Here is a 53,360-nt window from a genome sequence, read left to right as displayed (position 1 = left end):
TCCCGGATCAGGTCCGGGACGGCGTCGCAGGCAGCCGCGACCGGGGTCACTCGCCGCAGATCGTCTGCAGCCGCAGCCAGTCGTTGTCGCTCATCACCGGTTGCACTGATGCGCCGCGCATCGGGTCCGCCTCGATCAGCGCCAGCGTGGATTCCCCGGTGACATCCAGCGCATAGGCATAGGGCGCGGCACTCACCCGCGCCTCGGCAAAGGCGTCAAGCAGGCGGTCCGCCGGCACGGCCTCGGGCGCGGCATCCATCAGCGCGACCGCGTAATCCTCAAGCGCCGCCTCGGGCAGTTGCCCGGTGGTCAGCAGCCGCGCGGTGGCGAACATGCCGGCCTGCCGCAACAGCCCCTCCAGCGGATCGGAGCGCTTCGCCCGCAGGGTCTCGGCCAGTACATAGCCGGCGGCCACGTCGGGATCCTCGTTGTCCTCGATCACCGCGCGATTGAGCAGGATGAAGCCGCCCGGCAGATGCGCGCTGTCGCGGCTGGCCTGCCGCAGCACGATCAGGTCCGAGGCCCGCTCCTGTCCCAGCACCCGCCGTCCCAGCTTGCGCAGCACCGGCGCCGCGGTTTCGGAGCGGCAGGGCGGCCCGGTCATGCGCGACAGCTCGTCGAGCACGGTCAACCCGATCGAGTCTCGCTTGACCGTCGGCACCACCCGCATGGTATGCGCCAGAAGCGCGTCCGGCAGCCAGTAGACCGCGGCCAGGATACAGGCGGCGATCGCGCCGGCACCCAGACCCCAGCGCAGCCGGCCTTCCTTGGGCCGCCGCCGCGCGATCTCGCGCCGCAACCGTTCGATGGCCTCGATCATGTCCGACGCGTCCTCGCCCAGCTCAAGCTCTTCGCCGGGGTCGCCATCGGGGTGATAGCGCGCCGGGCGCTCGCCGGGGTTGGCCCGCTCCACGGCCGCCAGGGACCAATGGGTCAGCGGACGGTCGGTCATGTCGGTCAAGACCAGCGAGGCATCGCCCAGCGATACCACCACGTCGCGCCGCTGCGCGCCGGCCTCGGCCCGCCAGAGGCCGCTCGCCTCCAACCGCTGGTACTGCTTCAACGCCGTCATCTGCCGGGCCTGCTCCGCCTCATCGGCGCGACGATAACACGGGCTGCCGGGCAAGGTCCATCGGTGGATGGGCCCCGCGCGCCGCCCGCAATATCTTGTGCCGCAGGGGCAGGGTGGGATGTCCGGCAGAGCCATCCCAGGGCCCTGCCCCCGTCACCCGGAAGACCCGCCAACGGCGCCGCCGACCCGACGATGGCCGCTCACCCGGCCTGCCGCCGCAACCATTTCAGGAAGGCCCGCAGCGGCGGCCGCGGCACACCCGGCCCGGTGACGATCCAGTAGCCCTTGTCGGGCTGATCCTCGAACAGGATGCGCAGCCGCCCGGCGCGCACATCCTCCGCGACCCAGAGCGAGGCAGTCAAGGCCACCCCCTGGCCGCTGCGCGCCGCGTCCAGCGTCAGGTTGCCGGGCAAATGCAGGATCGACGCCTCCGCCGGCCCCGACGCACCATGCGCTTCCAGCCAGACCGAACTTTCCGAGGTGCCCAGTTCCTGCAACCATGGCAGGTGGCGCAGGTCGCCCGGCGCGCGGATCTCCCGGTCGCCGATCAACTCGGGCGCGGCCACGATCGCCATGCCCGAGCACACCAGCAGCTCCGCCTCCAGACCGGGCCAGTGTCCAGCGCCGTAACGGATGGCCACGTCGATATGCCCCGGCCGCGGATCGGTGAGCGCCGGGTTCGGATCGACCATCAGGTCGATGCCGGGATGCGTCGCGCGGAAATCCGGCAGCCGCGGCATCAGCCAGTTGGCCGCAAAGCTGGGCGTGGTCGAAACGTGCAGCGGCCGCGCGGCATCCGCCCCGGTCATCGCTGCCACGGTCTCGGCAATCCGGGTGAACCCCGCGTCCAGCGCCTCGGCCAACTGGTGGCCCTGCAAGGTCAGCGTCGCGGCGCGTCCCGACCGGTCGAGCAGGCTGAGACCCAGGTGGCTCTCCAGGTTGCGGATCTGCTGGCTGATGGCCGCGTGGCTGACATTGAGCGCCGCGCCCGCCGCCTGCACCGAACCGCGCTCGGCATAGGCCGCAAAGGCGCGCAGCGCCGACAGCGGGGGCAGGGCGGTCCAATCCATATACGTAACCTAAGCTTACATATGCTCAGTATTCCTGAGTCGCTCCATCCCCGTCAATAGCGCATATTACCTACATACCCACCCCGGAACAGGAGGACGACATGTTCGGAATTTTTGCAGATGTCTTCAAGCGCGCCACCTATCAGGACGACCACGACGCACCGCGCGACATGCGCGCTGACGGACGGCCCCCGTTTTACTGGTCGGCGGAAACCCGGCGCCGCAAGGGCTGGAGCGACGCGCATGACGATTGATCCGCTGCTCATGGATTACGAAATCGCCCGCCGCGGCGACGCGCGCTGCCCCGAAAGCCACTGGCCGTGGCGCGGTGGCCGCTGGGGCCGGCGCGTCGTGCCCCATGGACGGCGCTATCTCTGACCCTTGCAAGGGCGTCCCCTGTGGGCGCCCTTGATCTGCCGCAAGGACGTCCGCCCTGCCTCTGTGCTATAATCGCGCGAGTCAGAAGGGAGGGGTCCAATGTCCTACAAGACCTTGTTCACCGTCATTACCGACAGCCGGCTGGACCGCTCGGCGCTGGCACAGACCGAGCAGCTCGCCACCGCATGGCGGGCCCATCTTGACGTGCTCTGCCTTGGTGTCGACCGCAGCCAGACCGGCTACTTCTTCGCCGGCGCCGATGCCATGGTGGTGCAGGATGTGATTGCCCGGGTCTCGGAAGAGGCGCAGGCGCTCGAACAGTTGACGCGCGACCGGCTGGACGGCTGTGCCACACCCTGGGGTTGCGAGGCGAAACTGGCGCCGATCGGCGATCTGGGCCGACACGTGGCCGCGCACGCCCGGTTTTCCGATCTTGTTGTGCTGCCGAAACCCTATGGCAAGGACAGCGGGACCGAGCTGGAACCCATCATCGAAGGCGCGCTCTACGACGGTCATGCACCGGTGCTGGTGATGCCGGAGGGGGCGCAGGCCGACCCGGCGCCGGGCCGGATCATGATCGGCTGGAACGAAAGCGGCGAGGCATTGCGCACGGTGCGCGCGGCGCTGCCGCTGCTAACAGCCGCCCGCGCGGTCTCGGTTGTGGTGATCGACCCGCCGCGACATGGGCTGGATCAGGCGGATCCCGGCCACCGGCTGTCGCAGATGCTGGCACGGCATGGCGTGACGGTCGAGGTCGAGGTGCTGCCGAAATCGCTGCCCCGGGTCTCCGACGTGTTGCTGCGCCATGCCACCGACAGCGCGGCGGACCTTCTTGTGATGGGGGCCTACGGCCATTCGCGGTTCCGCGAGGCGATTCTCGGCGGCGCCACCCGCGACATGCTGGAGGCGATGCACCTGCCGGTGTTCATGGCGCATTGACCGCGGAACGATGGGTGTAAATCAGACCGGTGACAGGCGGTTGTCACCCAACCCGCGTCACGCCTGTTGCGTGATCCAGACCCCCAGCGCCATCACCCCGATCCCCAGCGCACGCACCGGGCCAAGCGGCGCGATCTGCGCGGTGAACAGGCCGAAGTGATCGATCGCCGCCGCGCTGACCAACTGCCCCAGCAGCACGAAGAACACCGCATTGCCGACCCCGAAGGTCGGCGCGACATAGGTGATCGACAGCACGTAGAAGGCCACCAGCAGCCCGGCCAGAAACAGATGCTTCGGCGCGCCGGTCGCGCGGGCAAGGGCGCCGGGTCCGGTCACCAGCAGCGCAAGGCAGGTGGCGCCCAGCGCCACGCAGAACAGGATTGCAGCGGCTGCCGCGGGCGATCCCATGCGCTGGCCCAGCGCGGCGTTCAGCGCGGCGAGCACCGGGATGCCTATTCCGGCGGCCAGCATGGTCAGGGCGTGTATCGGCATCGGCATCTCCTGGACAGGGCTGTCGCCACTATGCCCGGAAATTACCGGGATGCCAGTGCCCGCCGCGCCGCCAGCGGACGCGCCCCGCGCCCGGGACGCCCGCACGACAGCCGGCCTAATAGATGTACCGGATCTGATCGGTCCAGTAGCGTTCCACCCGGCGCAGCGACGTGGTGATGTCGTCGATCCCCTCCGGCCCCAGCACGCCGCGCGATTCCAGCCCCTCGGCATGGCGCGCGAACAGCCCGGCCACGATGTCGCGGATCTCGCGGCCCTTGGCGGTCAGCCGCACCCGGACCGAGCGGCGGTCGATCTCGCAGCGCTGGTGGTGCATGTAACCGGCTTCGACCAGCTTCTTCAGGTTGTAGCTGACGTTCGAACCCTGGTAATAACCGCGGCTCTTCAATTCGCCGGCCGTGACCTCGTTCTCGCCGATGTTGAACAGCAGCAGCGCCTGGACGGCGTTGATCTCCAGCACGCCGACCCGTTCGAATTCGTCCTTGATCACGTCCAGCAGCAATCGGTGAAGCCGTTCCACCAGCGCCAGCGCGTCCAGGTAGTTGGCCATGAAACCCGCATTGCCGGTTGCGGGCAGTTGGGAATGCAAGCTCATCACGTCTCCGCCATTGTCTAGTCTCTGGCGGAAGCTGACGCATAAAGCCGAAAAAAGCGTTAAAAAGCAGACGGTGTGATGAAACTGTCAGCCGCGCTGGCCGACCCCGCCCTCGGCAGCCAGCGCCACCGCGCGGATATCCGCGATCAGCGCGGCATGCGCCGGGGGCGGCGGCACCTGGCCCGAGACCCATTGATAGAGGTCCTGGTCGTTCTCCGACAACAGCGCCTCGTAGTCCGCCAGACCGGCCTCGTCCATCGTGTGCAGCCGGGCCCCGGCATAGGCGGTCAGGATCAGGTCCATCTCCTTGATCCCGCGCCGCATCGACCGCATTTCCAGCCGCTTGAGCCGCGCCGCACGGTCGCCCTGGCTCATGTGCCGGCCAGCTTCTGACGCAGCTTCTTCTCCAGCCGGCCCAGCCGTTCGGCATTGTCCTGCATCTTGGTCTTCATCTCGCGGATCTCCAGCAGGATATCGTTGATATCCGGGGTGATCAGGTCGCTTTCGTCGCTATAGACGACACCGTCGCCTTCGCCGTTCAGTAGCCACATGAAGGTGACATTGAGCAGCCCGGCGATCATCGACAGCCGGTTGGCCCGCGGCTCCAGCAGGTCGTCTTCCCACTTCTTCAGCGTGGTCAGCTTGACGCCCAGCCGCTTGGCCAGATCGGCCTGGCTCATCCCGGCCTGTTCGCGCGCCGCCGCCAGCCTGTCGCCGAAAGTCGCGGCCTCGGGGCCGTACCAGTCCACCGCTTCATCCTGCATGCGTCTCTCCCTTACCTCCGATCACGCTTGATCGGTTACCGCCCGCAATCTAAGACGGAACTCGCCCGGCAATAAACCACAGGCCCGACCCGATGTCCCTGCTTTCCGACACGCTTGCCCGTGTCAAACCGTCGCCCACCGTCGCCGTCACCACCAAGGCCGCCGAACTGCGTGCCGCCGGGCGCGACGTGATTGGGCTCGGTGCGGGCGAACCCGACTTCGACACGCCCGATCACATCAAGGCCGCGGGCATCGCCGCCATCAAGGCCGGCAAGACGAAATACACCGCGCCCGACGGCATTGCCGAGCTGAAACAGGCAATTTGCGACAAATTTGAACGGGAAAACGGGCTGAGCTATGCGCCGGCGCAGGTCTCCGTGGCCACCGGCGGCAAGCAGATCCTCTACAATGCGCTGATGGCGACGCTCAATCCGGGCGACGAGGTGGTGATTCCCGCGCCCTACTGGGTCAGCTATCCCGACATGGTGCTGCTGGCGGGGGGCACGCCGGTGGTGGTGGAGTGCCAGATCGAGGCCGGGTTCAAGATGACGCCCGCGCAGCTGGACGCCGCGATCACCGACCGGACCAAGTGGTTCATCTTCAATTCGCCGTCGAACCCCACCGGGGCGGGCTACAGCCATGACGAGCTGAAGGCGCTGACCGAGGTGCTGATGCGCCACCCGCATGTGCACGTGATGACCGACGACATGTACGAGCACCTGGCCTATGACGGGTTCACCTTCTGCACCCCGGCCGAGGTCGAACCCGGCCTCTACGACCGGACGCTGACCTGCAACGGGGTGTCGAAAGCCTATGCCATGACCGGCTGGCGCATCGGCTACGCCGCCGGGCCGAAGGTGCTGATCGACGCCATGCGCAAGATCCAGTCGCAATCGACCACCAATCCCTGCACCATCTCGCAATGGGCGGCGGTCGAGGCGCTGACCGGCCCGCAGGACTTCCTTGCCGACAACGTGGCGCTGTTCAAACGCCGCCGCGACCTCGTGGTATCAAAGCTGAACGAGATCGACGGCGTGACCTGCCCGGTGCCCGAGGGGGCGTTCTACGTCTATCCCTCGATCGCCGGGCTGATCGGGAAAACCTCGGCCGGGGGCGCCGCGATCACCGACGACGAGGCGTTCGCCACGGCGCTGCTGGAGGAGGTCGGCGTCGCGGTGGTCTTCGGTGCGGCCTTCGGGCTCTCGCCCAACTTCCGGGTGTCCTACGCCACCTCGGAGACCCAGCTGGAGGAAGCCTGCCGCCGCATTCAACGCTTCTGCGCCGGGCTCTCGGCATGAGCGCGGGGCTGCCCGAGTATTACTTCCGCGTCCGTGAAAACGGCGCGCTGGTGTTCCGCATCGACACCGGCAACCGGCAGCGGCGGATCGAGATGGACCAGATCGCCGTGGTCAATATCCGCAACGGCGAGGTGAAGCCGCATGGCGGGCGCGAACTGACCGCCGGCGACATGGCCGAGATCCAGCGCTGGATGGCGGAGCGGCAGGCGGTGCTGGCCGAGCGCGACATCGACGACATCCTGCGGGCGGTGGACCACATGAACCTGACCACGCAATGGGCGCAGTCCCGGGCGACGCCCGAGCAGCTTGACCGGGTCACCGACGCGCTGCTTCTGGCGATGCACGATCTGCGCACGGTGCTGGTGCGCAAAAAGGCGGACCGGCTGCTGAAGGAGTAGCGCCCGCTGGACGAGCGCCTTTCAGGCGCGCAGGTCGGTTTGCGTTCAGGCCACGCAGGCCTTGGGGCTCTGCCCCAAACCCCGGGATAATTTCGGCCAGAAGAAGCCTCAGGCGCGCATCGCCGCGACCCGGTCGGCGCGGTGCCAGAAGCGGGCCATCATCATCACGGCGGCGGCGGCGAGGCCGATGACGAGCCCGGCCCAGACCCCGGTGCCGCCGAACCCCCAGACGAAGCCCAGCAGGTAGGCGGCCGAGAGGCCGAGGCCCCAGTAGCTGATCGCCGCCATCACCATCGGCACGGTGGTGTCCTGCACGCCGCGCAGCAGGCCAAGGGCCAGGACCTGCGCTCCGTCCGCCAGCTGGAACAGGGCAGCCATGACCAGCAGGCCGGTGCCGATGCGGATGATCTCGGCGCGCTGCGGGTCGTCCTCGGACAGGAACAGCGCGATCAGCGGTTCCGGCAGGGTCAGGAAGATCACAATGGAGACGGTCGCGGCGAGCGCCGACAGCGCGATGACGGCGCTGGCGCCGCGTTTCAGAAGGCCTGCGTCACGGCGCCCGAAGGCGGTTCCGGCGCGGACGGTGGCGGCATTGGACAGCCCGAGGTGGATCATGAAGGCGGCGGTGGCCAGTTGCAGCACGATGCCATGGGCGGCCAGCGGCACGGTGCCCAGCCAGCCCATCATGATCGACGAGGCCGCGAACAGCCCGACCTCGGCCAGGTTGGTCAGCCCGATCGGCACGCCCATGCGCAGGACGCGGGACATGACCTCGAAATCCGGTCGCCAGAGGCGGGTGAAGAGCGCATGGTCCGGCAGCACGCGCCGGGCGTAGACCACCACGCCGATGAGCGAGATCACCTGCACCGACATCGAGGCCCAGGCCGCCCCGGCCACGCCAAGTTCGGGCGCGCCCCAGTTGCCGAAGATCAGCATGTAGTTAGCCAGCACGTTGCCGGCGCCGGCCAACACCGTGATCCAGAACACCACGGCGGTGCGCTCCAGCGCCGCAAGATAGCTTTTCAGCACCATCACCAGCAGCGCCGGCAGGATCGCCACGCCGGTGATCCTGAGGTAGGTCTGCGCATCGGCGGCCAGTTCGGGCTGCTGGCCCAGCGCCACCAGCAACGGCCCCGAGAACCAGAACAGCGGCAGGAAGGCCAGGGCATAGATCACCGACAGCCACAGCCCCATCCGCGTCACGCGGCGGATCTGGGTCTCGTCGCCCTCGGCCGCCGCCGAGGCCACCAGCGGCATGACGGCGAAGGCGAACCCCGACCCCATCAGGAAGATCACGATGAACAGCGTCGTGCCCAGTACCAGCGCCGCCAAGGGCGCCACCCCGTACCAGCCCATCATCACCGTGTCGGTCAGCCCGATCAGGAACTGCGCGAGGTGTCCGCCGATCAGCGGCAGGCCGATCCGGGTGAGGGCGCGCATGTGCTGCGCGTAGCTGAGCGGCTGGGTCATCGGAAAACTCGTGCGGACACAACCCCAGAGGGGTATAGGCGCCGTCCGCGCTTGGCAAGGCTCAGCGCCCGCCCAGCACCAGTTCGCGGGTCTCGCGATAGAGCTTGCGGGTCATCGCATCCTCGAAGCCCTCGTAACCCACCGCCTCCTCGAGAAAGGCATAGCGCCCGCGCAGCACCTCCTGCCGGTAATAGGGCACCACGCGGGCGTCGTCACCGGTCACCACGAGGCCGTTCACCGTCACCCCGGCGAAGGGAAAATTACGATAGGCCAGTTGCGGGCGGAAGCCCTCGTTGGTGATGCCGTCGCCCGAGACATCCACCACCCGGCGGTCACAGACCGGGGCGCGCCGCAGCAGGCCGGCGGCGTAGCCCAGCGCATAGCCCAAGGCGGTGGGATACTCGGTGTAGGACCGGGGCAGGGCGCGGACCCGCGCCGCCACGGCCTCGAGGTCCGCTATGCTGCCCAGCATCACCCAGTCCTGCAACACCGCCTGCTGATACCGCCCCGACCATTCGAAAATCGACAGCGCCACCGGGGCCGAGCCGTCGAGGATCGCCCCCGCCACCGCCGGATCGACCAGCGCCGCCGCCAACCCCTGCCGTTGCAACGCATGTTCGCGCGCATCCACCGAGGACGACACATCGACCGCCAGCACCAGCGCCAGCCGGCACTCGGCCATCACAGCCGATGACCAGAACGCCAGCACAAGGGCGGCCAGCCAGCGCATCACCAGTGGCCGGTGTTGCCCATGCTCGCCCAGGGCTCTTGCGGCGGCAGGTCGTCGCCGCGCTGGAGCAGCTCGATCGAGATGTTGTCGGGCGAACGGACAAAGGCCATGTGGCCGTCGCGCGGCGGGCGGTTGATCGTCACACCGGCGTCCATCAGTTTCTCGCACATGGCATAGATGTCGTCGACGCGGAACGCCAGATGGCCAAAGTGCCGGCTGTCCGAGGGCAGGCCCTCGTCGCCGTCCCAGTTGTAGGTCAGCTCGATCGGCGCCTCTTCCTGACCCGGCGGCGCCATGAAAACCAGCGTGAACCGGCCCTTTTCGCTGTCGGTCCGCTTGGTCTCCTTCAGGCCCAGCAGCTCGTAGAAATCCATCGACGCCTCAAGGTCCTTGACCCGGACCATGACATGTTCGTATCGCAGGTTCATCGTGCATCCCCTTTGCCTGTACCCGTGGTCGGGAACCTAAGCGTCCGGGCGGCGAAGTCCAGCGCGGCGGCGGCTCAGAAGGCCGACCGGAAGCCCACGGAAACCGACAGTTCCTCGGTCTCGAACCGGCTGACGTTGCTGTCGGTCCGGCTGGCCTGCAGCGTCAGGGTGGGCACGAAGCCACCATAGCCGATCTTGTCGAAGGTCATCGTCACCTCGGCCTCGTGCCGGGTGTCGACACGGCCCCCGGGGACCGCGAAGAACAGGATGCGGTAATCGGGATAGGTGGTTTCCGACAGCGACAGCGCCGCCGACAGCGACACCGGGCCCACCGGTTTGCCCCGGTCATAGGATACCCCGACCCGCCGGGTGGTCGACCGCGCCTGCCCGTTGTCCGAGTCTGCCCGGATCGCATCCAACGACAGCGCCAGCCTGTCGCCGTTGGCCAGCGTCCTGCCCATCCCCAGCCCAAGCCCGTCGCTCCGCACATCCGCCAGCCCGGAGGCATCGTTGAAGCGGCGCTGATGGTTGGCCGAAAAGCTCAGCGACAGGCCGGTCTCGCTCGGCAGCACGAGACGCGCCCCGGCGGTCATCACGTCATAGGCCCGCTCGCCGCCGCTCCACAGTTGGCCGAAACCGATGCTCGACACCAGCAGCGCCGTGTCGCCAAGCGCCCGCACATGCGACAGCCCGGCTTCGGCATAGGTCGAGCCATAGTCGCCATTCTCCGCGTCCGGCGCCTTGTCGCGCGCCTCGTCGGACAGCCACACCCGGCGCACCTGCGCCCCTCCGGTCAGGCGCGTCTCCGACGTCTCGCCCCGGTGCAAGCGATAGCTGAACCGCCCGTTTAGCGTGCCGATGGTGCCGGGCAGCGCCTGCGAGGCCGGGTCGAGCAGCCCGACCAGCGGCAGCCCGTCCACCACGTTGATCCGGTCCGCCGCCCCGTTGTTGACGTTCGACGACGGCACCAGCGCCCCCGAGATGTTGAACCGCAGCTTCGCCTTGCCGCGATAGGCCTTGAATTCGTGGATGGCCCGGCTGCGCGACACCGCGTCCGGCGCCGCCTGCACCGCACGCCGCATCCAGACCTGCGCCGGCAGAAACCGCTCCTGCCGGGCGGCGGTCAGCGCCGCGATCCGCGCCGCCTCGTGCTTCTGGCGCGGGGTTTCGGCATGTTTGAAGGCCAGCCGCGCCGCCGGCGCGGCTTCGGCAAGGTTGCCGGCCTGCATCAGCACCGTCGACATCACGAGGTGCGCGAAACTGTCGGTCGGATCGCGTTGCAGGATGCCCAGCGCCAGTTGCCCGGCCACATCATGCCGCCCCTCGGCCAGCGCCGCCAGCGCCAGCGCCCGCGCATCCGCGACCGTGACGGCGGCGTCGGACGGCGGGGCAGGGGCCGCCTCCTGAGTCAAACCGGGGCCGAGCATCAGGATGCTCAGCCCCAAAGCTGCCAGAAGTGGTTTCATCGGGTTATGGCGCCACGATATCGCAGACCGCCGCATCGTCGGGCATGCCGCATTGGGTCAGCACGAAGACGCCGACCTCTTCCTCGTTGGTGATGCCCTCGATGTAATTGTCCAGCGATACCACGCCGGCCACATAGCTGGCGTCCGCGCCGCCGAAGATGCCGCCGTAGCTGCCGGTGTTCTGGCTCGGGTCGCCGGACAGTTCGGCGTCACCGATGAACTCGCCGTTCTCGTCGATGGTGGTCGGCGCCAGCGCGATATCGGCCAGCGCGAAGGTCGAACCGTCCACCGGGCTGATCAGCACCCTGTTATAGATCTCGCCGTTGACGCCATTGTCGGCGAAGTTGGCGTTCAGGAATATCGTGCCGGCCACCCGCGACGGTTCTCGCGGCAGATCGGGCAGGGAGGTCGGATCGATCCCCGGCGGCAGCGGGATCAGCCCCGCGCCGTCCGAAGACGACAGGTTCGACAGGCCCGCATAGCTGCCCGCATAGGACACCTGGCCTTCGCCCGGGCCCGAGCCGATCGCGGGGGGCGTGAAGGCACCCGAGCGTTCGTAATAGCCGCCGCCGAAGAAATGGTTGAACTGCCCGCCGTCCATCACCGCCGCCGCGTGGACCGAACTGTCCGCGCTCTGCGCCGCCAACGCGACGAACATCCGGTCCAGCGCATCCTCCTGCGCCGAATAGGCAAGGTAACCGCCGGTATCCAGCGCCGGGTTGCGATCGAAGGTGTTGCTCAGGGGGGTGCCGTCCACCGCCGCCACCGTGACCTCGATGCTGGCCGCGCCCGGTGCGCCCGCCGTCGCGACGTTGCGCGCCAATTCGTCGGGCAGGCCCGTCTCTTCCTCGACCGGCTGTTCGGCGCCATCGGTCTCTTCGGGATCCGGCTGGAACGGATTGTCCTTGCCCGTGGTCCCGTCACAGGCCCCCAACGCCGCCGCCATGAAGAGCGGCACGATATACTGTCTCATTGAAACTGCCCCGGTCATTGCCGTTTATTTTGTCCACAGGCTCCGCGCCGGTCCGGAAAAAGTCAACGCCAAAAGACCTTTGCACCCGAAACCTCACCCAACTGAGGCCGAAATGGCATACTGCATCTGCGGTTTCCCATTTGCCCGACCCCCAGATATAGTGGAGCCCTGATTCATCTTGTAGAAAGGATTCGCCTATGTCCGTGACGCCCGAACAGCAGGCCGAAATCGCGGCGCTCCGGTCCGAAACCACGCCCACGCTGCGCGCCACCGCGCCGGGGATGGAGGCGCATCTCTACAAGGCCTACCCGGTGCTCGACCATGGCCTCGTGCGGGTGATCGACTACATGGGCGACGATGCCGCCATCTGCCAGGCCGCCCGCGTAAGCTACGGAAAAGGCACCAAATCCGTCCAGAACGACGAGGGCCTGATCCGCTACCTGATGCGCCACTGGCACTCCACCCCCTTCGAGATGTGCGAACTCAAACTCCACGTCAAACTGCCCGTCTTCGTCGCCCGCCAGTGGATCCGCCACCGCACCGCCAACGTCAACGAATACTCCGCCCGCTACTCGATCCTCGACCGCGAATTCTACATCCCCGAGCGTGACGCGCTGGCCGCGCAATCCGCCGTCAACAACCAGGGCCGCGGCGCGGCGCTGACCGGCGAAGAGGCCGACCGCGTGCTGCGCTTCCTGCGCGACGACGCCATGCGCTGCTACGACCACTACGAAGAGATGATCTCCGACGACGGCCAGCAGGGCCTCGCGCGCGAGCTTGCCCGCATGAACCTTCCCGCCAACATCTACACCCAGTGGTACTGGAAGGTGGACCTGCACAACCTGCTGCACTTCCTGCGCCTGCGCGCCGACCCCCACGCCCAATACGAGATCCGCGTCTATGCCGAGGAGATCTGCAAACTCGTCGCCGACTGGGTGCCCTTTGCCTATCGGGCGTTCGAGGATTACCGCATGGGTGGCGCCACCTTGTCCGCCACAGCCCTTGAGTGTGTCCGCCGGATGCTGAAAGGCGAGGAGGTCACGCAGGAGACCTCGGGCATGTCCAAGGGGGAATGGCGGGAGTTTCAGGGGGTCTTGGGGTGAATAACCGATAAACGTATAACGCCATTCAAACAGCACTTCTTAGTGGTGCATTGGGATGCGAAACAAAGGAGAACGAAGTCTTTTCAAAAGTGCTGACGCACGACAGGTTTTTGAGCACCCGCGTGAGGTTGTTTGCGGAAAGCGTCAGCATTGGCTTACGCAATTAAAAAAGCTGACAGCACCAATTTCGAATGCAAAAGATGTTAAGTATTCGGGTTGGCCAGAATTTTTGATCATTCAAAAGGTCATAGGTCGAAGTTGCCAAGCGTAGGGTGGGTTTCCAACCCACCGTCCGCCATTGGCGGGTTACAATCCCACCCCACACCTCACGCCACCCGCTCGTTCCCCCCCCGACAAACCCGTCTCACGCCACCACCACCAACTCATAGCCGTTCTGCAAATTCAACCGGACCACCCCACTGGCGCGACGGCCGCCGACAATCCGTAGGGCGGGTTTCAACCCGCCTGAATGCCTCGATAAACTAAACCTCACACCTACGGAGATTCATCCATCCCACTGATTTCCGGGCACACCCATCGAATTTCGCCATCACACGCACAAAGATTCGCCGCATTTCATGGAAATGATACTGGCGAAATTGCCAATCTTATGCTTAACTTCGCTTAAAAAGGGAGCAGTCCCCGTGCTTGCAGGCGCATTGATCGGATCATTGGTAGGGCTTATTGCGGCTTTCGTCGCATTCCTGATGGATGTGCACCTCGGGCTTGTATTGGCGATCTACTTCATCGTCTCCGGGGTCATCGTCGTCGGCTTGCCGGCCCTGCTTCTGTTGCGGACCAATCGGGCGCGGCGCAAGACCGGCGCAACCGAAATCACGGCCAAGCGCGCGCAGACCTGACGCCCCCGGATGGGCGGATGTGCGACGCATCACATCTTAAAAATCGCCCGATATGCTACACTCCCGACACCGCCCCACCTCAAGGGCGGCATATTAGGAGACCAAGCATATGCAAATACATTTCCTGTCCGCTGCCACTTTGGCGGCTGTTTTCGCGTTTTCCGCAACTCCGACGCTGGCCGAAACCGTCTCGGCCGATGGTACCGGCATGGGCACCAGCAATTCCGAAGCGATGCCACTCTCGGAGACGCTGGTGGCGATCCATGCCAACACCATGTACGACGGCTTCGAAGGCGCGAACGACGGCAACCCGCTGACCGGGCTCAGCGGGCCCTGCTTCGGTGCCGTGCTGATCGACAAGGGCGAAGCCTCGGGCGAGGGCCTGTGCCATTACTCCGACGCTGACGGCGACAAGGCGGTGATCCGCTGGACCGTCATGGCCGTGACCGAGGCCGGGCGCACCCAGGGTGAATGGCAGGTGGTGGGCGGCACCGGAAAATGGAGCAGCATCACCGGCGGCGGCAAGTTCGATGCCGGCGACGACACCGGAAGCTACACCAACAACGTCACCGGCGAATTCACCATGAACTGAGCCCCCGACCGGGCGGCGAAAGTGGCACGGGATGCTGTCCTGCCCGCCACAGCCCCGGGGCGGCCTCCCTCCATTCCGGGGGCATATTGCATGGCCGGCAGGAATCCGCACATCCACCGGGGCGGACCGGCTGGAAATCGCACACGCTAAAATTGCATGTGGCACACCACGCGCCGCTCTAGGACAATGTTCCCGCACACTCACGGAGCAGCCTCATGCTGGCAGTCATCATATTCGCCTCTCTCGCGGGGCTTTTCTCGGTCGTCGCGGCGCTGGCCAACGGGGTCGGCATCGGCACGACCCTCGCCATCTATCTCACCGTCTCGGGTCTGGGCATCGTCGGATTGACGGCCCTGCTACTTTTGCGGACCAATCGGGCGCGGCGCACGACCGCCGCAACCGAAATCACGGCCAAGCGCGCGCAGACCTGACGCCCCCGAAAGGGCGGATGTGCGACGCATCACACCCAAGAAATCGCCCGCTATTCCCTCGATGCCGGCGACACGACCGGCAGCTACACCAACAACGTCACCGGCGAAGTCACCATGAACTCAAGCTCCGGCCCCGGCGCGACGCGGGTCGATCTGCCGGGATTTTGAGGGTCACTGCGTGGCAGGGGGGGGCTTTTGTACAAAACACCCCCCTGTTTTGTACAAATTGTACAAAACTCAGCCGAGGATGCCGGGCCAGTTCGCCTCGCCCTTGGCGATGTTTCCGGGCACGTCCTGCAGCCACAATTCGCGCGCGCGGAGGTTCGCGTTCAGGTAAAGACGTCCCTCATGGATCGTCCAAGCCTCTGGAATCGTTGGCGCAAGATAGCCCCGCGACGCGGCGAAGGCGCAATAGCCGCCGAACCTGGGCGCATAGCGTTCCGGGTCCATCTCGAACCGCGACCGCGCCTGCGGGTCCCGGAAGCGCCACTCCGCCCCCCGCCAAACCAACCCGATCCCCGCCCCCGGGATGACCGGACCGCCGGTATCGAAGTACCCCATCGGATCGGCCCCGTTTATCGCTACGCCGGCCTTCTGAAAGACCATGGGTTCGCCCGCGCGGGCTGCTCCGGCCAGCAGGGGCGCAGCCGCGATCGACGCCAGAAAGGCGCGTCTTTTCAGTATCATGTCTGGTTCCTCCCCATTTCGTCTTCGCCAGAATGACCCGCAAAGCGAGTCGACAAAACCCCGCTCGCCAAAGCGTGATGAGGCGTGCGGTCACACTGGACGGCACCGCCCGGCCACGATAGGTCAGCCGCATCGTTTCCCAAGCCCGGAGCCTCCATGCGCCTCCCTCTGCTCGCCCTCACCCTTGCCGCCACTCCCGCCGTCGCCGAGATCGAGATCGAAGCCCCCTACGCCCGCGCCTCCAATCCCATGGCCGGCGCCGCCTTCATGATGATCCGCAACACCGGAGACACCGACGACCGCCTCGTTTCGGTCGGTTCCGAGGCCGCCAAGCGAGTCGAACTGCACACCCATCACGAATCCGACAATGGAATCATGCGGATGCAGGCCGTCGACGATGGTGTCATCATCCCCGCCGGCGGCGCCTATGCGCTGGAACGCGGCGGCGATCACGTGATGTTCATGGGCTTGGCAGAGCCCTTCGCGGACGGCGACAGCGTGACTGTGACGCTGCAGTTCGAAGACGCGGGCGAAGTCACCATCGACATCCCTGTCGACCTCAAGCGCTGAGCCGCTTCGCGCCGAACATGCCATGAGGTCCGGGACAATCGTCCGGACGTCGAAAGGTCAGCCCTGCAGCAGCGAGGCAACCCAGCGCGGCACCGTCTGTGTCGCGCGCCCGGTCAGCACGCGGTCGAAGAGATACGAGACCGAGGTCGGCTCCAGGCTCATTTCCACCGTCTCGGCTCCGCCGCTGCGCGCGTCCTCGACAAAGGCGGCGGCGGGATAGACCTGTCCGGAGGTGCCGATCGCAGCGAAGACCGTGGCCTCGGCCAGATGACCGGCGATCTGGTCCAGTCCGTAGGGGTATTCGCCGAACCAGACCACGTCGGGCCGCGCCGCGGGCGCCTTGCAGGCGGGGCAGAGCGTCTCCGAGGTCATCTCTGGCGGTGCCTGCCACCGATGGCCGCAGGCGTCGCAGAGCGCGCCGGCCAGTGCCCCGTGCATCTGCAGGACGGTCCGCGACCCGGCGCGCCGGTGCAGGTCATCGACGTTCTGCGTGACGATCACCACCTCGTCGTCGTGGTTCCGCTCCAACCGGGCCAGCGCGTGATGGGCGGCGTTGGGCTCTGCCTGCGCCGCCTGCACTCGTCGCGCGTTGTAGAAGCCGTGCACCAGCGCGGGATCGCGTGCGAAGCCCTCGGGCGTGGCCACGTCCTCGATCCGGTGCTGCGCCCAGAGCCCGCCTTCATCGCGGAAGGTGCCCAGCCCGCTTTCGGCCGAGATGCCGGCACCGGTAAGGATGACGATCTTGCCCATGTGGCCCCCCATAGCCTAGAACCGGACCCACCCTGCCAAAGGCGCGCGCCCATGACCACCCGCATCCTGTTTGTCTGCCTCGGCAATATCTGCCGGTCGCCCGCCGCCGAGGGCGTGGTGCGCCAGATGTCCGAGGGGCTGACGCTGGACAGCGCGGGCACCGGGCAATGGCACGTCGGCAACCCGCCACATCACGCGATGATCGAGGCGGCAAAGGCGCGGGGATATGACCTGTCGGGGCTCAGGGCGCGACTGTTCACGGCGCAGGATTTCGAGCGTTTCGACCTGATCCTCGGGATGGACGCCGACAACTTGCGCGCCATCGAGCGGCTGCGGGGCGCGTCCGAGGTGCCGGTGCGGCGCTTCACCGACTATTGCGGCGGGCCGGAGACGGCGGTGCCGGACCCGTATTACACCGGCGATTTCGAAGGTACGCTCGACCTGATCGAACGCTGTGCCGCCGGGTTGCTGCGGGATATCGCGCCGGCGCGGTGAGGGCTTTTCAACCGTGCGCGCCCGCGCTATGGCAGGGACGGATCAACGAGAGGCCGGACGCATGTGGAAATTGGCAGTCACCGGAATGCTTCTTCTGGCACTGGCGGGATGCGAGACGGTGCGCGGCGCGAGCCGCGACCTGCAGAACGCAGGCCGCACGGTCGAGCGGGCGATCCCCTAGTCTTCGCGGTCCAGCCGGAAGCCCAGCTTCACGCCGACCTGGAAATGCGCGACTTCCCCGTCCTTGACGTGGCCGCGAATGTCGCTGACCTCGAACCATTCGAGATTGCGCACCGATTTGCCGGCGGCCTTCACGGCCTGGCGGATGGCGTCATCGACGCTCTCGGTTGAACTGCCGTAGACCTCGGTGATGGGATAGACGTGGGACATGGGATGTTCCTCCATTGCTGTCTGCACTCTATCCTAGCGCAGCTCTGCCCGCCGTCCCGAAGAATCCGCCCCGCCGCGAGGCGGGGCGGGGTGTCCTAGTGATGGGCGTGCACCACGGCGTGGCCGCGGCCCCGGGCGATCATCCAGCGGTTCACCGGGAAGACCACCAGCGCCGCGACGAAGAGCGCGAAGGCGAGGCTGGCCCAGAAGGTCAGGCTTGTGAGGCCCGCGGCCATGGCGCCGGGGATCGCCAGCAAGACCGCGTTGTCGACGATCTCCATGATGGTGATCGACACGGTGTCGGCGGCCAGCGCCACCTTGGCGGCCTCGCGCCATGTCATGCCGGCGCGGAGCAGCGGGATCAGCGTCATCGAGTAGCCGAAGACGAAGGCCAACGCGACGGCCAGCGCGATGGTGGCCACCACGCCCCAGCCCAGCGCGGTGCCGATGACGAGGCCCAGGACCTCGCCGATGCCACAGCCGGTCAGACAGTGCAGCGTGGCCGAGAGGGCAAGGCGGGTGAGGGTTTGCGGGGGGTGAGCAGCGTGGTCCATTGGAGGTGTCCTGATGGGGGTGAGGTCGATGGACTCACCCTGCACCTTCCCAGGACTGGAAGGTCAAGCGGTTTTGGTCGGTCAGAGTCCGAGCAGCGCCTTGGCTTGTGCCAGCGTCGCGACCGAGGCGGCGTGCTGCCCGGCGTTGTGCTGCACCTCGCCGGTGGCGCGGAGTTGTTTCACCTTGGCGAGCGTTGTGGCGGAGAGGCTGGCGCTTTGCAGCGCGGCGTCGATCTGCGCCATGTCGGCGGGGCACTGATGCGCGGCGGCCGGGCTGGCGAGGAGGGTGACGAGGGCGGCGGTGGCGAGGTGTTTCATGGCGGGTCTCCCGGGGTGCGCGGAGAGGGTAGCATGGTGGGGGAGGGGGAGGGGGTCACGATTGCGGGGGTGGAGGAGTGTAAGGCTGCTCATAAGTCGCAGTGTTGTGAAAGGTCTTGGTTACTAGGTTGAGTTATGACGCGGGGATGTGAGACAAGCGAAAGAAAAATGGAGGTGAGCAGTTGCCAGAGCTTTATACGATTGGGTACGAAGGTGCAGACGTGACCCAAGTGCTCGACACACTGGAAAATGTAGGCATTCAAGTCTTAGCAGACGTTCGAGAGCTTCCCCTTTCGCGAAAAAAGGGTTTATCAAAAACTTCCCTCTCTGACGGTCTGTCGGCACGTGGTATTCAATACGAGCACTACAGGACTCTAGGAGATCCAAAAGAAGGCCGAGATGCAGCAAAGTCAGGTGACTACGAAAAGTTTGAAAGCGTATTCCTTGCTCACCTGACATCTGAAGCGGCACAACAGTCTTTGGGAGATCTTCTTAGAGTTGCCGAGCTTAAGAAAACTTGCATACTGTGTTTCGAGCGATGCGCAAGCGTATGCCATCGTTCCTATATTGCAGATGTAGCTGCCTATCATGGATTTGACGTTTACAACTTGGTTCCTGATCGGCCCAAAAAGTACTTAGTGAATGGAATCAAAATCCCGCGTTACAATCCTCGTGAAGGCATCGCCGCAGCCGAGTAAAACCCATCAGGAGACGGTTTGCTGTGCTGGGCTGGATCCTAATGGACAATGGAAACGTTTATTTCCGGTGCGCTTTCGTCAACTAAATGACGATCAGTCCTTTGCAAGATGGAATATTGTAGAATTTAACTACTCGAAGCCTCAGAGAGACAGTCGCCGGGAGAGTTGTCGAATTCATGAGGAGTCGATTAAGGTTGTCGGCAAAGTTCCCAGCAGGAGCCAACGTTCAAACTTAGTAGATCCCGTAGTCGTGTCTTCAGAGATTGAAGCAGCTGCACGAAATGATAGCTTGGCTCTCATCCGTCCTGAAAATCCGGAGCTAACATGGAAACGCCGGTCGCAAACGGAGATTGCTGAGGCGCGAGCAGCTTTTGAAAATCAAGCCAGGCAAGCATCTATGTTCGACAAGGAGCTCGACGTAATAGAGCCCTGCCCGTATAAGTTCACAATGACGTTTACTGACGGCGCTGGCAACCAGCGCAAAAAAACCTGCGCCGATTGGGAAACTCAAGCCGCCTTTTTCAAACTTAGACCAAGCTTAGGAGAAAAGGGCGTCCTAGAGCATCTCAGAAAGACTTACTGCGAAGATTATGTCGCTAGCGGATTGGTTTTCGCGCTAGGAAACATGGCTAGCCGTCCGCAGACTTGGCAGCTTCTCGGAATTTTCCCTGTTGCCCAGCTTGCCCAAAAGAGTTTGTTCTAGGATCTATTGCTCAAGTCAAATTTCGCCTATGCGGGCAAGACTTTGACAGCATCAATCGCTTTCGCTTACCTGACTTGCAACGACCAATTACCCGTCCATCTTCAACGCCGAAATAAACGCCTCCTGCGGAATATCCACCTTCCCGAACTGACGCATCTTCTTCTTGCCGGCCTTCTGCTTCTCCAAGAGCTTCTTCTTCCGCGTGGCGTCGCCGCCGTAGCACTTCGCGGTCACGTCCTTGCGCAGCGCGGACAGGGTCTCGCGGGCGATGACTTTCCCCCCAATCGCGGCCTGAATCGGGATCTTGAACATGTGGCGGGGGATCAGGTCCTTCAGCTTCTCGCACATCGCCCGGCCCCGCATTTCGGCGCGGTCGCGGTGAACCATGGTGGACAGCGCGTCCACCGGCTCGTCATTCACCAGCACCTGCATCTTCACGAGGTTGTCCTCGCGGTACTCGGTCATCTGGTAGTCGAAGCTGGCATAGCCCTTGGTCACCGATTTCAGCCGGTCGTAGAAGTCGAACACCACCTCGTTCAGCGGCAGGTCATAGACCACCATGGCGCGTGACCCGGCATAGGTCAGGTCAAGCTGGATGCCGCGGCGGTCCTGGCAGAGTTTCAGCACGTCGCCGAGGAATTCGTCAGGCACGAGGATGGTGGCCTTGATGCGCGGCTCTTCCAGGTGGTCGATGGTCGAGGGGTCGGGCATGTCGGCGGGGTTGTGCAGCTCCATGTGGGAGCCGTCCTTCATGTAGATCTGGTAGATCACCGAGGGCGCGGTGGTGATCAGCTCGATGTCATATTCGCGTTCGATCCGGTCGCGGATCACCTCGAGGTGCAGAAGCCCGAGGAAGCCGCAGCGGAAGCCGAAGCCCAGCGCGGCGGAGGTTTCCATTTCGTAGGAGAAGCTGGCGTCATTGAGGGCCAGTTTCTCGATGGCGTCGCGGAGGTCTTCGAACTCGGCCGAGTCCACCGGGAAGAGGCCACAGAACACCACCGGCTGCGAAGGGGCGAAGCCGGGGAGGGGTTTCTCGGCTCCCTTCTTCTCGTGCGTGATGGTGTCGCCCACCTTGGTGTCGCGGACCTGCTTGATCGAGGCGGTGATGAAGCCGATCTCGCCCGGGCCGAGCTCGTCGATCACGGTCATAGCGGGGCGGAAGACGCCGATGCGGTCGACGCCGTACTTCGCGCCGGTCTGCATCATCTTGATGTTGTCGCCCTTCTTCAGCACGCCGTCCATGATGCGGACCAGCACGACGACGCCGAGGTAGGGGTCGTACCAGCTGTCGACCAGCATCGCTTTGAGCGGTGCGTCGCGGTCGCCCTTGGGGGCGGGCAGGCGGTGGACGATGGCCTCCAGCGTGTCGTCGATGCCGATGCCGGTCTTGGCCGAAACCTGGATGGCCTCGGAGGCGTCGATGCCGATGACGTCCTCGATCTGCTCGGCCACACGGTCGCAATCGGCGGCGGGCAGGTCGATCTTGTTCAGCACCGGCACGATCTCGTGATCGGCGTCGATGGCGTGGTAGACATTGGCCAGGGTCTGGGCCTCGACGCCTTGCGTCGAGTCGACCACCAGCAATGAGCCTTCGACGGCGCGCATGGACCGCGAGACCTCATAGGCGAAATCGACGTGGCCGGGGGTGTCGATCAGGTTCAGCACGTAATGCTCGCCGTTCTTGGCCACATAGTCGATGCGGACGGTCTGCGCCTTGATGGTGATGCCGCGCTCGCGTTCGATGTCCATGCTGTCGAGCAGCTGCTCCTTCATGTCGCGAAGGGCCACCGTGTTGGTGGATTGGATCAGCCGGTCGGCAAGGGTGGATTTCCCGTGGTCGATATGCGCGACGATCGAGAAATTGCGGATATGGGCGAGGTCTGTCATGGATCGGGATATGAGGCCAAATGCGGGTGTCGTCAATCGGCTGTCGCCTGCTTGCGCCGCGGTTGGGCGGTTTCGTCGCCACCTGTTCCATGGCAGACTTGGCCCGCAAGCGACGGAGGACCGGACATGGCACGCGAAATCGCAAGACAGGCCCGGGTGATGGGACGGGTGCAGGGCGTGGCCTATCGCGCTTGGACACAGGGCCAAGCCGAGGCACTGGGGCTGCGCGGCTGGGTGCACAACAACCCGGACGGATCGGTCACGGCGCTGGTGGTGGGGCCGGAAGAGGCGGTCGAGGCGATGCTTGACCGGATGTGGTCGGGGCCGGGGGCGGCGGCGGTGCGCGACGTATCGGTCGCGGTGATGGAACCGGTGCCGGAGGTCGACGGGTTCGTGATCGACGGGTGAGAGGGCATCTTCGCGTGACCCCGAGGTCGGCGGGGTAGGCCGGGCTTCAGCCCGGCACCGGCCACGCCGGGCTGAAGCCCGGCCTACGGGTATCGGTCTGATGTCGGCACTGAGCGGCGCGGTCGCCTCACCGGGGCGAGGTCGGCGATTGCGTGGCGGCCTGCGGCCTTTCCGCCGCGCGAGGGTCCAGCCGGGAACGTCCGCTGCAAGCCAACAGCGACCAGTTACATCGGCAGTGTATCCCGGCGGATCATTGTCCTCAGCGCGAAGCTGGATCGCATGTTGCGGATGCCCGGAACCTGCATCAGCCCCTCTTCGAGGAACCGGTCAAAGCCGCTCAGGTCCTTCGCCACCACCCGGAGCAGCACGTCGCGGGTGCCGGTCATCAGGTAGCATTCCATGACCTCGTCGAAACGGCGCAGCGCGGTTTCAAAGGCGTTCAGGGCGTCGCGGGACTGGTGTTCCAGTTCGACGAAGATGAAGGCGTTGAGCGGCAGGCCGAGCTTCTCCTGATCGACCCGGGCGGAATAGCCGGTGATCACGCCTTCGGATTCGAGCCGGGCAATGCGGCGGGCCAGCGGGGTTGGGGAGAGGCCGATCTTTTCGGACAGTTCGGCCAGTTTCTGGCGGCCGTCCTTCTGCAGGGCGCGGATGATCTTTGAGTCGAGTGCGTCCATTTGCCAAATCCCCCGGTGGTTTTGGCGATAATCTCCAAGATTTCGGGGTTGGGCAATCCAATTTGGGCATTTTTGGCGTGGGTGAGCGCATATCCTTGTATCAACAGGAGGAGTCTCACCATGCTGACACGTATCGATTGCACCACCCACGAGGAAGTTTACCGCGTCACCGACCGCGACAGCGGGCTCGAAGGGGTCATCGCGGTGCATTCGACCCAGGCCGGGCCTGCCGCCGGCGGGCTGCGGATGCGGCGCTATGCCGGTTTTGACGAGGCGCTGGCCGACGTGCTCGCCCTGTCGCGCGGCATGACCTACAAGAATGCCGCGGCCGGGCTGCCTCTGGGCGGCGGCAAGGCGGTGATCCTGGGCGATCCGCGCACCGAGAAGACCGAGGCCAAGCTGCGCGCCATGGGCCGGGCTGTCGCCGAACTGAATGGCCGCTACTGGACCGCCGAAGACATGGGCATGACGCCGGCGGACCTGAAGGTGCTGGCGGGCGAGGCCGATTACGTCGCCGGTCTGGCGGACGGGCCCTTTGCCAGCGGCGATCCCTCGCCGATCACCGCACAGGGCGTGTTCAACGCGATGAAGATCGGCGCCGAGCGGCGGTTCGGGTCGTCCGACCTGAGCGGCATGCGCGTTGCAGTGCAGGGGCTGGGGCATGTGGGCTGGTATCTCTGCCAATATCTGCACGGCGCCGGCGCCAAGCTGATCGTGGCCGATACCGTGGCATCGACGGTCGAGCAGGCGCAAACCGAGTTCGGCGCCGAGGTCGCAAGCCCCGCCGATATCCACCGCGTCGAGGCTGACATCTTTGCGCCCTGCGCCATCGGCGGCATTCTCAACCCGGCGAGCGTGCCGGAACTGACCGCCAAGCTGGTCTGCGGCGCGGCCAACAACCAGCTGTCGGCGGACGAGGTCGGCGACATGCTGCAGGCGCGCGGCATCCTCTATCTGCCGGACTACGTGGCCAACGGCGGCGGCATCATCAACGCCGCGACCGAGATCCTGCGGATCGAGGACCGTGAAAGCTTTGTCGCCGAGCGTTTGGCGCAGCTCGAGGCGACCATGCGCGGGATTCTCGATGCGGCGGCGCGGCAGAAGCTGAGCCCGGCGCATGTGGCCGACGAAACCGTCGAACAGGCGATGCTGCGCAAGGCAAGCTGACGACAAGGTGGCCTCGGGTCGCCGGCGGCGTGAGAAATGCCGCTGGCGTACCTTCGCGACTCATCGCGCTCAAGTCATGCTATGCTGACGCATGACAGGGAGGGTCCCATGCAATTATATCCGACGATCGAACTGCAGAACGGCCGACCGGTGAGCCTGCATCGCGGCCGGCTGGAAGAGCCGCAGCCCTGGGACGTCGATCCGGTCGAGAAGGTGCGCGCGTTTGCGCATGCCGGGGCGAGTTGGGTTCATGTGACCGATCTGGATGCGGTTGACGGCAAGCCGGCCCAGGACGACCTGCTGCGCGACATCATCCGCGCGGCGGAGGTGCCGGTGCAGGTGGGCGGCGGTGTCAGGTCGCGCGAACGGATCGAGCATCTGGTCGACATGGGTGCGGGGCGCGTCGTGCTGGGGACGGTGGCGCTCAGCGCGCCGGATTTCGTCAAGCAGGCGGCGAAGTATCACCCCGATCAGATCGTGCTGGCCGTGGACGTTTGGCAGGGCAAGGTCATGAGCCACGGTTGGCGGCACTCCTCGACCTACGGACCGCGCGATTTCATCGACTGGTTCCGCGAGGATCCGCTGGCGGCCATTATCGTGACCGATATCGACAGCGACCTTGACGCATCGGAAGCCTCGCTAGCGCTGGTCAGCGACCTTGCGGGGCACTCGCCGCATCCGGTGATCGCCAGCGGGCTGGTGCGGACGCTGGATGACGTGGCGCGGCTGAAGTACGTGCGCAACGTGTCGGGCGCACTGGTCGGGCGCGCGCTGTTCAACGAGACCATAGACCTGGACGAAGCGCTGGAGCTGGCGGGGCGTCCGCTGGAAGAGGTTGCGGAGTTCCTCTGACCGGACTGCTGCGGCGGGATGGGGGCCGAGACCCCATCCCGCCGTCAGTCACAATTCGATCGCTTCAAGGACTTCGGGCTCGATGACATCGACGCCGGGAAGGCCGTCCTTCAGCGCCTCTGCCGATTGTTCCAGCACCGGGAAGGTCCTGTAGTGACAGGGGATCACGGTCTTGAAATCGAAATATTTCTTCGCCGCCCAGGCCGCCGCCTTCATGTCCATGGTGAAATGTCCGCCGGCCGAGAGGATGCCGACATCGGGCCGGTGGTATTCGCCCATCCATGCCATATCGGCCATGATCGTGGTGTCACCCGACAGGTAGATGGTCCTGCCCTCGGCCTCGATCATGTAGCCGACTTCGCTGCCGGCCGCCTGCGGTCCGGTGTCCGATGCGAAGGAATTGGAATGCGAAGCCGGGACCATGGTCAGGCTGACATCGCCCGCCGTGACGGTGCCGCCCTTGTTGAAGCCGGTGGTTTCGATGTTCTCGTGCTCGGCCCAGTGGGACATGATGTCGTACTGGCCAATGACCGGGATGTTCAGCTTGCGGGCTAGGCTCAGGACATCGGCCACATGATCGAAGTGGCAATGGGTCAGCAGGATGTGGGTGGCGCCATCGGTGGCGGTGTCGTGCTGGTCTTCGCTGAGCATCGGGTTGCCGGTGAGCCAGGGGTCGATGAGGAGTGTTGTCTCGCCGGTCTCGAGGCGGAACGAGCCGTGGCCGAGCCAGATCAGGTGCATGTGCGTGTCTCCTGTTACGGTTGCAAGAAGGGTAGCAGGATCGGGCCCTTGGTCCAGACGAGAGTGTGGGAGTGAGGGGCCAGCCCCTCACACTCCCCGGAGTTTAAGGGCAAGATGAAAAAGCGGGTGGTTGCGGGCGGCGGGCGGGGGCGGTAAAGCGCTAGCCGGACCTGACAGATCGGGAGTGACCCATGTCGATTGACCAAGGCACCGCCGCCAAGGTGGCGAAACTGGCCCGCATCCGCGTGGATGACGACCACCTGCCGGCGCTGGCAGAGGAATTCAACACCATCCTCGGCTTCATCGAGCAGCTGAACGAGGTGGACGTGGAGGGCGTGGCGCCCATGGTCTCGGTCACGCCGATGCGGCTGAAGCGGCGGCAGGACGGGGTGACCGATGGCAACCAGCAGGACAAGGTGCTGGCCAATGCGCCCGATGCGCGGGAAGGATTCTTTGCGGTGCCGAAGGTGGTTGAGTGATGGCTGAGTTGAACGGAATGAAGATCGCCGAGGCGCGCGATGCGCTGCGCAAGGGCGATGTGACCAGCGTCGAACTGACCGAGGCCTGTCTGTCGGCCATCGAGGGTGCGGGGGTGCTGAACGCGGTGGTGCACAAGACGCCGGAGATTGCGCGGGCGCAGGCCGAGGCTGCGGACAAGCGGATCAAGGCGGGCGATGCGCCGGACATGTGCGGAATTCCGCTGGGCATCAAGGATCTGTTCTGCACCAAGGGCGTGGCCAGCCAGGCGGCATCGAAGATCCTCGACGGGTTCAAGCCGGAGTACGAAAGCACCGTCACGCGGCAGCTGTTCGAAAGCGGCGCGGTGATGCTGGGCAAGCTCAACATGGACGAGTTCGCCATGGGGTCGTCGAACGAGACCTCGACCTATGGCAATGCGGTCAATCCCTGGCGCCGTGGCAACGACGAGGCGGCGCTGACGCCGGGCGGATCGTCCGGCGGTTCGGCCAGCGCGGTGGCTGCGGATTTGTGCCTGGCGGCGACCGGCACCGACACCGGCGGCTCGATCCGCCAGCCTGCGGCCTTTACCGGGATCACCGGCATCAAGCCGACCTACGGGCGCTGTTCGCGCTGGGGAATCGTGGCCTTTGCCTCGTCGCTCGATCAGGCCGGGCCGATGACCAAGGACGTGCGTGACGCCGCCATCATGCTGCGGGCGATGTGCGGGCACGACCCGATGGACAGCACCTCGGCCGATCTGGCGGTGCCGGACTTCGAGGCCATGCTGACCGGTGACATCAAGGGCAAGAAGATCGGCATTCCACGCGAATACCATATGGACGGCATGCCCGGGGAGATCGATGCGCTCTGGGCCGAAGGCCGCAAGATGATGCAGGACGCAGGTGCCGAGATCGTCGATATCTCGCTGCCGCACACCAAGTACGCCTTGCCCGCCTACTACGTGATCGCGCCGGCCGAGGCGTCGTCGAACCTCGCACGCTATGACGGGGTGCGCTACGGGCGCCGCGCTGCGCTGAGCCAGGGCGACGGCATCACCGAAATGTACGAAAAGACCCGCGCCGAGGGCTTCGGAGACGAGGTCAAGCGGCGGGTGATGATCGGGACCTACGTGCTGTCCGCCGGGTTCTACGATGCCTACTACAATCGTGCCCGCAAGGTCCGGACGCTGATCAAGAAGGACTTCGAGGATGTCTTCGCGCAGGGGATCGACGCGATCCTGACGCCGGCGACGCCATCGGCGGCCTTCGGGCTGGGCGAGATGACGGATGCCGACCCGGTGCAGATGTACCTGAACGACGTCTTCACGGTGACGGTGAACCTGGCCGGGCTGCCGGGCATTTCGGTGCCGGCCGGGGTTGACCGTCAGGGGCTGCCCCTGGGTCTGCAACTGATCGGACGGCCGTGGGAAGAGGGTGACCTGCTGAATTGCGCCTATGCGCTGGAGCAGGCCGCGGGGTTTGTTTCCAAGCCCGCGAAATGGTGGTAAGCCCACCGCAAAAGAGCAGGTGCGAGGCCGACAAGTGATACGGGTTTTACTGACAGCTGCTACGCTGGGCGCACTGGCGGCCTGTTCGCCGCAAGTGCCGGACAGTGGCGCGGGCGTGGGATTCGACCGGGTGGACCGCGACCGGATTGCGCGGGCCGAGCGTGACGCGCAACTGGAAGGCGCGGCGCCTGTTACGACCACGACGCTGGACGCCAATGCCGCCGTCGAGGCGCGGGCCGCGAATTCGGGCGTGTCGCCGATCGAGGCCAGCCCGAACAACCCGCCGCCGCAGGCTGTCACGGACAGCGCCGGGCTGAGCCGCGAGCAGGACTTTCAGGCGGTTTCGGGACAGCGCGACATCGACGACGACGCCGCGCGCATCCGCGCCGCGCAGTCGCAGTACCGGATCATCCAGCCGACCGAGCTGCCGACCCGCACCGGCGACAACCGGCCCAACATCGTGGCCTATGCGCTGAAGACCGACAATCCGCTGGGCGTACAGGTCTACAAGCGGTCGTCGTTCAACACCCAGGCGAAACACCAGCGCAACTGCGCCGCCTATCCCAGCCCGGACCTCGCGCAGGAGGACTTCCTTGCCGAGGGCGGGCCGCAGAAGGACCGCAAGGCGCTGGATCCGGATGGCGACGGTTTCGCCTGTGCCTGGGATCCGCGGCCGTTCCGCCGGGTGGCGGGCAACTGAGCCTTGCGCGACCCGCAGGCGCTTTGGCATCCGTCGCCGAACTTCACGGCCCGGCGGGAGGGGGCGCTACCCGACATGGTGGTGTTGCATTACACCGCGATTGCCGAAACCGGGCCGGCGCGGGATCACCTGTGTGATCCGGGCTCCGAGGTTTCGGCGCATTACCTGATCTCAACCCGCGGCCACCTGATCCAGATGGTCGACGAGGATGAGCGGGCATGGCACGCCGGGGCAGGGCGCTGGGGCGCGGTCGAGGATGTCAATTCGCGTTCTATCGGGATCGAGATCACCAACAGTGGCGAGCAGCCGTTTTCGGAGCCGCAGATGGCCTGTCTAGAGGCCCTGCTGCGCCGGGTAATCGACCGGCATTCGATCCCGGCGCATCGGGTGATCGGACATTCCGACATGGCACCGGGGCGCAAGTGCGATCCGGGTCGCAGGTTCGATTGGCGGAGGCTGGCCTTGCGGGGGCTGAGTATCTGGCCAGAGCCTGCACACGGCGGCATGGCGGATATGGCGCGCTTCCGCGCCTTGGCGGCGCAGGCCGGCTATACCGCCGATGTGTCCGACGACGAGGTTCTGGACGCGGTGCGTCAGAGGTTCCGGCCCTGGGGTTGCGGGCCGCTGCACACGGCGGATATGGCCATTGCCGCCGATCTTGCCGCGCGCTTTCCCGTTGACGGGGCAGCCAGCAGCGCCTAACTGCCCCTTGCGCGGAAGGCTGGATGGCCGCGGGGGTTCGCCCCCGAGGAAAGTCCGGACTCCCTGAAGCAACGGTGCCGGGTAACGCCCGGGCGGGGCAACCCGACGGATCAGCGCCACAGAGAACAGACCGCCCCTGTCCGCAGGGGTCAGGGTGAAACGGTGGGGTAAGAGCCCACCGGGGGGCTGGCAACAGCGCCCGCATGGCAAGCCCCACCGGGAGCAATGCCAAATAGGGGCCTCGCGCGCGGCTGATTCCTTCGGGAATATCGGCGCAGGGACGCTTCAGCCCGAGAGGCCCGGGTTGGCAGCTTGAGGCGTGCAGGCAACTGTGCGTCCAGAGGAATGGTCATCGGCGCCGGAGAACCCGGCGTCACAGAATCCGGCTTACAGGCCTTCCGCGCGTCATCTCTCACAGCAGGGCCAGAAGGGCTCGGAGCGGACTTTTCCGGCTGGACGCCCTGCGCGCACTTGATGCCGCAAGCCGATGCGCAATCGCAGACTGACCCGCGCACCAGTCCAAGGCTCTTCGGAAGCTGAGGCACAAAGCGTCCTGTTCTTACATTGCGACGCCACCCCGAGGATGGCGATTGCGCGGCTTGGCGATTGGCCGCATTGGGGGACAGTGCGTCAGATCATGCACCCTTGTCGCGGTGTCCGGCGGAACTTGCAGCAAAACCGCTTGACTCGCCGTCCTATGCGGGTAGAAGGCGACGTTCATAAGGATTACGAGCGCGCGACGGCCAAGGCCCGCGCCACGCAGGAGACGAGAAATGGCGAAGCCGACCACCATCAAGATCCGCCTGAATTCGACCGCGGGCACCGGCCACTTCTATGTGACCAAGAAGAACGCACGCACCATGACCGAGAAGATGTCGATCAAGAAATACGACCCGGTTGTGCGCAAGCATGTCGAATACAAGGAAGGCAAGATCAAGTAAGCGATCCTGCCAGCCGGAAACGGTAAGCGCCGCGCGGCCCCGGGCCTGCGCGGCGTTTTTTCATGGCCTGAAGGCGTTGCCACATTCGGTAACGATGCGGGCGTCTTTCAGGATAGCGGCCTGCCAGGTCTCGGGATCGGTCACCGGCACCAGCGTACCACGCAGGGTGATGCGCTTGGCCTCGTCCATGAGCGTGTCGACCAGCGCCTCGGCCAGCAGCACCTGCAGGCTGGCGATGTGATCGGCGCTGCCGCAGAACGGGCAGAGGCCTTCGTCGGCCACCAGCATCAACTCTTCGATGACATTGCCCGGCAGGCGCGGCGTCGCGTAGCTGGTGATCTTCAGCTCGATTTCGGCGGGGCTGTAGCAGACCACGAGCCAGCCGTCCGCGTCCGGCGCCAGCCGCCAGGGGCGATCGACAATAGCGCGGCGGGGCAGCCCCGGCACCTGCTTAAGCGCCGTCGCCTGCAGGGCGCGTCTCGCCCGGGTGTGGCTGGCGGTGCGCCAGCGCAGCAGAAGCCGGCGATGTGGCCCGGAATCGAAAGGGCCGGTCACGAGGACCGGCCCTTCCATGTCAGGACATGGCGCCCTGATTATTCCCGATTGCCCATCAGCTGGAGCAGGAACATGAACATATTGATGAAGTCCAGGTAGAGGTTCAACGCGCCCATGATCGCCGCCTTGCCCAGCCACTCGGTATCGCCGTGGTGGGCGTGGGCGAGATAGGTGTTCTTGATGTTCTGCGTGTCGTAGGCCGTCAAACCGGCGAAGATCAGCACGCCCAGGATCGAGATCGCGAACATGATTGCTGCCGATTGCAGGAAGATGTTGACGATCATCGCTACGATCAGGCCGATCACGCCCATGATCAGGAAGGCGCCCCACCCGGAGATGTCCTTCTTGGTGGTGTAGCCGTAAAGGCTAAGTCCCGCGAAGGCGATCGAGGTGATCAGGAAGACCTGAGCGATCGAGAAGCCGGTAAAGGCCACGAAGATCCAGCTGAGCGACAGGCCCATCACCGCGGCGAAGGCGAAGAAGAACACCTGTGCGCCTGCGGCCGAGAGCTTGTTGATCATCGCGCCGAAGGCGAAGACCATGATCAGCGGCGCAAACATGACGATCCAGCCAAGGATATTCGGCTGAAGCGTCGCGGGGTCACGGAACACCGACAGAAGCTGCGGGCTCGTGCCGACCGCCCATGCCACCGCGAAGGTGATGAGCATGCCGATCGACATGGTCCCGTAGACCTTGTTCATGTGGGCGCGAAGGCCCTCGTCAATCTGGGCGGCGCGGGCGCCAGCCGCAGACGTCCGGATTGTGTTGTAGTCAGCCATCTAGTTCCTCCGACAAAAGTTCCGGGGCCGCGCGAGATGCGGGCCGTCCCGTCAAATATCGGCTGAACGGCCCGGTTTTTCAAGATGGTCTGCACCTGTCAGAGGCGTCTCTTGTCGCTTTTCGGTGCCGATCAGCGTCGCCAGTGGCCGGGGGCGTCCCATGGGGCGCGGCCAGCCTCTTCATTCGCGGCGTCGCGGGAGACGCCGATATCGTCCAGCAGGCGATCGTCGAGACGCGCCAGCGCCAGTCGTTGGCGGTGAAGGGCGATCAATCGGGAAAGGGTCCGGACGATGCCATGACGCGGTGCGGTGCGGGCGGGCGCATGTGCGGTGCGGAGGATGGGAAGGGCCATGTCGGGTCTCCAATCTGTAGGTTCGGACGGACCGGGCTCGCATCTTCTTCGTCGAGGCTCCTGGATCCGCCGGATATGGGTCTGCCGAAGTTCTGGTCTTGACTTCATGCTTCGGCGTGATCTCATCAGTAGGCTTGATATATACGACCGTGACGGGCATAATGAAAACGAATGTTCATGATGTGATCTATCACAAGGGGTAATGCAAATGCGCAATCTGGATGTGACCGTGCTGCGCAGCTTCGTGGCCGTTGCGCAGACCGGCGGCGTGACGCGGGCCGCCGGGTTCTTGAACCTCACGCAATCGGCGGTATCGATGCAGCTGAAGCGGCTGGAAGAGATGCTGGGGCTGGAGCTGCTTGACCGGACGGCGCGGCGCATCGCCCTGACCGGGGCGGGCGAGCAGCTTCTGGGCTATGCCCGCCGCATGGTCGAGTTGAACGACGAGGCCTTCGCGCGGCTTACCGATCAAGAGTTTTCCGGTGAGATCACGCTGGGAGTACCATATGACATCGTCTACCCGGTGGTTCCGCGGGTGTTACAACGGTTCGCCTCCGAGATGCCGCGTGTGCGGGTGCATCTGATCACCGGCAACACGCTGTCGCTGAAAGACGATTTCGCGCGCGGTGCGGTCGATCTGATCCTGACCACGGAAAGCGAGGTCGACAGCGGCGGTGAGACCCTGACCGAGATCGCGCTGCGCTGGGTCGGCGCGCCGGAGGGACAGGCGTGGCGTCAGCGGCCGCTGCAGCTGGCACAGGCGAAAGTCTGTGCCTTCCGGGCTGGTATCGTCGAGCGGCTGGAGGCTTCGGGGATCGAGTGGCGCTCGATCGTCGATACCGACAGCGATCGCACGGTGGAAGCGACGGTGAGCGCCGACCTTGCGGTGACCGCCTTGCTGGAGGGCACGGCACCGCGGCAGCTGGCCGAACTGCCGCTGTCCTGCGATCTGCCGGAATTGGGCAGCTACCGTATCAACATCTACCGCAATCGACAATCTGGCGACAAACCCGTTGCGGTGCTGGCGGAGATGATCGAACAGGGCTACGACACGCTTTGAACAGACGCGGGCCATCAACGGCATTGCCCGGATGCGAGGTGCCCGAAACCCTGCGCAGGGACGTCCCGTCTTGGACCTGATACGCCAGTGCTCGAATGGCCGCGTCCTGGCCGCCAGCCCGGGCGTGGCGCGACCTGGGGTTGTGTGATGGCGATTACACGTGACGCAAGGTCAATGTGCTATGGTTCCAGCTTCGGCCATCTGTGGCCGAGGGACAGGAGGCACGATGTACGCGCGTATCACACCCTACAAGATGAAGTCCGGATCACGCGATGCGGCGACGGCGAAACTGAACGAGATGAAGGACCAGATCATGGGCCTTCCCGGCGTCCAGCATTTCCTGAACGTCATGAACGAAGACGGCAGCGGTTATGTGGTGTCGGTGATTTCCGATCAGGCCACGTCGGACGGCAACAGCGATAAGGTCAAGGCAATCTGGGCGCATTTCGCGGAGTTCCTTGAAGAGATGCCTACGCCGAAGGGCTATGACGTCATCGCGGACTGGACACCCTAGGCCCGACGATCCGGACAGGGTGTGCGGGGGCGCAACGCCTGCGCGCACCCCTTTGTCTGCCGCAGTCTGAACTCGGCTCAGTGAATGCAGATCGGCTCGTGCTTGGCGTCCACCATCAGCCGGTCGAAATCGCGGCCCGCCATCTCGACCAGGGTCTTGTGATCGCCGGCCTCGAACCAGACCTTGTCGAGCCCGCTCAGGCTGTTGTCGACGATGGTAGGGACGCCATAGGCGGCGCCCACGCAAGGGGCGGCGCCATGGGCGCAATCGTCGAACACAGCGTCCATGTCGGCCTCGGCGGCCAGTCCGAGGCGGCGATGGGTGAGCGCCTGAAGCGCGTGCAGGTCGACCTGGTGGTTAGAGGGAACGACGGCCAGCATCGGCCCTTCCTCGCGGTGGATCAGCACCGACTTGGCGAGATGGTCACCGGGGACGTGCGCGGCCTCGGCGCATTCGCTGGCGGTTGCGGCAAATTCGTGGTGGACGGTATCGTAGGACAGGCCCGAAGCATCGAGATGGTGTTGCAGGCGTGAGGCGATGGCCATGGCGGTCTCCCTTAACTGGGGAGCGTCCCGGAGGGTTCGGGCGCCGGGGCGCCCCGCTGGTGTCTGAGGGGGGCAGTTTGCGCCTGTTGGGGTGAGTCGGGCAAGGGTGAACGGAAGCGATTGACCGGCGGGGCCGGGCGGGGGAGGGTGTCCGCACCTGCCCTGCAACTGCCGGGGTTCACGATGACGGAGCCTTCGGAGTAAGCTCGGCACAACCATTCGCGAGGTGAGATGACATGGAAGCATTCCTTGACGCGCTGGGCGCGACGGTACTGATCCTTCTGGTCGTGGTGGGGGCCTTGGCGGGGTTCATCGCCGGCAAGGTTTCGGGACGCAACATGCTGCTTTACGTGATCGTCGGGATCGTGGCGGCGGTTGCGACGCCCTTCGTGCTGGCGGCACTGGGCATAGGTGTGCTGGCGGCGGGCGGCGCGCTGGTGATCCTGCTAGTGGCGGCGCTGGGCGCGGTGGCGGTGCTGGCGATCGTGCGGGCGATTGTGAAGTAGGGCTGCGGTCCGGTTCACCTTGCGGGATCGGCGTGAGTGCGCGCGAGCGGCTTAACCGGGTGTTAACCCTGCCGTCGTCATCCTGCACGGCATGTATGACCGGTCCTCACCCCTGTCGCCCGAGACCTGGCTGCGCGATCTCTTTGCCTCGAAAGCCGTGCAGCAGGGTGGCGTGATCCGCCGCAAGGCGCGCGATGTCGAGCGCTTCGTCGGGATGGCCCGGTTCATGGCCGAGATCCAGCGGCGTGGCTACAGCGTGGCCGAGAACTCGGGGCAGATCGTGATCTTCTGCAACAGGGCGCCGGTGCGCTGGCTAACGCCGCCGCATTCTTTTGAAGAATGCGGACCGAAATCTTTCAAAGATTTCGGGGCGCGGTAGGACTTACCGCTTCCGCCGCTTCACATTTCCCCCACGCTGCCCGGGCCGTCCCGCCGTAGACCGCCCCTTGGCCTTGACCGCGGCCTCCGACGCCCGCTCCACCGCCTGTTGCCGGGCCAGTGGGTCGTCGGCGACCGCGAGGTCCACCGCCTCGAGCCGCTTGACTTCGTCGCGTAGGCGCGCGGCCTCCTCAAACTCGAGGTTCTCGGCCGCCTTGCGCATGTCGGCGCGCAGCCCGTCCAGAACCGCCTGCAGGTTAGACCCGGCAAGCCCCTTGTCGACCGTGGCCGTCACGCGGTTCATGTCGACGTCGCCCTTGTAGAGGCCTTGCAACACGTCCTCGACGTTCTTTTTCACCGTCTCGGGCGTGATGCCGTGTTCCTCGTTATAGGCGATCTGCTTGGCGCGGCGGCGGTCGGTCTCGGCCAGCGCGCGCTCCATCGAACCGGTGATGCGGTCGGCGTACATAATGACGCGGCCCTCGGCATTTCGGGCGGCGCGGCCGATGGTCTGGATCAGCGAGGTCTCGGAGCGCAGGAAGCCCTCCTTGTCCGCATCAAGAATAGCGACCAGCCCGCATTCGGGAATATCCAGCCCTTCGCGCAGGAGGTTGATGCCGATCAGCACGTCGAAGGCGCCAAGCCGCAGGTCGCGCAGAATCTCGATGCGTTCGATGGTGTCGATGTCGGAGTGCATGTAGCGGACCTTGATGCCCTGTTCGTGCATGTATTCGGTCAGGTCCTCGGCCATGCGCTTGGTCAGCGTTGTGCAGAGCGTGCGGTAACCGTCGGCGGTAACCTTGCGCACCTCGTCAAGCAGGTCGTCGACCTGCATTTCGACCGGGCGGATCTCGACCATGGGATCGAGCAGGCCGGTGGGGCGGATGACCTGTTCGGTGAAGACGCCGCCGGTCTGTTCCAGCTCCCACGAGGCAGGGGTGGCGGAGACGAACACCGATTGAGGGCGCATGGCATCCCATTCCTCGAACTTCAGCGGGCGGTTGTCCATGCAGGACGGCAGGCGGAATCCGTGTTCGGCCAGGGTGAACTTGCGACGATAGTCTCCCCGGTACATGCCGCCGATCTGCGGCACCGAAACGTGCGATTCATCGGCGAAGACGATGGCGTTGTCGGGGATGAACTCGAACAGGGTGGGGGGCGGCTCGCCCGGGGCGCGGCCGGTCAGGTAGCGGGAATAGTTCTCGATGCCGTTGCAGACGCCGGTTGCTTCGAGCATTTCCAGATCGAAGTTGGTGCGTTGTTCCAGCCGCTGCGCCTCGAGCAGCTTGCCCTCGCCGACCAGCTGGTCGAGCCTTTGGCGCAACTCCTGCTTGATGCCGATGATCGCCTGTTTCATCGTCGGGCGCGGCGTCACGTAGTGCGAGTTCGCGTAGATGCGGATCTGATCGAAGGTGTCGGTCTTCTCGCCGGTCAGCGGGTCGAACTCGGTGATCGCCTCCAACTCTTCGCCGAAGAATGACAGACGCCAGGCGCGGGTGTCGAGGTGGGCGGGCCAGACCTCGACCACGTCGCCGCGCACGCGGAACGAGCCACGGGCAAAACCGGCGTCGTTGCGGCGGTACTGTTGCGCCACGAGGTCGGCCATCACCGCGCGCTGGTCGTATTCGTGCCCTGCCTTCAGGTCCTGCGTCATGGCGCCGTAGGTCTCGACCGAGCCGATGCCGTAGATGCAGGACACCGAGGCCACGATGATCACGTCATCGCGTTCCAGAAGCGCCCGGGTGGCCGAGTGGCGCATCCGGTCGATCTGTTCGTTGATCTGGCTTTCCTTCTCGATATAGGTGTCCGACCGCGCGACATAGGCCTCGGGCTGGTAATAATCGTAGTAGCTGACGAAGTACTCAACCGCGTTGTCGGGGAAAAAGCCCTTGAACTCGCCGTAAAGCTGCGCCGCCAGCGTCTTGTTGGGGGCGAGGATGATGGCAGGGCGCTGGGTTTCCTCGATCACCTTGGCCATGGTGTAGGTCTTGCCGGTGCCGGTCGCGCCCAGCAGCACCTGATCGCGGTCGCCGTCATGCAGGCCTTGGCTGAGCTCGACGATCGCCTTGGGCTGGTCGCCGGCGGGCTTGAATTCGGTCTGCATCACGAAGCGCCGGCCGCCTTCGAGTTTCTCGCGGGTCTTCACGTCCGGGGCAGGGGCGTTCAGGACGGGCATGTGATCGGGGCGGTTGTTGTGCATCAGCGGACTCCTTGCCCCCAATTTGATCGCATTTTGTTCTATTGCAAGGGCGGGCCGGGCGCAAAAGACACCTGCGACCAAAGTCGCGTGATTCTCTTCCTAACCGCTTTGAATGCTTGGGTTTTTCGTCAAGTTGTAAGTCACGCCGCGTTACAAATGAAAAAGTTTTGAGACCGTCCACTGAATTTAATTAAGATATTACAGGGGCTTGCTCGCCAAGTTAAGCTACTTGCCGGTAGGGCGTCGGCGTCGGGCTGCGAAAGTCCGTTGCCATAACACGTCGTTCAAAGTTACTTTTTTCTGGCAAGCAGCAGGCTTGGCTGCCGCGGACGTTGCAACTACCCACCCCTCGCTCCCCGCGACACCGACCGGCAGCCAAGCTGTGCTTGCGAAGACAGCCCCCACATCCCGCCAATGATCACGCAATCGGCTTGTGCCGGTCGGAATTTTTGCCGATAACCGCTGCACCATTCCCGGAGGATCGATCATGCGCGCCCGCATCTACAAACCTGCCCGCAACGCTATGCAATCGGGCGTCGCCAAGACCAGGGACTGGCTGCTGGAATTCGCCCCCGCCGAGCGGCGCGAGGTCGATCCGCTGATGGGCTGGACCTCGTCCTCGGACACGCAGACCCAGGTGCGGATGACCTTCGACAGCAAGGAAGCGGCGCTGGAATACGCCAAGGATCACGACATCGAGGCGGTGGTGATCGAGCCCAAGTCGCGCAAGCACAACATCCGCCAGCGCGGCTACGCCGAGAACTTCGCGGTGGATCGGCGCGCGCCCTGGACGCATTGACGGTGTAAGACATACCTAAGATTTTCCCGTGGGAAGCTGAGTTTTTCCCGGGATCTATATCTGGTATCCGGCAAAGGGTGATTGCCTTTATGTGGTAGGTGGCGAATCCGAGTCTCACCACAGCCGAGTGCATTTGGTCGGGCGCCCCTCGGGCGCCTCTTCTCATCAAGGGGACCCATGGACCTTCTGCTGAATGGCGATGAGCCCGGCCGCACGACCCTTCTGCTGGCCCACGGCGCCGGGTCCGCCATGGACACACCCTGGATGACCACCGTGGCCGAGGCGCTGTCTGAGGCTGGCCTCCGTGTCGCCCGGTTCGAGTTCAGCTACATGGCCGCGCGCCGCACCGGCGGCTCGAAACGCCCGCCCGCCAAGGCCGAGAGCTACGTGCCCGAGTACCTCTCTGCCATCGACGCCCTGTCCTGCGACGGCCCGCTTCTCATCGGCGGCAAGAGTATGGGCGGACGGGTCGCAAGCCTCGCTGCGCAGGACCTCTTCGATGCGGGTCGTGTCACGGGGCTGGTGTGCCTTGGCTTCCCCTTCCACGCCCCGAAGAAGCCCGAGAAGACACGCTACGGCCATCTCGAGGTGATCACCTGCCCAACGCTCATCTGCCAGGGCACGCGCGATCACTTCGGGTCCCGCGAAGAGGTCGACCGGTACCCGCTTTCGCCAGCTGTCGAGGTGTTCTGGTTGGAGGATGGCGACCACGATCTGAAACCGCGTAAACGGCTGACCGGGAGGAGCCTCGACGACCACCTGGCAATGGTGGCCGCGCGGGTGTGCTAATGGAGCGCGACACAGGGATGAGACGAATAGGGCCGTAACGCGCCGGGCACGTCCAGTTGACAATGTTCTATGTACAGACCCGTTGCGGGCGAACCTGCCTTTGACCTGAAGCAGGCAACGACCGCTCTGGCAGACCACCGTCAGGAACGAACAGCCGAAACGACCACAGACGGAGCTGGAACAAGAAAACCCAGTGCCCCCTTGGTCCCTTCTGCCTGGGTCCGCTGCGCCAGATCATTCCGGATGGCAGCCCGCTTCGCAGCGGGTTGTCGGCGGAGCAGCGAAGCGGCGCGCACAGCACCAGCGTCAAAGACATCGAAAAGCGCCTCGGGGCTGGAAACACTCAGCTCAGAGTCGACCTCAACGAGCGTGACGTTGGCAAAACCCGTGTCCTCGACCAATGGCGTGGCAACAGAGATGTCAGCCAGCACATGTGCGTCCGGCCCGTCCGGCAGGGTAATTGTGGGATCGGCAAGCCGATCAACTGCATCGAATAGCCAGCCGAACGAACCGTCCGAGCCCTGACCGTGCCAAATTGAGAACGCGATTGCTCCACCCGGCTTCAATACTCTGGCGGCCTCTTTCAGGCCGCGGAGAGGATCAGGAAAATGGGGCACCCCGAAGCCGATTGTCACGGCATCGAAGCTCGCGTCGGGAAACCCCATGTTCATGGCGTCGCCTTGAAGGAACCGCGCCCCCCGCACTGCATCTCGGGCGAGCGAGATCATGGCTTCCGAGAAATCCAGCCCGGTGACTGTCGCTCCTCTCTCGACGAGCTCTGCTGCGACCACGCCGTGGCCAGTGCATAGATCGAGAACCTCGGCATTCGGTCCCGCGTTTACAGCATCCGCCAGCGTTCGGGCGACACGTCGCGTGGCCATGTCGAAACCATCGGCATAATTCCGTGCAATTGATGGTGTGCCCCACCCATCACGCTCCATCTTCTCGAAATCACGCGTGTCGACCATCTATCGCGCCCTCCACGCCTCGACGATACACTCAACCCCGTCTGGCGCAAAGACGCGTGTCTGCAGGATTGGGCACTGAGCCAACCTCGGATGCAGTGCGGCATCTCCAAGAGCTTGCTAGCTTCGCGGCATCTAGGCGGCGCCTACCAGCCATCAACATTTTGAGTTGCGAATCAACTGGTGCCGCCTGCAGGCCGGGCGGAAAGTGTGAATTCGCTGCACCTGCAAAGCGTGGGCGGGACTTCAAGACAGCTGGCATTCGCCGCAGGCGCGAACACGCTGCACGTGTGTCAATCGGCAGACGATCTTGATCCCCTATCGGCGACCCGAGCCGCGGTAGCTGGTTCCGGTGTTCCAGTTGTTTCGATCCACGCCCCCGCATAGGAGCGACCTCGAGCGAACCGACACCTATCTAAGTGACCCTCGGGTCGATCCACGCCCCCGCATGGGGCGACACACGCGGGCACGGGATAGCGAGCGGGCCAAGGTGTTTTGATTCACGCCCCCGCATTGGGGCGACAGATCGTTATCTGTCAGGTCATCCCCGACTGCTGACTTCGATCCACGCCCATCTACACCGTTACAAATCTTTGCGCCGAGACACGGGGTGTTCTGATACTACTTATATGGGGTCCTTCGCTGTGCAGGCCTTTCCACTAGGTCCATCAGTCGTCCGGTGCGCCCCATGGCCGAGGATACTGGCTGAATCAGTGTTTGCAAAAGGTAGCCAGAGAATCAATCTCCCGCCGGATGAGATCGGATAGTCCCATACGCCTCACGAACTGCGGACGCGAAGAGGTTCGGAACGGGATTGCCGTCGGACGGTGCCTCCATCCAGACTACCGACAAGCCCGGCCACTGCGCAAGGAGCTACGCAGTGACCCCGGGACGCGGCTGAACCACCTGGCGTATGGGCCGCCAACCAAGACACGTCTCCGAGCTATATGAGCACCGTTCGCTGAAGGATAGCGGCTTAGTCAGGGACATAGGGCACGGCGGGGTAGGGCGTACTCACTGGTTAGCAAACAGTCGTCACCAACTTGAAGGCCTTTCAGCAGGACGCCAGTTGCTGGATTTCTTAGACTAGGCTAGAGCGAAAAATAGGACGATCGTGTACAGACAAACGCGCTGTTGACGGACAATTAACCTCGAGCTGCGCTACTAAGCGTGGGCCAAGGCAGGCTCCACTAAACTTATCAAAGAACAACTGGAAAAACTGGAACGAGCGCGCCCTCGACGGACACTTGCCTTCGGGGGCATCGCCTTTCAGCTTCTGCCTTCTTCGCCGTCACCTGTCTCGAGCTGCCACGCGGCTTTCTTGAAACAGTTAAGTTGGACCTTTTCCTCTTCCTTGCGGCAGAGACAGGCCGACAAAAAAAACGCGACTGAAGAACTCCGATATCAGGTCAACGCCGGTTCTTTTGCCTCGCCTTAGCGACAGCTTCATGCATGCATGGCGAAGGCCGAGCGTGCTAAAGAGCCAAGTCGGCGCATTCTTCAATCAAGAAATCTACGACGATCGTTAGAGCCGCGCGGATTGAGAAACATGATCTCAGGGTCAAGCATCACCGAAGCTCACTATTAAAGGGATATATAAAATGCTCCCTCCCTCCAAACATTACGTTGACTTGCGTTTATTAACGATAGGCATTGTCAAAATAGATAGAGGAAGAACAATGCGCATAAGGCAAATCCACAATTTTACCCTATATTGTACTAATAGGTCTAAGCTTTCCAGAAAAACGCCCAATTCTGATCACAAGAATGCACCTGAAATTAAGCAACGCACCTCATATTGCCTAACAGAAAGTTGGCAAAACTGGGGCGCGCACCATGGGAAACATCAATGCAAGAATTGACGCGTATTCTGTGCAGGACCACGTAGTAAGAGACGAATTTTTCGGGGGCAACTTACTTCCTGGTACAAACAAGCCCACATCAGATGATGGCGCCTTCCAAACAGTCACTAGCGAGTTAGGGATTGTAGGAATTCGATTTCCTGCAGGAAAGTCAGATCGACTTTATGAAGACGGACTTTTGAAAAGTGACGGTAGCCTGCCGGACATGCTCGTGGAGTATATGGACTGGGCTGTTGACAACGGCCACAGCATTACATTTACGACGCCAACTAATCCAGAATACACCAATAGCGATAAATTTCCAGAATTTATTGACGAGTTGCTTGCAGAATACGGCGAACACATCACTTGCTTCGAGATCGGCAATGAGTACTACGGGTCCATGAATGAAGTGGAATATGGACAAATAGCCGACGAGCAAATCGTCGTTATTGCGGACGCATTGGGGGGCACCTCATACGATCCAGATATATCTGTTCAAATGGGGCAGCCGTTTGGGAATAGCACATACGCTGGGCAGTTCAACTGGCGCGCAGCCAACCAAGATATTATTGATCAACTTTCCCCCGATGCCAGAGCGCAAATTGACGGGGTGATTGAGCACTATTACTATAACAAAGGCGAGGACAATTTTCATGACCTTCTGGGGCCAGACGGGGAAATTGATGATTTAGTCAACCTAATAAATAAGGACCACGAAATTTGGGAGGCCGAAATCGGCGCGCCGCTGAGCCTGTATGTCACTGAGTGGAATGTTAAAAGCACAAACTATGACGAACTTGGGTTGAAGGCTGCATCGACGATGATTGAGCAAGCGGAGCTCATGCACGAACTCGGTGTCGATGTAGCTCATGCCTGGCCAATCCAGCACAATATCAGTAACGATTTAGGAGGGAACAAAGGTGAGGCTCTAATCAAGGACGAAGAAACCGGCATCGTCTTGAATACTATTCAAGGTGCTGCATTTGATATGATGTCAAGTGCGCTACCAGGCAAGACTTTGATTAAGTCGACGCTGGACCATGATGATGGAACGATCGAGGTGAATACTTATGCATCTGAATCGGAAGTTGTCTTGTATATATCATCACGCTCCCTACAGCTTGAAAATATTGAGCTGGACGTATCTGACCTAATTCCAAACTACACAAGTGCCTCGGCCATCAAGCTCGGATACGATGAGGATTCCTCTGACGGCATGTATTACGACAACAAATTAGGTATGAGAGTAGAGGCTGATTTCGTTATGATAGACGGGAAGAAGCATTTTCTAAACGAGCATGACGTTCGGGCCGAGATTGATTTAATAGATGAAGACGAGTTTCTGTCTGGTGGCATAGTAGAGATGCAGCTGAAGCCTTTCGAAGTGTTGCAGATCTCCTTTTCAGTGCCATCGGGAGAATCGCCCCTGGATGACGCGACCAACGATGCACATTTGGAGATATTTGGAACTCCAGGTGAGGACGACTTTACAGGAAATTCAACCAATGAAGTGATAAGCCTCCTTCAAGGGGACGATTTCGCTGAAATGGGCTTCGGCAACGACACGATTTTTGGCGGTTCAGGAAATGACACTTTGAACGGCCAGGAAGGTGACGATCAAATAAGAGGTGGCGGGCAATTTGACAGAATATCGGGGGGCAAAGGCAATGATCTGCTGATTGGCGGGTATGGCAGAGATACGGTTTTCGGTGGTCGAGGCGACGACAGAATAGTTGATAATGACCAAACTGGGTGGTTTGGCAGTGATCGTTATTTTGGCGAAGGTGGAAATGACACAATTGATGCAGGTGGCGCCGAAGACTTCCTAAGCGGGGGGAGCGGCAATGATTTGCTAAGCGGCGGGCAAGGCGACGATACACTGTTTGGCGATGGTGGTTCCGACATCCTTTCTGGTGGAGCCGGCCGTGATATTTTGAAAGGGGGAGTGGGCGATGACGAGTTGTATGGAGGCTCCGCTTTCGACCAGCTTTTTGGTGGCAGTGGCAACGACACGCTTGCAGGTAGTTTTGGACGTGACACCGTATCTGGAGGAGATGGTAACGATAAAATACTGGACGACTCGCAATCCGGCTTTTATGGAGCAGACACTTTTTGGGGAGGTGCAGGTAGGGACACTATTAACGGTGGCGGCAGCTCCGATTGGCTGGACGGCGGAACGGGCGACGACAAGCTCTATGGTGGAAGTGACCATGACACACTGTACGGTGGACAAGGCTCGGACCGATTGTTTGGTGAACAAGGCGAAGACGTAATGCGGGGGCAATCAGGCTCCGATATCCTACACGGCAACTCAGGGAGCGACTTCCTTAACGGTGGACTCGACGAAGATTCGATCTTTGGCGGCAGCGGTTCTGATACAATTATGGGTGGCGGCGGTAGAGATGAATTATGGGGTAATCACGGCCGGGATGTGTTTAAATTTGAGGAAAGCCAGGGGTCTATCGAAGATCGCATAATGGATTTCGAAGTAGGTAGGGACATGCTTAAAGTAGAAGCTGACGGCGTAAACTCCGTTGCTGATATTTCTTTCTCGGTTGATATCCAGGGCGCTGTTACCTACCTCTTGCTCGGTGGAGATAATGGAGGCATTATCGAACTTGATGGCGTGTTTGACCAACAAGAACTAATGGACAATTCGAATTTTGAGTTCATCTAAGTGATCCGAGGAGCCATTAAAAAATGCGGCCACATTTTCTTCGGGAAAATTTATCCATCAACATGTTACCCACTTAAATTGCTCCATCTTTATAGTCTTCTATTCTAACTAGATTGCTGAGACAGGATCTTCTAGTCAATTTACTTGCTATCTCTAACCTGTTATCTTCAGCTATTTTGCTTTCTGATTCTATCATTATCGCCATCTTTGCGTCAGACAGCAATTCTCTAGCCATTGCAAGACCTCTGAACGTGCAGTAAGCTTCAAGATCTTCGATTAATCGGATTACCCAGTAGTGACGCATATTAGCCCATTCAGTTTGCAATCTGCCGATTTCCTTACATATTAAATATATAGTTATTTAGTTAAACAATCATGAACATCTTACCCAGTTTCGTCGGCTTGACCTCAGGGTAAGGACCTCTTGAATTCCGCGGGGTCGCGTGATTTAGCGACCGAAAACCAAGTGATGAACATATCTGATCTCTATCGGACACGCAGATGGCGCGTCTTGAACCCTGTTTTCCAAGGTTCTGTGGCAGCCACGAGGCGATGACCGACGTATGCTGAGGAAAAATATTTTCATCAATCGCAATAGGTTGCGTTGGCGTGACGTGCCTGAGGAATACGGCCCCCACAAGATTGAACTGCCCTGGCTTGCCCGGAGAGCAAAACTCTCAAAGGCTAGCTTTGCCGAGCGACTGAACCGGCTCTGGGTTTCAGACTTCACGTATGTGCCGACTTGGTCGGGCACCGTCTATGTCGCCTTCGTCATCGACGTTTTCGCGCGACGGATCATCGGGTGGCGCGTCTCGACCTCGATGACGACCCGGTTCGTTCTTGATGCCTTGGAGCAAGCGCTCTGGCAGAGAAAGCCGCTTGGAAGCAAGAGCTTGATCCAACATTCGGGCCGTGGGTCGCAGTATCTATCCATCAGGTATACCGTGCGACTGGCCGACGCCGAGGTGGACCCATCCGTCGGGACGGTCGGAGACTCCTACGATAATGCTCTCGCCGGAAGTGTGATTGGTCTGTTCAAGGCCGAAGCCATCAAGCAGCTCGGGCTCTGGAAGATGATGCAAGACGTCGAGTGAGATACCATGCACTGGGTCGATTGGTACAATCAGAATCGGCTTCTCAGCTCAATCGGCTACATGCTGCCAGCCGAGGCCGAGCGGCGATGCCTTGAACAAATCGAAGCTATGGATAAGGTCGGGTAACGCGTTGAACAAAACGCTCTCCGGGCAAGCCGGGGCGGTTCAACGAGCGATGGTTGTTGAACGTCACGATGTGATTGCGTGAATCCTGCCACACGGCATTCACTGAAGCCACAGAGGCCCTAAGACTGCCTAGTGAGGAGCGCCATGATACGAAAGAAAGACATAGTCGCACATGTCTTTGATTTCCGAGCCGCTTGACGGGGAAGTTTTCCATTCACTGCGAAATGCTGCTCTCGCCGCAAGAAGCTCTTTCTTAACGTGACGCAAATCGTTTTCGCGAGCGAATTGCTCAATTTCCTCAACAACCCTGGCAATCCACTCATCTTCTTCCGACATCGATGCCTCGCGCTATTGTCTGCAACCCTCACAGAGGGCTCACTGTCAGAGGTTGAGCGCGCAAAGGTTAATTTATCCTTAACGATGAGTTATTCAAGCTACGAAGCAGACGGATAGAATAATCATTTTGCTCCCGCGCATCCCGAGACGCGGAGGGGCTGATTCTAGATGAAAGCTTCGTCGAGTCTTGCGAAGGTTGCGCGACGCCTGATTCAACCAGCAGTTCAAGCGCTACGTCTCTTAGCTTTTTTGCTGTCGCAGGAAGGCCGATACTTTCGGCTACTTTCGCGGCGAGCAAAGCTCTTGCGGCATGTTCGGAGACCGTCATGATGCTATCCTCGAATAAAATTGACTAACATTACTAGACTGACACATTCGTTAACGAGTACTTAACAGGCGTCACAATAGGCGGTTTCTTGCCGTTAGGTAATCGCATGATGTGGGGCAGAATTTCCAATACTCAACGATATATAGGCATTGCGCATAGCAGAAGGTGGAATTTGGTACAGCGTATCGTTTGGCGCGTAGGAGGATTGCTCCATCATAATTGGCCTGACCAGCGAAGATTTGCCTCAACAAAGCCATCGTCACGAATCCGCATCATGTCAGCTATCCAATTGTTAACCCTGTGCGCAGAATTTGAAAAAGCTCATGACCCATTCCTCCTGCGAAGTGAAGGTTTCCGTGCGTCGTCGCTCGCTCCAGCTTGAGTATTCGCCCGAGCCAAATCATCATGCCACCGGCAAAACCCACCGGCTTTTGAACAGGTCCCAGAACTGGACATTGGTGTGCGGAAATCAAAGGGCAGCCTTGTCCGCGTTGTGTGAATTTGACCTTGGCACCAATGCGCACCCGCAGCGAAAGGCTGCTTCGGTGAAGCCGGACTGCGGCATCCTATGGGGTGGGGAATGGCTGGAAAGGGCCGCGTGTGTCGACCGAAAGGATGTCTGGCAAGGAGGTTATGCTGCAGCGCCGCAGATCCGGTCCGAGCCCATACTGACCACTCTGGCCGCAGAAGACTTCGCAGTTGCAGCACATGTATACCTGTAGCGAACGGCCCTTTGCTGCCACTGGGCTGTCGGCTTGTCGCCGCAGTGCGGCGACATCAAGCCGGAAGTTCACTTCTGGCGCGAGACCAAGAGCCATAAGCGCGGCGGCGTCTCCAGCATCATATCTGACTGGCGATCTAAACGACTTGGAACCGAATGAACCCTCTTCAAGGGGCTAACATTTTGATTTTGTCAGTGAGATACGCGGAAAACTCCAGCGCGATTTTTGCGGCCGGTCGATCCAGGGGCCGCAACAGATAAATCGTTTGCCAGACGGACGGCACAAACCCCAGTATGTCGAGTTCGTCCTTGTAGCGATGGGCGGTGATAGCATCAATGAGCCCGACCCCGAAACCGCGCCGGACAAACCCGCAGACCGACTCGAAGGTCTGGGTTTCGACTGCCGTGCCGGGATGGGGAACACCCCGCTGATCGAACCGCTCGGAGAACTGGATGGCGCTGGGATGGCTTGCGCTGACACAAACGAGAGTCTCTGACGCAAGGTCAATGGGTTCGAGCGCCAGCCGGCCCTCAGGGGCTTGTCCGCGCGGATAGGCAATCATGCAAGGGATTGCGAATTCCTGCACATCCAGATTGTGCGCCTCTGCCAGTCGGGTCGAGATCGCCAGATCGAAATCGTGGGTTTGCAGCAGGCCGGTCATCATCTCGGAGCGACGCGCCTGTAGATGCACGCGGACCGACGGCCGGTCGGCCAGGAAATCGCCAAGTGCCTCTGGCAAGAAATCGATGGCGATGTCGGGATAGGAAACGATCACCAGATCGCCCCGGCGGTTGTCCCGGATCTGCCGTGCGCGATGCTCGGTCAGTTCGACGCTCTCCAGCGTCCGCTGTACGTCGGGCATCAGGAATTTCGCCTCGGGCGTTGCCACCAGCCGGCCTTTGACGCGGTCGAACAGCTTAAACCCCAGCGCGTGCTCGAGATTGGCGATCAGGCTGCTGGCAGACGGCTGGGCAATTCCCATCAATTCCGCAGCTTGGGTCATGTTTCCGCTCATCATAATGGCACGCAGGCACTCAAGCTGACGAATGTTAATCACTTTCGAAATCCATAGTTTTTGCCTATGAGCTGTCCATTATATAGTATTATCTTCTATAGTCGGCCTTGTCTACGCTCCTTTGCAAGCACCGCATCTGCGAGTCGCAGGACACGTAACAAGGACTTGGGAACACCATGACCGGATTGTCGGACATCACCGAACGTGGCAGCTACGCGCTGGCCCCAGATCTCTTGCTGACGCCGCAGGGGGCAAAGCCGGGGATGGTGGTGCAGGTGCTGGACGGCGAGATCGTCTTTGTCGGCCCCCGCGCAGGCTTTGAGGCCGCGTCGCCGGACACATCGCTCATCGAACTGCCCGACCGTGCGATCGTGCCGGGCTTCATCGACGCCCATACCCACCTGGGCCAGGCCTTCGGCAAGGCGATCACCGGCGGCGAGCCGGCGCAGATCTGGCGCCGCATCTGGACGCCGATGGAAGGCAGCTTCGACCCCGAGACGGTCTACGTCTCGGCAAAGTGGATGTTTCTCGAGGCGCTGCGCGGCGGTTTTACCGGCATCGTGAACTTCGCGGTGCAGAATGACGAGAAGGCAGCGGCCCTGCACCGGGCAGCCACGGATGTTGGCATCCGGCTTGTCTCCTCGACCGGTGGCGCGCTCCCCATCGACGGGCCGACAGCCCCTAGTTCCTGCGACATCGCCCGTGCCATCGACGCCACGCTCCAGCGTGCCGAGGCGCATATCGCGATGTGCAAGGATCAGCCGCTGATCACCCCGTCGCTCTGCATCCCCGCGGTGCAAAGCGCGCCGGGCGAGATGATGCGGGCGCTATCAGACTATGCGGCGGAGCAAGGCGTGCTCTTCCAGATCCACACCAACGAACACCACGTCGAGGTCCACTGGAGCGTCTGCACCCACGGCAAGCGCCCGCTTGAGTACTTTGCCGAGCACGGCGCGGTCGGGCCCCACACGCTGCATCACCATTGTACGCTGGTCACCGACCGGGAGATAGAGATCCTGCGCGAGACCGGATCGGCAGTGAGCTACAACCCCCTGGCCAGCGCCTGGAAAGGCGACCGGGTGGCGCCCGCGCTGGGCTTTGCCGCGCGCGGCGTCCGCTTTGGTATCGGCACCGACAGCACGCGCTCGGATGCGCTGCGCCTGTTGGAATCGGCAGAGACCGCGCAGCGCTTTTCCCAAGGGATGCAGAACGCCGATTTTTCCTGCGGTGCGGCCTGGACCTGGATCGACGCCGCCACCCGCGGCAGTGCCGATGCGGCAGGCCTTGGCGGGGTCACCGGGCAGATCGCGGAAGGCCAGCGCGCCGATTTCCTTGTGCTCGACCGGCGCCAGCCCGAAGTGACGCCTTCATGGGACTTCGAATGGGAACTGGTGCGGCTCTACAACCGCGACCAGATCGAAGCTGTGGTGGTCGATGGCCGATGCGTCATGGAACACTCCCGGCCGGTGGGCTGGGACGCCGAGGAATTTCTCAGAGCCAACAAAAAACGCGCGCATGACGCCGTTAGCGCCGCCCCGATCGTCCGCTGTCACGGCCGGTCAGGCGATCTTTGGAAAACATGAAAGGGGTCTTTGTGATGGAAAGACATCTCAGGAAATATGGCCAGCTTGTCCTGTCGCTCTCGGGCGTGGTGGCGATCTGGTGGCTGGTCTCGGGCCTCGGGCTCGTCAACCAGAACCTCTTCCCAACACCGCCACAGGTGCTGGCGGCAGCGGTGGAACTCTACCAGGACGGGGTGCTGATCTCCGACCTGCAAATCTCGCTCAAACGCGCGGCCATTGGTTTCACCATCGGCTCGACGCTGGGGGTGCTGGTCGGTCTGCTCACCGCGCGGGTCTTTGCCTTCTCGGTGGCGTTGGAGCCGTTCCTCACCCTCCTAAGGCCGATCCCGGCGATCGCGCTGGTGCCCATCGCCATCGTCTGGTTCGGCATCGGCGAGGGGTCGAAATACTTCGTCATCTCCTACACCGTCTTCCTTGCGGTCTGGCTGAACACCCATGCCGGCGCCTCCAGCGTGGCGGGCACCTACATCCGTGCCGCAAGGTCGCTGGGTGCCAACCGCTTCCGCGAATTCTTCGAGGTCGTGGTGCCCGCCGCCGCGCCGCACATCGTAGTGGGCCTGCGCCTCGGGGCCGCGCTGGCCTTCCTCAGCCTGGTCGCCGCCGAACTCAGCGGCGCCTCTTCCGGCATCGGCTTCCGCCTACAGGACGCCCGTCAATTCATCCAGACCGACCGCATGTTCGTGGGCCTGATCGAGCTTGGTATCCTCGGCGCGCTGCTCGACTCGGTCTTTGTCCTCATCAGCCGCCGGCTGGTCCATTGGGAGAGCGTATGATGCAATCTGCAGCACTGAAAATCGTCGAGGAAGATCAACCCATGTCCAACACCAAGGTCGGCCGGATAGACGTCGAAGGCGCCGCGGTGACCTTCAAGGGACCGAAAGGCAAGTTGATCGAGGCCCTCGCGCCAACCGACCTGGTGATCGAACCCGGCTCCTTCGTCTCGCTGATCGGCCCCTCGGGCTGCGGCAAGTCCACGCTTCTGAACGCGGTCGGAGGTTTCGTGCCGCTCACCGACGGGGTCATCAAACTGGACGGCGAGCCGGTGACCGGCATTAACCCCGACGTGGGCGTTGTCTTCCAGCAATACGCGCTGTTTCCATGGTTCACCGCGCTCGGCAACGTGATGTTCGCGCTGAAGCGCTTCCCGATCTCCAAGGAAGAACGCCGCGCCCGCGCCATGGCGGCCTTGAAGGAAGTCGGGTTGGAAGGTCGCGAGACCACCTATCCCGGCCAGCTTTCGGGCGGGATGCGGCAACGAGTTGCGCTGGCGCGGACCTTCGTGACCTCGCCCAAGGTACTGCTGATGGACGAACCCTTCGGCGCGCTCGACGCCCAGACACGGGTGGTGATGCACGAAATCCTGCTCAGGGTGTGGGAGGCGCACAAGGCTACGGTGATCTTTGTCACCCATGACGTGGACGAGGCGCTGATCCTCTCGGACCGTGCCCACATCATGAGCGCCGGACCTGGCCGCATCATCGAGACCATGGAGATCACCGACGAGCGGCCGCGCCGCGCGCATCAGGTCACCGAAAGCTTCCTGAAGAACCGCAACCACATCATCGGCCTGCTGCGCCAGCCCGGCGCCGAGGACCATTGAAACCAACAAACAACACGGAGGTCACAATGCACCACTCACTGAAACTTACCTTCTTCGCCGGGAGCCTCGCCGTTCTGGCCGGCGCGGCTTCGGCGCAGGACGCCAAAATCACCTTCGGCGGCGGCGCCTATCTGGACATCCCGCAGCTTTCGGTCGCCATGGACCACGAGCTTTTCGCCAAGCACGGGCTCGACGTAAACGTCATTCCCTTCCAGTCCGGGCGCTCGGCCTTCGAGGCGCTGCTCGGCGGCCAACTCGATGTGGCGGTTATGGCTGAGTTCCCCGCCGTGATCGGGGCCATGCGAGAGCAGGACTTCAAGGTCATTGCAGACCTGTCGCGCTACCAGTCCACCCGCATCATCCACACCGGCGATGCCGAGGTCGACACCGTGGCAGAGCTGGCCGGCAAACCGATCGGCGTCACAGCCGGCACCAACGTGCATTTCTGGCTGGAGAACGAGTTAAAGGCCGCCGGGATCGAGGCGGAAATCGTCTCGGTCGGCCCGCCCGACATCGTTCCGGCCCTCGCCCGCGGTGACATCTACGCAGGAGCTATGTTCCCGTCATTTTACGGCGGCGCCAAGGAGACTTTGGGCGAGAGCTATCGCGAGATCCCGATCTCCAGCTACAACACTCACTTCATCCTCGTCGCCACGCAGGACCTGATCGACGAGAACCCCGGCGCAGTTACCTCCGTGCTGGCGGCTCTGGTCGAGGCAGAGGGCGTGGTCAAGTCCGACCCAGCAGCCTCGCACGAGGCGGTGTCCCGGGTGCTGGGCGGGACGCTGAAGCCCGACGAGGTGGCCGAGGCCTCATCCAGCTATGCCTTCGAGATCGGGCTGAGCGACGACTTGCTCGACCTGATGGTCGAGCAAGGGGGCTGGATCAATGCCCGCGGCTCGATCAAGGGCGACGTTCCGACCCGCGACTCGATCGGCGCCTATATCGACGGCAGCTTCCTGTCAGCGCTCGACGCCGGGCGCGTGGCGCTCAACTAAAGCAACTCCTCACTCCCCACCTGGCCGGATCCTGTTCAATGGTCCGGCCCTTTTCTTGGAGCCTTCGATGGATCCGGCGCTTCTGTCACTTCTCGGTCTCGCGGTATTCGGCGCCGCCATGCTGCAGGCGGCCACGGGGATCGGCTACGGCGTCATTGCCGGGCCGATATTCCTTGTGGCGCTGAATGGTGCCGAGGCGATCCAGATCAGTGCCCTGCACAATCTCGCCATCGCGCTTGTGCTGGCGCCGATGCTCAAGCGAGGCGTGCAGAAGCCGGTCCTGGGCTGGCTGATCCTTGGCAGCGTCGCGGGAATCGCGGCTGGCCTCGCCTTACAGAGCGCGATGAGCGTTGCGACCCTGAAACTGATCGCCGCGGGCATGGTGAGTTTCGTCGCGCTCACGCTTGTTCTCGACATGCGTCAGCACCGCGATCCCGCGCGTGCCTTGCCGCCCGCGGTGGCCGAGATGATTTCCGTCGGCACCTTGGCTGGAATCATGGGTGGGATGCTGGCCATGCCGGGCCCTCTGGCGGCGACTTGGATGTCGGTTCGGTCCTTCGACAGAACTTCGGTCCGCGCAACCGTACTTGCGTTCTTCGTCTTCGCCTATGGTGCCAACGTGCTGACCTATGCCCTCGTCTCGGGCTTCAGTCCGTCGACCCTCAAACTGGCCGCTTGGCTCGCGCCTGCCTTGGGTCTTGGCATTGCAACCGGCGCGGCCGTTTCCGGAAGACTGTCCGAAGCTCTATTCCGCAAGGTTCTACTCGGGGTACTTGCGGCGACAACCGCAATGTTATTGTTGAGTTTGCTTTGATCTCCCAACAAGCAGCACTCAGGTGAAACATCGCTTCCGGCCCATACCGGACTTTACCTGTACGATCCCGTGCTGCACCGCAGCTTCGCAATAGCGGTCATTGAAGAGTCTGGCTACGCTATGTATCCAAATGCTTTGACAGCCTGCCTTTGACAGTTACGGTACCTGTGAATTGCTTGGAGAAACCGATGGCCAACTTAGAAGTCACAATTGAAAACTGTAACAGCATTGACACGGCAGCCATTCTTGTGACCGAGGGCTGTCTAAACATCAAATATGGTCCTAACGGAATTGGAAAAAGCACGATAGCCAAGGCTATCGTCAGTCAGGCTAGGCAAGATGGCTCGCTGTCTGAGCTCGCCCCATTCAAGTTGCGGGGTAAGAAAGGGGTAGGCCAACCAAGCGTCTCAGGCATCGACGCACTTTCATCAGCCTTAGTTTTTGACGAGGAATATGTGAACTTGTTCGTTTTCCAGCAAGACGAGGTCGTCAAAAAT

63 protein-coding genes, 1 other RNA gene and 2 pseudogenes (1 of these 66 only partly in view) are annotated in these 53,360 nt (G+C 62.9%); 39 read left to right on the top strand and 27 right to left on the bottom strand.

Annotation, left to right across the window (positions count from 1 at the left end; translation table 11 throughout):
• Positions 1-46: 46 nt before the first annotated feature.
• Positions 47-1,072 (bottom strand): hypothetical protein, encoded by a 1,026-nt coding sequence (locus tag AC04PT_RS14210; protein ID WP_482874375.1) that lies wholly within the window; start codon positions 1,070-1,072, stop codon positions 47-49.
• 200 nt (positions 1,073-1,272) lie between these two features.
• A complete protein-coding gene (locus AC04PT_RS14205) occupies positions 1,273-2,142 on the bottom strand; it encodes a LysR family transcriptional regulator (protein WP_482874374.1) in 870 nt (289 codons plus the stop codon).
• Positions 2,143-2,243: 101 nt separating this feature from the next.
• Here AC04PT_RS14205 and AC04PT_RS14200 point away from each other — a divergent pair, with 101 nt between their 5' ends.
• From AC04PT_RS14200 to AC04PT_RS14190, 3 genes are all read left to right on the top strand, one after another.
• The gene (locus AC04PT_RS14200) at positions 2,244-2,396 is read left to right on the top strand and encodes a hypothetical protein (RefSeq protein ID WP_482874373.1); all 153 of its coding nucleotides are present in this window, start codon (positions 2,244-2,246) and stop codon (positions 2,394-2,396) included.
• Entirely contained in the window at positions 2,386-2,520 is a 135-nt protein-coding gene (locus tag AC04PT_RS14195; RefSeq protein ID WP_482874372.1) for a hypothetical protein, read from the top strand. The genes AC04PT_RS14200 and AC04PT_RS14195 overlap by 11 nt, the downstream gene beginning before the upstream one ends.
• Positions 2,521-2,619: 99 nt before the next feature.
• Positions 2,620-3,459, top strand: a complete 840-nt coding sequence (locus tag AC04PT_RS14190; RefSeq protein WP_482874371.1) for a universal stress protein — start codon at positions 2,620-2,622, stop codon at positions 3,457-3,459.
• A gap of 57 nt (positions 3,460-3,516) precedes the next feature.
• On the opposite strand, the gene AC04PT_RS14185 is transcribed toward AC04PT_RS14190, so the two are convergent.
• The 4 genes from AC04PT_RS14185 to AC04PT_RS14170 all read right to left on the bottom strand — a co-directional run bounded on the left by AC04PT_RS14185 (position 3,517) and on the right by AC04PT_RS14170 (position 5,328).
• Positions 3,517-3,951: a DMT family transporter gene (locus tag AC04PT_RS14185; protein WP_482874370.1), complete on the bottom strand. Its 435-nt coding sequence runs from the start codon at positions 3,949-3,951 to the stop codon at positions 3,517-3,519.
• A 115-nt stretch (positions 3,952-4,066) separates the two neighbouring features.
• The gene (locus AC04PT_RS14180) at positions 4,067-4,564 is read right to left on the bottom strand and encodes a MarR family winged helix-turn-helix transcriptional regulator (protein ID WP_482874369.1); all 498 of its coding nucleotides are present in this window, start codon (positions 4,562-4,564) and stop codon (positions 4,067-4,069) included.
• 87 nt (positions 4,565-4,651) lie between these two features.
• Complete coding sequence (locus AC04PT_RS14175; protein ID WP_482874368.1) at positions 4,652-4,939, bottom strand: succinate dehydrogenase assembly factor 2; 288 nt, start codon at positions 4,937-4,939, stop codon at positions 4,652-4,654.
• Complete coding sequence (locus AC04PT_RS14170) at positions 4,936-5,328, bottom strand: helix-turn-helix domain-containing protein (RefSeq protein ID WP_482874367.1); 393 nt, start codon at positions 5,326-5,328, stop codon at positions 4,936-4,938. The genes AC04PT_RS14175 and AC04PT_RS14170 overlap by 4 nt, the downstream gene beginning before the upstream one ends.
• 92 nt (positions 5,329-5,420) lie before the next feature.
• On the opposite strand from AC04PT_RS14170, the gene AC04PT_RS14165 reads away from it, so the two are divergent.
• The gene (locus AC04PT_RS14165) at positions 5,421-6,626 is read left to right on the top strand and encodes a pyridoxal phosphate-dependent aminotransferase (RefSeq protein ID WP_482874366.1); all 1,206 of its coding nucleotides are present in this window, start codon (positions 5,421-5,423) and stop codon (positions 6,624-6,626) included.
• A complete protein-coding gene (locus AC04PT_RS14160; protein ID WP_482874365.1) occupies positions 6,623-7,024 on the top strand; it encodes a hypothetical protein in 402 nt (133 codons plus the stop codon). Before AC04PT_RS14165 ends, AC04PT_RS14160 begins: the two co-directional genes overlap by 4 nt.
• Before the next feature lie 108 nt (positions 7,025-7,132).
• Here the strand turns inward: AC04PT_RS14160 and AC04PT_RS14155 are convergent, their stop codons facing one another.
• From AC04PT_RS14155 to AC04PT_RS14135, 5 genes are all read right to left on the bottom strand, one after another.
• The gene (locus tag AC04PT_RS14155; RefSeq protein WP_482874364.1) at positions 7,133-8,494 is read right to left on the bottom strand and encodes an MATE family efflux transporter; all 1,362 of its coding nucleotides are present in this window, start codon (positions 8,492-8,494) and stop codon (positions 7,133-7,135) included.
• A 61-nt stretch (positions 8,495-8,555) separates the two neighbouring features.
• A complete protein-coding gene (locus AC04PT_RS14150) occupies positions 8,556-9,224 on the bottom strand; it encodes a DUF1194 domain-containing protein (RefSeq protein WP_482874363.1) in 669 nt (222 codons plus the stop codon).
• Positions 9,224-9,652 (bottom strand): VOC family protein, encoded by a 429-nt coding sequence (locus AC04PT_RS14145; protein WP_482874362.1) that lies wholly within the window; start codon positions 9,650-9,652, stop codon positions 9,224-9,226. The genes AC04PT_RS14150 and AC04PT_RS14145 overlap by 1 nt, the downstream gene beginning before the upstream one ends.
• Before the next feature lie 74 nt (positions 9,653-9,726).
• Positions 9,727-11,118 (bottom strand): porin family protein, encoded by a 1,392-nt coding sequence (locus AC04PT_RS14140; RefSeq protein WP_482874361.1) that lies wholly within the window; start codon positions 11,116-11,118, stop codon positions 9,727-9,729.
• A 4-nt stretch (positions 11,119-11,122) separates the two neighbouring features.
• Entirely contained in the window at positions 11,123-12,091 is a 969-nt protein-coding gene (locus AC04PT_RS14135; RefSeq protein WP_482874360.1) for a thymidylate synthase, read from the bottom strand.
• A 197-nt stretch (positions 12,092-12,288) separates the two neighbouring features.
• Between AC04PT_RS14135 and thyX the strand changes: the two genes are divergently transcribed.
• The 4 genes from thyX to AC04PT_RS14115 all read left to right on the top strand — a co-directional run bounded on the left by thyX (position 12,289) and on the right by AC04PT_RS14115 (position 15,077).
• A complete protein-coding gene (gene thyX / locus AC04PT_RS14130; RefSeq protein WP_482874359.1) occupies positions 12,289-13,194 on the top strand; it encodes an FAD-dependent thymidylate synthase in 906 nt (301 codons plus the stop codon).
• 578 nt (positions 13,195-13,772) lie between these two features.
• Positions 13,773-14,054, top strand: coding sequence for a hypothetical protein (locus AC04PT_RS14125; RefSeq protein WP_482874358.1), 282 nt, complete (start codon positions 13,773-13,775; stop codon positions 14,052-14,054).
• A gap of 109 nt (positions 14,055-14,163) precedes the next feature.
• Positions 14,164-14,646 (top strand): hypothetical protein, encoded by a 483-nt coding sequence (locus AC04PT_RS14120; protein WP_482874357.1) that lies wholly within the window; start codon positions 14,164-14,166, stop codon positions 14,644-14,646.
• Positions 14,647-14,861: 215 nt separating this feature from the next.
• Positions 14,862-15,077, top strand: a complete 216-nt coding sequence (locus AC04PT_RS14115) for a hypothetical protein (RefSeq protein ID WP_482874356.1) — start codon at positions 14,862-14,864, stop codon at positions 15,075-15,077.
• A gap of 237 nt (positions 15,078-15,314) precedes the next feature.
• Here AC04PT_RS14115 and AC04PT_RS14110 read toward each other — a convergent pair whose 3' ends face one another.
• On the bottom strand, positions 15,315-15,764 hold the full coding sequence (locus tag AC04PT_RS14110; RefSeq protein ID WP_482874355.1) for a YHS domain-containing (seleno)protein: 450 nt from the start codon (positions 15,762-15,764) through the stop codon (positions 15,315-15,317).
• Positions 15,765-15,920: 156 nt separating this feature from the next.
• On the opposite strand from AC04PT_RS14110, the gene AC04PT_RS14105 reads away from it, so the two are divergent.
• Positions 15,921-16,334, top strand: a complete 414-nt coding sequence (locus AC04PT_RS14105; protein ID WP_482874354.1) for a copper chaperone PCu(A)C — start codon at positions 15,921-15,923, stop codon at positions 16,332-16,334.
• A gap of 57 nt (positions 16,335-16,391) precedes the next feature.
• Here the strand turns inward: AC04PT_RS14105 and AC04PT_RS14100 are convergent, their stop codons facing one another.
• Positions 16,392-17,084, bottom strand: coding sequence for an NAD-dependent deacylase (locus tag AC04PT_RS14100; RefSeq protein ID WP_482874353.1), 693 nt, complete (start codon positions 17,082-17,084; stop codon positions 16,392-16,394).
• 51 nt (positions 17,085-17,135) lie between these two features.
• Here AC04PT_RS14100 and AC04PT_RS14095 point away from each other — a divergent pair, with 51 nt between their 5' ends.
• On the top strand, positions 17,136-17,579 hold the full coding sequence (locus AC04PT_RS14095; protein WP_482874352.1) for a low molecular weight protein-tyrosine-phosphatase: 444 nt from the start codon (positions 17,136-17,138) through the stop codon (positions 17,577-17,579).
• A gap of 61 nt (positions 17,580-17,640) precedes the next feature.
• Positions 17,641-17,760, top strand: a complete 120-nt coding sequence (locus AC04PT_RS14090) for an entericidin A/B family lipoprotein (protein ID WP_482874351.1) — start codon at positions 17,641-17,643, stop codon at positions 17,758-17,760.
• Here AC04PT_RS14090 and AC04PT_RS14085 read toward each other — a convergent pair.
• The 3 genes from AC04PT_RS14085 to AC04PT_RS14075 form a co-directional block, all read right to left on the bottom strand.
• On the bottom strand, positions 17,757-17,969 hold the full coding sequence (locus tag AC04PT_RS14085; protein ID WP_482874350.1) for a dodecin: 213 nt from the start codon (positions 17,967-17,969) through the stop codon (positions 17,757-17,759). The two genes, AC04PT_RS14090 and AC04PT_RS14085, sit on opposite strands and share 4 nt — an antisense overlap.
• Before the next feature lie 95 nt (positions 17,970-18,064).
• Complete coding sequence (locus AC04PT_RS14080) at positions 18,065-18,523, bottom strand: DUF4396 domain-containing protein (RefSeq protein ID WP_482874349.1); 459 nt, start codon at positions 18,521-18,523, stop codon at positions 18,065-18,067.
• Between the two features lie 81 nt (positions 18,524-18,604).
• Positions 18,605-18,841 carry a hypothetical protein gene (locus AC04PT_RS14075; protein WP_482874348.1) on the bottom strand — a complete coding sequence of 79 codons (237 nt, stop codon included), beginning with the start codon at positions 18,839-18,841 and terminating at the stop codon, positions 18,605-18,607.
• A gap of 182 nt (positions 18,842-19,023) precedes the next feature.
• Here AC04PT_RS14075 and AC04PT_RS14070 point away from each other — a divergent pair, with 182 nt between their 5' ends.
• Together AC04PT_RS14070 and AC04PT_RS14065 are read left to right on the top strand one after the other, a co-directional pair.
• Positions 19,024-19,539, top strand: coding sequence for a DUF488 domain-containing protein (locus tag AC04PT_RS14070; RefSeq protein ID WP_482874347.1), 516 nt, complete (start codon positions 19,024-19,026; stop codon positions 19,537-19,539).
• Positions 19,484-20,242 carry a hypothetical protein gene (locus AC04PT_RS14065; protein ID WP_482874346.1) on the top strand — a complete coding sequence of 253 codons (759 nt, stop codon included), beginning with the start codon at positions 19,484-19,486 and terminating at the stop codon, positions 20,240-20,242. The genes AC04PT_RS14070 and AC04PT_RS14065 overlap by 56 nt, the downstream gene beginning before the upstream one ends.
• A gap of 87 nt (positions 20,243-20,329) precedes the next feature.
• Here the strand turns inward: AC04PT_RS14065 and lepA are convergent, their stop codons facing one another.
• Positions 20,330-22,129 (bottom strand): translation elongation factor 4, encoded by a 1,800-nt coding sequence (gene lepA, locus AC04PT_RS14060; RefSeq protein WP_482874345.1) that lies wholly within the window; start codon positions 22,127-22,129, stop codon positions 20,330-20,332.
• A gap of 126 nt (positions 22,130-22,255) precedes the next feature.
• On the opposite strand from lepA, the gene AC04PT_RS14055 reads away from it, so the two are divergent.
• Positions 22,256-22,537 (top strand): acylphosphatase, encoded by a 282-nt coding sequence (locus AC04PT_RS14055; RefSeq protein ID WP_482874344.1) that lies wholly within the window; start codon positions 22,256-22,258, stop codon positions 22,535-22,537.
• A 224-nt stretch (positions 22,538-22,761) separates the two neighbouring features.
• Here the strand turns inward: AC04PT_RS14055 and AC04PT_RS14050 are convergent, their stop codons facing one another.
• A complete protein-coding gene (locus AC04PT_RS14050; RefSeq protein WP_482874343.1) occupies positions 22,762-23,214 on the bottom strand; it encodes an Lrp/AsnC family transcriptional regulator in 453 nt (150 codons plus the stop codon).
• A gap of 120 nt (positions 23,215-23,334) precedes the next feature.
• Between AC04PT_RS14050 and AC04PT_RS14045 the strand changes: the two genes are divergently transcribed.
• Both AC04PT_RS14045 and AC04PT_RS14040 read left to right on the top strand, forming a co-directional pair.
• Positions 23,335-24,381, top strand: coding sequence for a Leu/Phe/Val dehydrogenase (locus tag AC04PT_RS14045; protein ID WP_482874342.1), 1,047 nt, complete (start codon positions 23,335-23,337; stop codon positions 24,379-24,381).
• Between the two features lie 108 nt (positions 24,382-24,489).
• Positions 24,490-25,233, top strand: coding sequence for a 1-(5-phosphoribosyl)-5-[(5-phosphoribosylamino)methylideneamino]imidazole-4-carboxamide isomerase (locus AC04PT_RS14040; RefSeq protein WP_482874341.1), 744 nt, complete (start codon positions 24,490-24,492; stop codon positions 25,231-25,233).
• A 48-nt stretch (positions 25,234-25,281) separates the two neighbouring features.
• Here the strand turns inward: AC04PT_RS14040 and AC04PT_RS14035 are convergent, their stop codons facing one another.
• Positions 25,282-25,974 carry a metal-dependent hydrolase gene (locus AC04PT_RS14035; protein WP_482874340.1) on the bottom strand — a complete coding sequence of 231 codons (693 nt, stop codon included), beginning with the start codon at positions 25,972-25,974 and terminating at the stop codon, positions 25,282-25,284.
• 191 nt (positions 25,975-26,165) lie between these two features.
• Between AC04PT_RS14035 and gatC the strand changes: the two genes are divergently transcribed.
• The 6 genes from gatC to rpmG all read left to right on the top strand — a co-directional run bounded on the left by gatC (position 26,166) and on the right by rpmG (position 30,283).
• Positions 26,166-26,453 carry an Asp-tRNA(Asn)/Glu-tRNA(Gln) amidotransferase subunit GatC gene (gene gatC / locus AC04PT_RS14030; protein WP_482874339.1) on the top strand — a complete coding sequence of 96 codons (288 nt, stop codon included), beginning with the start codon at positions 26,166-26,168 and terminating at the stop codon, positions 26,451-26,453.
• Positions 26,453-27,940, top strand: a complete 1,488-nt coding sequence (gatA, locus tag AC04PT_RS14025) for an Asp-tRNA(Asn)/Glu-tRNA(Gln) amidotransferase subunit GatA (RefSeq protein ID WP_482874338.1) — start codon at positions 26,453-26,455, stop codon at positions 27,938-27,940. Before gatC ends, gatA begins: the two co-directional genes overlap by 1 nt.
• 34 nt (positions 27,941-27,974) lie before the next feature.
• Entirely contained in the window at positions 27,975-28,640 is a 666-nt protein-coding gene (locus tag AC04PT_RS14020; RefSeq protein WP_482874337.1) for a hypothetical protein, read from the top strand.
• A gap of 75 nt (positions 28,641-28,715) precedes the next feature.
• Positions 28,716-29,342, top strand: a complete 627-nt coding sequence (locus AC04PT_RS14015; RefSeq protein ID WP_482874474.1) for an N-acetylmuramoyl-L-alanine amidase — start codon at positions 28,716-28,718, stop codon at positions 29,340-29,342.
• Positions 29,343-29,353: 11 nt separating this feature from the next.
• Positions 29,354-29,748: RNase P RNA component class A (gene rnpB, locus AC04PT_RS14010), an RNA gene on the top strand.
• Positions 29,749-30,115: 367 nt separating this feature from the next.
• Complete coding sequence (gene rpmG, locus AC04PT_RS14005; protein WP_089276079.1) at positions 30,116-30,283, top strand: 50S ribosomal protein L33; 168 nt, start codon at positions 30,116-30,118, stop codon at positions 30,281-30,283.
• Positions 30,284-30,343: 60 nt separating this feature from the next.
• Here rpmG and AC04PT_RS14000 read toward each other — a convergent pair whose 3' ends face one another.
• The 3 genes from AC04PT_RS14000 to AC04PT_RS13990 form a co-directional block, all read right to left on the bottom strand.
• On the bottom strand, positions 30,344-30,838 hold the full coding sequence (locus AC04PT_RS14000) for a hypothetical protein (RefSeq protein ID WP_482874336.1): 495 nt from the start codon (positions 30,836-30,838) through the stop codon (positions 30,344-30,346).
• 38 nt (positions 30,839-30,876) lie between these two features.
• On the bottom strand, positions 30,877-31,617 hold the full coding sequence (locus AC04PT_RS13995) for a Bax inhibitor-1/YccA family protein (protein ID WP_482874335.1): 741 nt from the start codon (positions 31,615-31,617) through the stop codon (positions 30,877-30,879).
• A 131-nt stretch (positions 31,618-31,748) separates the two neighbouring features.
• Complete coding sequence (locus AC04PT_RS13990; protein WP_482874334.1) at positions 31,749-31,970, bottom strand: DUF1127 domain-containing protein; 222 nt, start codon at positions 31,968-31,970, stop codon at positions 31,749-31,751.
• A gap of 208 nt (positions 31,971-32,178) precedes the next feature.
• On the opposite strand from AC04PT_RS13990, the gene AC04PT_RS13985 reads away from it, so the two are divergent.
• On the top strand, positions 32,179-33,030 hold the full coding sequence (locus AC04PT_RS13985) for a LysR family transcriptional regulator (protein WP_482874333.1): 852 nt from the start codon (positions 32,179-32,181) through the stop codon (positions 33,028-33,030).
• Positions 33,031-33,256: 226 nt separating this feature from the next.
• A complete protein-coding gene (locus AC04PT_RS13980) occupies positions 33,257-33,544 on the top strand; it encodes a hypothetical protein (RefSeq protein WP_482874332.1) in 288 nt (95 codons plus the stop codon).
• 77 nt (positions 33,545-33,621) lie between these two features.
• Here the strand turns inward: AC04PT_RS13980 and AC04PT_RS13975 are convergent, their stop codons facing one another.
• Positions 33,622-34,089 carry an aminoacyl-tRNA deacylase gene (locus AC04PT_RS13975; protein ID WP_482874331.1) on the bottom strand — a complete coding sequence of 156 codons (468 nt, stop codon included), beginning with the start codon at positions 34,087-34,089 and terminating at the stop codon, positions 33,622-33,624.
• A gap of 236 nt (positions 34,090-34,325) precedes the next feature.
• Between AC04PT_RS13975 and AC04PT_RS13970 the strand changes: the two genes are divergently transcribed.
• Together AC04PT_RS13970 and AC04PT_RS13965 are read left to right on the top strand one after the other, a co-directional pair.
• Positions 34,326-34,595 carry a GlsB/YeaQ/YmgE family stress response membrane protein gene (locus AC04PT_RS13970; protein ID WP_482874330.1) on the top strand — a complete coding sequence of 90 codons (270 nt, stop codon included), beginning with the start codon at positions 34,326-34,328 and terminating at the stop codon, positions 34,593-34,595.
• A 91-nt stretch (positions 34,596-34,686) separates the two neighbouring features.
• Positions 34,687-34,974, top strand: a complete 288-nt coding sequence (locus tag AC04PT_RS13965) for an aspartate aminotransferase (RefSeq protein WP_482874329.1) — start codon at positions 34,687-34,689, stop codon at positions 34,972-34,974.
• 3 nt (positions 34,975-34,977) lie between these two features.
• Here AC04PT_RS13965 and uvrB read toward each other — a convergent pair whose 3' ends face one another.
• The gene (gene uvrB / locus AC04PT_RS13960; protein ID WP_482874327.1) at positions 34,978-37,173 is read right to left on the bottom strand and encodes an excinuclease ABC subunit UvrB; all 2,196 of its coding nucleotides are present in this window, start codon (positions 37,171-37,173) and stop codon (positions 34,978-34,980) included.
• Between the two features lie 487 nt (positions 37,174-37,660).
• On the opposite strand from uvrB, the gene AC04PT_RS13955 reads away from it, so the two are divergent.
• Together AC04PT_RS13955 and AC04PT_RS13950 are read left to right on the top strand one after the other, a co-directional pair.
• Positions 37,661-37,972 carry an ETC complex I subunit gene (locus AC04PT_RS13955; RefSeq protein WP_482874325.1) on the top strand — a complete coding sequence of 104 codons (312 nt, stop codon included), beginning with the start codon at positions 37,661-37,663 and terminating at the stop codon, positions 37,970-37,972.
• A gap of 177 nt (positions 37,973-38,149) precedes the next feature.
• Positions 38,150-38,761, top strand: a complete 612-nt coding sequence (locus tag AC04PT_RS13950; RefSeq protein WP_482874323.1) for an alpha/beta family hydrolase — start codon at positions 38,150-38,152, stop codon at positions 38,759-38,761.
• Between the two features lie 140 nt (positions 38,762-38,901).
• Here AC04PT_RS13950 and AC04PT_RS13945 read toward each other — a convergent pair whose 3' ends face one another.
• Positions 38,902-39,729, bottom strand: coding sequence for a class I SAM-dependent methyltransferase (locus AC04PT_RS13945; RefSeq protein WP_482874321.1), 828 nt, complete (start codon positions 39,727-39,729; stop codon positions 38,902-38,904).
• Positions 39,730-41,562: 1,833 nt separating this feature from the next.
• Between AC04PT_RS13945 and AC04PT_RS13940 the strand changes: the two genes are divergently transcribed.
• From AC04PT_RS13940 to AC04PT_RS13930, 3 genes and pseudogenes are all read left to right on the top strand, one after another.
• Positions 41,563-44,247, top strand: coding sequence for a calcium-binding protein (locus tag AC04PT_RS13940; protein WP_482874319.1), 2,685 nt, complete (start codon positions 41,563-41,565; stop codon positions 44,245-44,247).
• A gap of 501 nt (positions 44,248-44,748) precedes the next feature.
• A pseudogene (locus tag AC04PT_RS13935) lies at positions 44,749-44,888 on the top strand (IS5/IS1182 family transposase); the annotation flags it as partial.
• Between the two features lie 51 nt (positions 44,889-44,939).
• Positions 44,940-45,467: pseudogene (locus AC04PT_RS13930) on the top strand (IS3 family transposase); the annotation flags it as partial.
• Positions 45,468-45,596: 129 nt separating this feature from the next.
• On the opposite strand, the gene AC04PT_RS13925 reads toward AC04PT_RS13930, so the two are convergent.
• Positions 45,597-45,803 carry a hypothetical protein gene (locus tag AC04PT_RS13925; protein WP_482874318.1) on the bottom strand — a complete coding sequence of 69 codons (207 nt, stop codon included), beginning with the start codon at positions 45,801-45,803 and terminating at the stop codon, positions 45,597-45,599.
• Between the two features lie 651 nt (positions 45,804-46,454).
• On the opposite strand from AC04PT_RS13925, the gene AC04PT_RS13920 reads away from it, so the two are divergent.
• Complete coding sequence (locus AC04PT_RS13920) at positions 46,455-46,853, top strand: hypothetical protein (protein ID WP_482874317.1); 399 nt, start codon at positions 46,455-46,457, stop codon at positions 46,851-46,853.
• 166 nt (positions 46,854-47,019) lie between these two features.
• Here AC04PT_RS13920 and AC04PT_RS13915 read toward each other — a convergent pair whose 3' ends face one another.
• On the bottom strand, positions 47,020-47,910 hold the full coding sequence (locus AC04PT_RS13915; RefSeq protein WP_482874315.1) for a LysR family transcriptional regulator: 891 nt from the start codon (positions 47,908-47,910) through the stop codon (positions 47,020-47,022).
• Positions 47,911-48,044: 134 nt separating this feature from the next.
• On the opposite strand from AC04PT_RS13915, the gene AC04PT_RS13910 reads away from it, so the two are divergent.
• The 6 genes from AC04PT_RS13910 to AC04PT_RS13885 all read left to right on the top strand — a co-directional run.
• Positions 48,045-49,451, top strand: a complete 1,407-nt coding sequence (locus AC04PT_RS13910; RefSeq protein ID WP_482874313.1) for an amidohydrolase family protein — start codon at positions 48,045-48,047, stop codon at positions 49,449-49,451.
• 14 nt (positions 49,452-49,465) lie between these two features.
• Positions 49,466-50,224 carry an ABC transporter permease gene (locus tag AC04PT_RS13905; protein WP_482874311.1) on the top strand — a complete coding sequence of 253 codons (759 nt, stop codon included), beginning with the start codon at positions 49,466-49,468 and terminating at the stop codon, positions 50,222-50,224.
• The gene (locus tag AC04PT_RS13900) at positions 50,224-51,051 is read left to right on the top strand and encodes an ABC transporter ATP-binding protein (protein ID WP_482874310.1); all 828 of its coding nucleotides are present in this window, start codon (positions 50,224-50,226) and stop codon (positions 51,049-51,051) included. The genes AC04PT_RS13905 and AC04PT_RS13900 overlap by 1 nt, the downstream gene beginning before the upstream one ends.
• 26 nt (positions 51,052-51,077) lie before the next feature.
• Positions 51,078-52,049: an ABC transporter substrate-binding protein gene (locus tag AC04PT_RS13895; RefSeq protein WP_482874309.1), complete on the top strand. Its 972-nt coding sequence runs from the start codon at positions 51,078-51,080 to the stop codon at positions 52,047-52,049.
• Between the two features lie 67 nt (positions 52,050-52,116).
• Positions 52,117-52,863, top strand: a complete 747-nt coding sequence (locus tag AC04PT_RS13890; RefSeq protein ID WP_482874308.1) for a sulfite exporter TauE/SafE family protein — start codon at positions 52,117-52,119, stop codon at positions 52,861-52,863.
• Positions 52,864-53,051: 188 nt separating this feature from the next.
• Positions 53,052-53,360, top strand: the beginning of a protein-coding gene (locus tag AC04PT_RS13885; protein WP_482874307.1) for an AAA family ATPase. Its footprint extends 1,785 nt past the window's final position; 309 of the gene's 2,094 nt are visible here — the first part of the coding sequence; it begins with the start codon at positions 53,052-53,054; its stop codon lies off the right edge, out of view.

It is taken from the genome of Litorisediminivivens sp. KMU-197, assembly GCF_056858395.1.
The sequence above is the reverse complement of the archived record's forward strand: the minus strand, read 5'-3'. Positions and strand labels throughout refer to the sequence as shown.

Coding starts and splice junctions, on each gene's coding strand:
- AC04PT_RS14210 (WP_482874375.1), bottom strand. CDS start 1,072: ATGACGGCGTTGAAGCAGTACCAGCGGTTGGAGGCGAGCGGCCTCTGG.
- AC04PT_RS14205 (WP_482874374.1), bottom strand. CDS start 2,142: ATGGATTGGACCGCCCTGCCCCCGCTGTCGGCGCTGCGCGCCTTTGCG.
- AC04PT_RS14200 (WP_482874373.1), top strand. CDS start 2,244: ATGTTCGGAATTTTTGCAGATGTCTTCAAGCGCGCCACCTATCAGGAC.
- AC04PT_RS14195 (WP_482874372.1), top strand. CDS start 2,386: ATGACGATTGATCCGCTGCTCATGGATTACGAAATCGCCCGCCGCGGC.
- AC04PT_RS14190 (WP_482874371.1), top strand. CDS start 2,620: ATGTCCTACAAGACCTTGTTCACCGTCATTACCGACAGCCGGCTGGAC.
- AC04PT_RS14185 (WP_482874370.1), bottom strand. CDS start 3,951: ATGCCGATACACGCCCTGACCATGCTGGCCGCCGGAATAGGCATCCCG.
- AC04PT_RS14180 (WP_482874369.1), bottom strand. CDS start 4,564: ATGAGCTTGCATTCCCAACTGCCCGCAACCGGCAATGCGGGTTTCATG.
- AC04PT_RS14175 (WP_482874368.1), bottom strand. CDS start 4,939: ATGAGCCAGGGCGACCGTGCGGCGCGGCTCAAGCGGCTGGAAATGCGG.
- AC04PT_RS14170 (WP_482874367.1), bottom strand. CDS start 5,328: ATGCAGGATGAAGCGGTGGACTGGTACGGCCCCGAGGCCGCGACTTTC.
- AC04PT_RS14165 (WP_482874366.1), top strand. CDS start 5,421: ATGTCCCTGCTTTCCGACACGCTTGCCCGTGTCAAACCGTCGCCCACC.
- AC04PT_RS14160 (WP_482874365.1), top strand. CDS start 6,623: ATGAGCGCGGGGCTGCCCGAGTATTACTTCCGCGTCCGTGAAAACGGC.
- AC04PT_RS14155 (WP_482874364.1), bottom strand. CDS start 8,494: ATGACCCAGCCGCTCAGCTACGCGCAGCACATGCGCGCCCTCACCCGG.
- AC04PT_RS14150 (WP_482874363.1), bottom strand. CDS start 9,224: ATGCGCTGGCTGGCCGCCCTTGTGCTGGCGTTCTGGTCATCGGCTGTG.
- AC04PT_RS14145 (WP_482874362.1), bottom strand. CDS start 9,652: ATGAACCTGCGATACGAACATGTCATGGTCCGGGTCAAGGACCTTGAG.
- AC04PT_RS14140 (WP_482874361.1), bottom strand. CDS start 11,118: ATGAAACCACTTCTGGCAGCTTTGGGGCTGAGCATCCTGATGCTCGGC.
- AC04PT_RS14135 (WP_482874360.1), bottom strand. CDS start 12,091: ATGAGACAGTATATCGTGCCGCTCTTCATGGCGGCGGCGTTGGGGGCC.
- thyX (WP_482874359.1), top strand. CDS start 12,289: ATGTCCGTGACGCCCGAACAGCAGGCCGAAATCGCGGCGCTCCGGTCC.
- AC04PT_RS14125 (WP_482874358.1), top strand. CDS start 13,773: ATGGAAATGATACTGGCGAAATTGCCAATCTTATGCTTAACTTCGCTT.
- AC04PT_RS14120 (WP_482874357.1), top strand. CDS start 14,164: ATGCAAATACATTTCCTGTCCGCTGCCACTTTGGCGGCTGTTTTCGCG.
- AC04PT_RS14115 (WP_482874356.1), top strand. CDS start 14,862: ATGCTGGCAGTCATCATATTCGCCTCTCTCGCGGGGCTTTTCTCGGTC.
- AC04PT_RS14110 (WP_482874355.1), bottom strand. CDS start 15,764: ATGATACTGAAAAGACGCGCCTTTCTGGCGTCGATCGCGGCTGCGCCC.
- AC04PT_RS14105 (WP_482874354.1), top strand. CDS start 15,921: ATGCGCCTCCCTCTGCTCGCCCTCACCCTTGCCGCCACTCCCGCCGTC.
- AC04PT_RS14100 (WP_482874353.1), bottom strand. CDS start 17,084: ATGGGCAAGATCGTCATCCTTACCGGTGCCGGCATCTCGGCCGAAAGC.
- AC04PT_RS14095 (WP_482874352.1), top strand. CDS start 17,136: ATGACCACCCGCATCCTGTTTGTCTGCCTCGGCAATATCTGCCGGTCG.
- AC04PT_RS14090 (WP_482874351.1), top strand. CDS start 17,641: ATGTGGAAATTGGCAGTCACCGGAATGCTTCTTCTGGCACTGGCGGGA.
- AC04PT_RS14085 (WP_482874350.1), bottom strand. CDS start 17,969: ATGTCCCACGTCTATCCCATCACCGAGGTCTACGGCAGTTCAACCGAG.
- AC04PT_RS14080 (WP_482874349.1), bottom strand. CDS start 18,523: ATGGACCACGCTGCTCACCCCCCGCAAACCCTCACCCGCCTTGCCCTC.
- AC04PT_RS14075 (WP_482874348.1), bottom strand. CDS start 18,841: ATGAAACACCTCGCCACCGCCGCCCTCGTCACCCTCCTCGCCAGCCCG.
- AC04PT_RS14065 (WP_482874346.1), top strand. CDS start 19,484: ATGGAATCAAAATCCCGCGTTACAATCCTCGTGAAGGCATCGCCGCAG.
- lepA (WP_482874345.1), bottom strand. CDS start 22,129: ATGACAGACCTCGCCCATATCCGCAATTTCTCGATCGTCGCGCATATC.
- AC04PT_RS14055 (WP_482874344.1), top strand. CDS start 22,256: ATGGCACGCGAAATCGCAAGACAGGCCCGGGTGATGGGACGGGTGCAG.
- AC04PT_RS14050 (WP_482874343.1), bottom strand. CDS start 23,214: ATGGACGCACTCGACTCAAAGATCATCCGCGCCCTGCAGAAGGACGGC.
- AC04PT_RS14045 (WP_482874342.1), top strand. CDS start 23,335: ATGCTGACACGTATCGATTGCACCACCCACGAGGAAGTTTACCGCGTC.
- AC04PT_RS14040 (WP_482874341.1), top strand. CDS start 24,490: ATGCAATTATATCCGACGATCGAACTGCAGAACGGCCGACCGGTGAGC.
- AC04PT_RS14035 (WP_482874340.1), bottom strand. CDS start 25,974: ATGCACCTGATCTGGCTCGGCCACGGCTCGTTCCGCCTCGAGACCGGC.
- gatC (WP_482874339.1), top strand. CDS start 26,166: ATGTCGATTGACCAAGGCACCGCCGCCAAGGTGGCGAAACTGGCCCGC.
- gatA (WP_482874338.1), top strand. CDS start 26,453: ATGGCTGAGTTGAACGGAATGAAGATCGCCGAGGCGCGCGATGCGCTG.
- AC04PT_RS14015 (WP_482874474.1), top strand. CDS start 28,716: ATGGTGGTGTTGCATTACACCGCGATTGCCGAAACCGGGCCGGCGCGG.
- rpmG (WP_089276079.1), top strand. CDS start 30,116: ATGGCGAAGCCGACCACCATCAAGATCCGCCTGAATTCGACCGCGGGC.
- AC04PT_RS13995 (WP_482874335.1), bottom strand. CDS start 31,617: ATGGCTGACTACAACACAATCCGGACGTCTGCGGCTGGCGCCCGCGCC.
- AC04PT_RS13990 (WP_482874334.1), bottom strand. CDS start 31,970: ATGGCCCTTCCCATCCTCCGCACCGCACATGCGCCCGCCCGCACCGCA.
- AC04PT_RS13985 (WP_482874333.1), top strand. CDS start 32,179: ATGCGCAATCTGGATGTGACCGTGCTGCGCAGCTTCGTGGCCGTTGCG.
- AC04PT_RS13980 (WP_482874332.1), top strand. CDS start 33,257: ATGTACGCGCGTATCACACCCTACAAGATGAAGTCCGGATCACGCGAT.
- AC04PT_RS13975 (WP_482874331.1), bottom strand. CDS start 34,089: ATGGCCATCGCCTCACGCCTGCAACACCATCTCGATGCTTCGGGCCTG.
- AC04PT_RS13970 (WP_482874330.1), top strand. CDS start 34,326: ATGGAAGCATTCCTTGACGCGCTGGGCGCGACGGTACTGATCCTTCTG.
- AC04PT_RS13965 (WP_482874329.1), top strand. CDS start 34,687: ATGTATGACCGGTCCTCACCCCTGTCGCCCGAGACCTGGCTGCGCGAT.
- uvrB (WP_482874327.1), bottom strand. CDS start 37,173: ATGCACAACAACCGCCCCGATCACATGCCCGTCCTGAACGCCCCTGCC.
- AC04PT_RS13955 (WP_482874325.1), top strand. CDS start 37,661: ATGCGCGCCCGCATCTACAAACCTGCCCGCAACGCTATGCAATCGGGC.
- AC04PT_RS13950 (WP_482874323.1), top strand. CDS start 38,150: ATGGACCTTCTGCTGAATGGCGATGAGCCCGGCCGCACGACCCTTCTG.
- AC04PT_RS13945 (WP_482874321.1), bottom strand. CDS start 39,729: ATGGTCGACACGCGTGATTTCGAGAAGATGGAGCGTGATGGGTGGGGC.
- AC04PT_RS13940 (WP_482874319.1), top strand. CDS start 41,563: ATGGGAAACATCAATGCAAGAATTGACGCGTATTCTGTGCAGGACCAC.
- AC04PT_RS13925 (WP_482874318.1), bottom strand. CDS start 45,803: ATGTCGGAAGAAGATGAGTGGATTGCCAGGGTTGTTGAGGAAATTGAG.
- AC04PT_RS13920 (WP_482874317.1), top strand. CDS start 46,455: ATGACCCATTCCTCCTGCGAAGTGAAGGTTTCCGTGCGTCGTCGCTCG.
- AC04PT_RS13910 (WP_482874313.1), top strand. CDS start 48,045: ATGACCGGATTGTCGGACATCACCGAACGTGGCAGCTACGCGCTGGCC.
- AC04PT_RS13905 (WP_482874311.1), top strand. CDS start 49,466: ATGGAAAGACATCTCAGGAAATATGGCCAGCTTGTCCTGTCGCTCTCG.
- AC04PT_RS13900 (WP_482874310.1), top strand. CDS start 50,224: ATGCAATCTGCAGCACTGAAAATCGTCGAGGAAGATCAACCCATGTCC.
- AC04PT_RS13895 (WP_482874309.1), top strand. CDS start 51,078: ATGCACCACTCACTGAAACTTACCTTCTTCGCCGGGAGCCTCGCCGTT.
- AC04PT_RS13890 (WP_482874308.1), top strand. CDS start 52,117: ATGGATCCGGCGCTTCTGTCACTTCTCGGTCTCGCGGTATTCGGCGCC.